Here is a 56,052-nt window from a genome sequence, read left to right on the forward strand (position 1 = left end):
TTCAACGGGACATTAAGCTTAACCGGTCATAGTGCGCCTTAATCGGACGAATAAATGAGGTCCGAAAGCACAGGTGGACGGGTAGATGTTCCAGATTATCGGCATTGTGGTCGTGTTCGTCATGGTCTTCGGCGGGTTTGCACTCGCAGGCGGCTATTTCGACGTGATCCTCAAGGCGCTTCCCTTTGAGATGATGATGATCGGCGGCGCCGCGGTTGGCGCCTTCCTGATCGGCAACAAGCCTAAAGTGGTGAGCAAGACCCTCGGCGACCTCGGCAAGATTTTTGCCGGGCCGAAGTGGAAGGCGCAGGACTATACAGACCTCTTGTCACTCTTGTTTTTGCTAACAAAAACAATGAAGACAAAGGGTGTCATCGCGCTGGAAAGCCATATCGAGAACCCGTCCGACAGTGCGATTTTCTCGCGCTATCCCCGTATCCTGAAAGACCATTTCGCGGTCGATTTCATCTGCGACACGCTGCGCATGATGACCATGAACCTGGAAGATCCGCACCAGGTCGAGGACGCGATGGAAAAGCAGCTGGAAAAACACCATCACGAGGCCGCGGCGCCGGCCCATGCCATGCAGACGCTGGCCGATGGCCTGCCGGCTCTGGGTATCGTCGCGGCGGTTCTGGGCGTGATCAAGACGATGAGCGCGATCGAGAGCCCGCCCGCGGTTCTGGGTGGTTATATCGGCGGCGCGCTGGTCGGTACCTTTCTCGGCGTCTTCCTCGCCTACGGTTTCGTGGGTCCGTTCGCGTCCTACCTGACTGCCGTCTATGACGAGGAGCACCACTTCTACAAGATCATCCAGGATGTGCTGGTCGCGCATCTGCATGGCAATGCCGCCCAGATCTCGGTCGAGATCGGCCGCGGCGGCGTTCCGACCAAGATGCAGCCGAGCTTTGCCGAGCTGGAGACCGCACTCGATCAGATCCCGAACGAGGTCGGCTAACCCTATCCCTCCGCCAGCCGGCCTGAAGCACCGGCTTGCGACGTAAGGCGCGGTACCTTCCAGGTGCCGCGCTTTTCATATGCGGGGCTGGTCAGGGCGCGCTGAGGCGTTAGAACGGCGCTTATGAAGATCAAAGACAGCGAAATCCTCATCATCCCCGGCCTGGGTAATTCCTCCGCCTTCCACTGGCAAAGCCGCTGGGCGGCCAAAATGTCCACCGCGCGCCGTGTCGAGCAGGACAATTGGGACAAGCCCGAGCGTGAGGCCTGGACGGCAAGGCTGATCGAGGCCGTCGAGGCGGCGGAAAAGCCGGCCATTCTTGTGGCTCACTCTGTCGGCGTGCTCACCGTGGTGCATGCTGCGCCCGAGCTGAACAAGGACAAGATCGCCGGCGCCTTCCTGGTCGGCGCCTCTGACTGGGAGCGAGACGAGCTGGAAGAAAAATTCCCCGGCCATGGCTTTGCGCCGGTGCCGCGCAAGCCGTTGGGCTTTCCGGGGCTGATGCTGGCCAGTTCGAATGACGAAACCTGCTCGCTGGAGAAAGCTGAGCATTGGGCGCGTGACTGGGCGATCCGTTTTGGCGATGCGGGCGAGGCCGGGCATTTCACTGAGGCCAGCGGTCATGGGCCCTGGCCGGAAGGCTTGATGGCCTTCGCAAAATTCACCCAGTCCCTGTGATGAGCGGCGGCCGGCTGATCTGCGATCCGCCGGAGCTGGATTGGTCGCAGCCCTCCGGGCCGCGGGCGAGCGATTATGGTGATGTCTATTTCTCTGCCGAGGACGGGCTGGAAGAAACGCGGGCGGTGTTTCTCGCCGGCTGCGATCTGCCAGCGGCCTGGGCCGGACGGTCGCTCTACACGGTTGGCGAGCTGGGCTTTGGTACCGGACTGAATGCGCTGGCCTTGTGGCAGATGTGGCGCGAGCACCGGCCGGCGGGGGGATGGCTCCATTTCGTCAGTGTCGAAAAACACCCGCTGAGCCGAGATGAGGCGGGGCGTGCCTTTGCCGCCTGGCCGGGTCTGAAGGCGCTGAGCGACCAGCTTCTGGCGCAATGGCCGCCCAGGCTGAAAGGTCCGCATCGCATGGTTTTTGCGCAGGACCGGTTCACCATCACCGTTTTCCATGACGAAGCCGAAGCCGCCCTGGCGCAAATGGATGCCATCATGGACGCCTGGTTCCTTGATGGCTTTGCGCCCGCTCGCAATGAGGCCATGTGGTCGCAAGACGTGCTGGATCATGTCGGCCGGCTGTCCGGGCCGGGCGCGCGCATCGGGACTTTCACCGTCGCCGGAGCGGTCCGCCGGGGCCTGCAGGCGGCCGGGTTCGCCGTCTCCAAACAGCCCGGTTTCGGACGCAAGCGTGAACGCCTGGAGGCGGTCTACCAAGGCACGAGCGAGCGTGAAGCCGCCGCTGATCTGCGTCCGATCGCAATCCTTGGTGCGGGTATAGCCGGAGCCAGTCTGGCCTACGCCGCGGGTCGGCGTGGCCGTGAGGTGATGATCATTGACCCTGCCGGGATTGCCGGCGGGGCCTCATCGGCGCCGGCAGGCATGCTGACCCCGCGTCTGGAAAAAGCGGATCGGCCTCATGTTCGCGCCACTCTCGGGGCGTTCGCCTATGCCCGGCGCCTGTATCAGGACCTGCCGGGTTTCTACCCCACCGGTGCCGTGCGCAAGCTGAACCATGAGAAAGACGAGGCCCGTTATGGTGCGATCGCCGACCTGATGGATACCGATATCCATATCGATGGCGACCGGCTTTGCATGGACGAGGCCGGCTGGTTCGTGCCCGCCACCCTGGTCCGCGCCCTGATCGCCGACGTGCCGGTTTTGCCGATACGTCCGCAGGGAGAGTTCTGCGTTATCGATGCCAGAGGCTATCAAGCGGCACACGCGGACATCTCGCCCAGTGCCGGACAGGTTGCGGTGTTTGACGCTGAGCCGCCGGTTCAGCCCATCACCTGGGGGCACTATGCCTGCCCGACACCGGATGGTCAGCTTCTGCTCGGCGCGACCCATATCAAGGGGGATCAGCCCGGTAGTGCTAAGGAGGCGGAGCAGGCCTTCCGGCAAGACGCACTTGACGTGCTACCCGAACTGGCTGCGGGGCTTGCAACAGACAGCGTTTCCGGATGGTCGGGTGTGCGGGCGTCAACCCCGGACCGGTTGCCGGTGGCTGGACGCTGGTCAAGCGAGGCGACCGACTGGGTCTTGTCCGGTCTGGGCTCGCGCGGTTTCGCCCATGCGCCATTGCTGGCCGAACATATCCTGTCGCAGATCTGCGGTGAGCCGTCGCCGCTGGAGAGGGCGGGGGCGGACGCTCTGGCTCCGGATCGCTTTGAGTTGCGGCGCCAGCGCAGGGGCGGTTAGAGGCGGATACGGAAGTCCTCGCCGATGGACAGGGCGAGAATGGGACATCCACGCATGGCGCAATCGGCAACCAGGTCGATATCGGCCGGCTCTCCGGGCTCGAATTCTGCCGCCAACGGCCCCATCGACAAGGTGACCGGTACGCCGAACAGCGCCGGTACGGTTGCCGGAACCGCGGCGATAACGCTCAAAATACCGGCAATGATCAATGGTTTGACCAGCATGTTCTGACCTCGCTTCTCCGCCCCTGTGCCTGTCAGATGCCGCAAAGCGCCCAATTGGATGCACTCCCGGTCAGAAAATCCGGCCCGCAGCTTGCACCGTCTCGCAAAGAAAACACGCTTCTGACGCGAAATGGGACGGGCTCTATGGCCGAAATGTTGAATTTTGACGCGAAGAGCGACCGCCGCAGCGGGTCGCGCCACGTCTGGTTCCTCAATTCTGCATTCGACAAGATCGGCTTTGACACCGCTGTGCGCCGTATCACGGAGCGCCCGGCTGGCGCCGGGTTTGCCTTCGTCGTGACCCCCAATGTCGATCATCTTGTCCGCCTTGAGCGCGATACTGTGCTGGCCCGGCTCTATGCCCAGGCCTGGCTTACTGTGTGCGACAGCCGGGTATTGGAGCTGCTGGGCAAAGTCTCCGGCGAGACGATCCAGATCTCACCGGGCTCCGATCTGACGGCCGAGCTCTTTGATCACCACATTGATCCGCATGAGACGGTCACGGTTATCGGCGGTGATGCCGATGTGATCGAAGCGGTGCGGGCGCGTTACGGCCTCACCGATCTGCGCTGGCATGAACCGCCGATGGGACTGCGCAACAAGCCCGAGGCGATCGCCGAAGCGGCGAAGTTCGTCGCCGACAATCCGTCCCGGTTCGTGTTTTTCTGTGTCGGTTCCCCGCAGCAGGAACTGGTAGCCGAAGCCTGTCTCGACCGTGGCGATTGCACCGGATTGGGACTTTGCGTCGGCGCGTCGCTGGACTTTCTCGGCGGCAAGGCCGAGCGCGCTCCGGTCTGGATGCAGAAATCGCGCCTGGAGTGGCTGCATCGCCTGATCCAGGAGCCGCGCCGGATGTGGAAGCGTTACCTGGTCGACGGGCCGCGCATTTTCGGCCTGTGGCGCCGTTGGCACAAAACCCGCCGCGAATTGCAGGCGCTCGAGGCTCAGCTGTCCTCACCGGAACAGATCAAGCAGCGCAAGCTGCACCAGCGCATTCGCGACCTGGAAACCCAGCTGGCCGACATCAGTAGTCGATAAAGCGCGCGACGCGGTCGCAGGATGCGTCATTGCCGCGGCGGCAGGAGATCCGGAATAGCTCCAGGGCCTCGCCCTGGCTCTGCTTGTCCGAATAATGATCCACCAGCAGCGTCGCCAGGGCGACGCAATTATCATCGTCATTATGGCGCTCGCAGCCGTGGCGGAACAGGCGCTGGGCCTCAGCCCGGTCCTGACGGATATAGCTATACGGTGAACCTCCGGTCAGTCCTTCCGTATTGATCTCACCGGCTCGCAGGCAGGCTGCGGGGCCCTGATCATTGTGGCTGAAATGGGCGCGGCAACCGCGCTCAAGGGCCTCCAGAGCGGTTTCGTAATTCACATTGGGCTCGGCATAGGAGTATGGCTGCTCCTCCATTTGGGCCAGCCCGGCGGTGGCGCAATAAGTATAATCGCGCTGACAGGCGAGGTTGAGCAGACGATTGCGCTCTTCGACCACCATCATGTCGCCGAACACGTCCGCCGCCAGGTAGCAGTCAAAGCCGCGGGTTCCGGTTTCACAGGCCTCGACCTGGCGGTCGCGCATTTCGGTCTGCGCGGCAGCGGTTGCGGGCAGTGCCGCGCCGACGGTCCAGCCCATGACCAGTGCGGCAATAACAGACTTGAACATTGAAATATGTCTCCCTGTCCCTCCAGCAAACGCTAGCACCTGGATATTCGGCTGCGCAATCGCTTGATTTGCCTAGGCATTGGCACTAGCGTCCGCCGCGTAATGGTTCCCGCAAGGGATTAATCGGGAAGCCGGTGCGGCGATCCCCGGATTTATGTCCGGGGCCAACCCAGTCCGGCGCTGTCCCCGCAGCCGTAATCGGTGAGCGGCGGTGCAAGAAGCCACTGGTCAGGACCTTGTCCAGGCTGGGAAGGCGCACCGCTTGCTGTGACCCGTAAGCCGGAAGACCTGCCATTACCGTCGTCCGTCCGTTCGTGCGGGAGTTCACGAAGCCGGCGCGGTTTACCGTCTGAGACGACTCCTTGCTTGTTTGCCGGTGCCCATACGGGTCCCGGCCGTTACTGCTATGGAGACGTAACGTGTCTGAATTCAAACGAAAACTCATCGCGAGTAGCGCCTGTCTGCTCGCCTTCCCGGTTCTGGCGCATGCCCAGGATGAAACCATATTGGTCACCGCGGCGCGTCTGCCGCTGGCGGCGCAGGATGCCACTGTGAGCGTGTCCGTGCTCGGCGAGGCCGAGCTGGAGGCACGCGGGCCGCTGTTCGCTGCCGACATCCTTCGCGCTGTGCCCGGACTGGCGGTCTCGCGCTCCGGACCGGCCGGGTCCTTGACCCAGATCCGCGCGCGCGGTGCCGAAGCCAATCATGTCCTGGTGCTGATCGATGGCGTGGAAGCCGCCAGCCCGTTCACCGGAGAAGCGGACTTCTCCAACTTCTTGTTTGACGATCTGGCCCGGATCGAAGTGGCCCGGGGCGAACAATCGGCGCTCTGGGGGGCGGACGCGATTGGCGGCGTCATTGCCATGCAGACCGCCCGGCCACAGGACGGGACCCTTGCCAGCCTGCGCATGGAAGCGGGCAGTTTCGAAACCCGTCGCATTGCCGGCCGTCTGGCGCGCGGGGATGAGGCCCGCGGCTTCGGTGTCAGCCTTGGCGATTTCCGTAGCGAAGGTATCGATATCTCCGGACAGGACGGTGAACGCGACGGCTATGACAACACCCAGCTTGCGTTCAATGCGCATAGCGCACTTGGCGGAAGCTGGCGGGTTGAAGGATCCGGGCGTTGGATCGATTACACCAGCGCCTCCGATGCCGATACCGATTTTAATGGCGTGCTTGACGATACCGACCGCGAGCGCCGCGGCGAGCAGTTCTTCTCCGCATTGACCGTGAGCGGCGAGACTGGACTCAGCGGATTGACCCTGTCGCATGAGCTTGCGGCCCGTCTCACCGATGACCGCAACCGCAGCTTCGCCGATGGGGCGCGCACTGGCCGAAATCTCGGTCAGAGACGGCAGGTGCGCTACCAGGTCTCGAGCCGCTGGCAAAGCGGAGCGGTATCGCACCGTCTGACCGGACTGGTGGAGAATGAGCGCGACAAGACCAAGAATGATGCAGGCCCCGGCAATGGCGCTAACCAGACCCGGACCATCGAGACCCGTGCGCTGGCTTTCGATTATGGCCTGGCCCGCGGTCCGCTCGATCTGACTGTTTCGGCCCGGCGGGAGAGTAATGACCGGTTTGACGACTCCACTACCTGGCGCGCCGGGGCGGCCTGGAGTTTTGAGCCGGTGGGCGGGCGCTTGCGTGCCAGCATGGGTGAGGGGGTGAAAAACCCCGGAGTGTTCGAACTCTTCGGCTTTTTCCCCGACTTCTTCGTCGGCAATCCGGACCTCGTGCCCGAGCGCTCGAAGGGTTGGGAAATCGGCTGGGAGCAGCGCTTGCTGGACGACCGGGGCAGTGCCGAGCTGACCTATTTCTCCAGCGAACTGGAGGACGAGATCTTCACCGATTTTTCCGTTTTCCCGTTGACGGCCGGGAATGCCGCCGGTCGCTCGACGCGGGAGGGTATTGAGCTGAGTGGTCGCTTCACCGTAACCCCGGCGGTTTACCTCTTTGGTTCGGCGAGCTGGCTGCAAAGCGAAGAGGGCGGCACGGCGGAGATCCGCCGGCCCGAGCAGCTGGCCTCGCTGACCGTAAGCTGGCAACCGGAGGGGCCGCTCTCCGCATCAATCAGCGCCGACTATACCGGTGAGCAGACCGATACCGATTTCGGCAGTTTCCAAACGGTGACGCTGGACGCCTACACGCTCGTGAGCGGGCAGTTGAACTGGCAGCCCCGCGACGGGGTAGAGTTCTATGCCCGTGGCGAGAACCTTCTCGATGAGGATTACAGGGATGTATTCGGCTTTCATACGCCGGGCCGGGCTGTGTATTTCGGCCTGCGCCTTCATCGCGGCTGAAGCCTGGGCTGACGATGCGGCACCGCCTGAGGGCGGTGTCGTATCGACCGGGTTGTGCGCCGATGCCTATGTGCTGGCACTGGTGCCGCGTGCGGATATTCAGGCTTTGTCCTGGCAGGTCGACCACCCGGTCTCGGCCGCGCCGGACTGGGCCCGTGCCCTGCCGGTGGCGTCTGCGTCGGCGGAAGCCCTGCTCCGCCTCGATCCGGACATGGCCGTCTTCTCACCCGGTGAGGGGCAGCGCGCCCGAACCATGCTGGAGCGGGCCGGTTACGGTGTTGCCGGACTGAGCTGGGGCGAGGATTTTGCCAGCGTACGGGCCAATCTGAGCCGTCTTGGCGAGCAGCTCGGGCGCGATGCTGAGGCCGACGCGGCAATCGCCGATCTGGATCGCCGCCTGCAGGCCTTGCAGGTCAGGAGCCGGGCCCGCTCCGGGCGTCCGCGCCTGGCGTATGTCAGCGCTTCGGGCGGTTCGGCCGGGCTGGGCACGTATGTCGACGCGGCGATAGTGGCAGCCGGCGGTGTCAATGTGACCGCTGAAGCCGGAGCCAGCGGCTGGACCCGGTCCGATCCGGAATTCGCCCTGGGCCTGGAGGCGGACATCCTGCTGACCAGTTTTTTCGCCGATGGTTATGCCGGGCGATTGTCCCGGGCGCGCTATCATTCCGCCTATCACCGCTTGCTCGACAGCCCGGTTCGCGTCGATATTCCAGCCGGGTACTGGCCCTGTGCCGGGCCAGGTCTGATCGATGCCGCCGAGGCGATTGCCGACGCCATTGATGCCTGGGAGGAGGGGCGATGAGCCTGCGCGGATATATCTTGCTCCTGGTCCTGCTGGTGAGCGCTTTTGGCCTGGCCCTTTTTGCTGGAACGGGCGGGCTGGGACCGGCGGAATTGGTCGCGGCTCTGTCGGGAAAGGGTGGGCTTGAGGCGCAAATTCTGCGCGAATTGCGTCTTCCCCGGGCGCTGCTCGGGTTGGCTATCGGTGCCGGTCTGGGGGCCAGCGGGGCCGTTTTGCAGGGGTTTTTCCGCAACCCGCTGGCTGACCCCGGGGTGGTGGGCGTGTCGGCCAGTGCCGGTCTCGGTGCGGTGCTGGCGCTTTATTTCGGGCTCGCCGGATTATCCCTCTTCGCCGTCCCGGTCGCGGCCATCACCATGGCCGCACTCGGTGTCGGTCTTCTGCTTGTTCTGGCCGGACCGCGGGCAGCGGCGACGACGCTGATCCTGGCGGGCGTCGCTGTTGCGGCGACGGCGACGGCTCTGACAGCCCTGATCATGAATCTGGCGCCGAACCCCTGGGCCCTGGCGGAGATCGCCTACTGGCTGATGGGGTCGCTCAATGATGCCAGCTGGAGTGAAGCCGGTTTCGCCCTGCCGCTCATCGGTGCGGGCTTCTCGCTGCTGCTCTTGACCCGCGGCGGGCTCGACGCGCTCAGCCTGGGCGAGGAAACCGCGCGCAGCCTCGGGGTTGATCTCGCCCGCCTGCGCCTCGGCGTGGTGGCGGGGACGGCGCTGGCGGTCGGTGGCGGCGTCGCCGTGGCTGGAGCGATTGGCTTTGTCGGGCTTGTCGTGCCGCACTTTTTGCGGCCCTTCGTGCAATACCGGGCCGGCGCCCTGGTCCTGCCCTCGGCTCTGGCGGGGGGCGCCTTGCTGAGCCTCGCCGATACCGCGACCCGGCTTCTGTCTGGCCCGGGCATGCCGCTTTATCTCGGCGTACTCACGGCGCTGATCGGAGCTCCCTTCTTCCTGTGGCTGGTGCGGGCCAATCAGACGGTGGCGCCATGACCCGTCTGAGCTTTGACACGGCCGGCCTCGAGCTGGGCGGCGCGCTGATATTGGGCTCGATTTCGCTACAGGCCGAGGCGGGTGAATTGATCGCCCTGACCGGACCGAACGGGGCCGGGAAAAGCTCGCTTTTGCGCCTGGCCGCGGGCCTGATCGAGCCGGGCGCGGGGCAGGTGACGCTGGACGGGGTCAGTCTTGCCGGCTTGCCGCCGCGTGAGCGGGCCCGGCAAATCGCCTATCTGCCAGCGGAAAGCCGAGAGGCCTGGCCGCTGGATGTGCAAAGCCTGGTGGCGCTGGGGCGTATTCCTTTCCGCAAACCGCTGCGCCGCTTGAGTGCTGAGGACGAGGCCGCCATCGCTTCGGCGATGGAGCGAGCGGGGGTCAGCGAATTTGCCACACGGCGCATCGATACCCTGTCATCGGGTGAGCGCGCGCGGGTGCATCTGGCGCGCATGCTGGCCACCCAGGCGCCGGTATTGTTGCTGGACGAACCGACCGCCGCACTCGATCTGAAGCATCAGCTTGCGGTGATGGAGATCGCCGAGGCGGAAGCGCAGGCCGGACGGCTGGTCATCATGGCGATGCATGCGCTTGATCTGGCGGCGCGCTATGCCAGCCGCGTCGTGCTGATGGCCAAAGGAGACATCCACGCCGACGCAGGCCCGGACGAGGCGCTGAGCGAAGCCAATATCCGCGCGGTCTTCGGCGTTGAGGCTCCCGGCGGCATCGCGGCCAGCGCGCTGATGCCGTTGTCCTAGTCGGTGCGCATCAGCCAGGCGAGAGCCTCGCGCTCATGGGTGAAATGGCCGACCGCCCAGCCCGCCGCCCGCAGGCCGCCCATAACGGAACGCGATTGGGCCGGGAGTTCTGCAGGCAGCAGCATGGCAATGCGCGTATCGGCCGGGAAGCGGTGCTTTACCGCATCGACGATGATCGTGCCTTGCTCGGGCCGCCAGGTGCGATGGAAATAGCGGGCATCGACCAAGAGCCGGTGCGGCGCGCCGGTCCCGAACAGGACGGCGGCATCCTCGATCCGTTGCAGAACGTCATCCACGCCGCTGACATGTTCATGCTCGACATAGACATATCCGTCGCGAAGGATGGCCTTGCCGATCATCGCACTGCTCCGGCCTAGTCGAAGACGATTTCAGGAAGCGGTTTGGAGGCTTCCTCCGCCGCGGCCAGGGCCGCCTGGGCGGTTTTCAGGAAGGCGCTCGCGATCGGACCATCATCGAGCGCCACCGGCTCGCCGGCATCGGAACGGGCCCGCAGGTCCGGATGCAGCGGAATCTCGCCGAGGAATTGTGCCCCGATGCGTTCCGCCTCCGCCTTGGCCCCGCCAGTGCCGAAGATATGGCTGCCTTCGCCGCAATGCGGGCAGATGAAGATCGACATGTTCTCGACAATGCCCAGCACCGGCACATGCGTCTGCTCGAACAGGCCCATCGCCTTGCGGGCGTCATCCAGCGCCAGGTCCTGCGGGGTGGAGACGATCACCGCGCCATCAACCGGTAGGTCCTGGGCAATCGCCAGCTGGGCATCGCCCGTGCCGGGAGGCATGTCGAGGATCAAGACGTCGAGCCCGCCCCAATCGGTTTCAGTCATGAACTGGCGAATGGCGCCCTGGACCATCGGGCCGCGCCAGACCACCGGCGCGCCGGGCTTCACGACAAAGCCCATGGAAATGATCTTGACGCCATGGGCCTCGATCGGCTGCACGCCGGCCTCGGTCTTGCGCAGGCCGGGCACGTCATTGAGGCCGAACAGGCGCGGGGCGGAGGGGCCGTAAATATCGGCGTCGAGCAGGCCGACCTTGAGCCCGTCCTTGGCCAGGGCCGCGGCGATATTGGCCGCCACAGTGGACTTGCCGACACCACCCTTGCCCGAGGCGACCGCGAGAATGCGCCGGGCCGGGCGATCGGCCGGCGCGCGCTGGGGCTGTTGCGGCTGTTTCGGGGCTGGGCGCTGGCGCTGAGCGGATTGCTCGCGATGCGCCGTCATCACCACGCGGACCTTGTTGATGCCGTCAATCTTGCTCAGCGCGGCCTCGATCTCCGGCTGCAAACGGTCAAGATCAGGATCGCCGGCGACCGGCGGGGACAGCACGATGGTGACCGCATCGCCCATCACCCCGGCCGATTCAACCCGCCCCGCATCCACAATATCCCGCCCCGACTGACGCTCGATCACGCTTTCCAAGGCAGACTTAAGACGCGCTTCCATGGCTCACTCCCTAGTTGAAAGGGGAGATAGGGTATTCGGCGTGAATGTGGAAGCGGGGGCGGGCGCAAAGGTGCAGCCGCACAGACTTTTCCCGGGGCGGAAAGCGCGTCGATCGTGATCTGTCAGGAAAAATGGATGGTGGGCGATACTGGGATTGAACCAGTGACCCCTTCGATGTCAACGAAGTGCTCTCCCGCTGAGCTAATCGCCCATCCGATGCGGAGACGGGTGTTTAGCGTTCTGCTGGCTGGAGTGCAAGGGCTTGCTGCGCCGGGCCACAGGGAGAATGCAGTTCGCAGCTGTCGACACGAAAACGCCCGCCGGAAAGGCGGGCGCTGTCGGTGCAAATCGTCCGGGCCTGGGGCCTAAGCCGCCATCACGCGGGCGACCTCGTCGACGAGTTCGCGCAGGTGGAAGGGCTTGGAGAGAACCTTGGCATTGGTCGGTGCGCCGGAGCCCGGATTGAGGGCAACGGCGGCAAAGCCGGTGATGAACATGATCTTCAGCGCCGGATCGACTTCGGTGGCGCGGCGCGCCAGCTCGATCCCGTCCACGCCCGGCATGACGATATCGGTCAGCAGCAGATCAAACTGGGCCGGATCCTCGCCGATCGCGTCGAGCCCTTCCTCGCCATCGGAACACACCTTCACATCATGCCCGGCGCGCTTGAGCGCCTTGGCGAGGAAGTCGCGCATGGAATCATCGTCTTCCGCCAGAAGGATTTTAGCCATTTCGGTTTCCCACCCTTACGAATCTAAAAAGATGACGGCACATATAGCGGCCTAAAGTAAAAACCCGCTGAACGCGCTGCAACGCTTGACCGCACGATAGCAGCTCCGCACAGTCACACCATGATCCTTGCTCCCATATCATCACCCAAAGACGACGCATCGGCAAACCCTGCAGAGGGTGACGGCGGTGCGTTTGGCGGGCTGGCCGGGGATCCGGCGGGGAGTATTGAGGGCATCGTTGCTGTTGCAGCGGCTGACCGGGAGCAGCAGATTCCGGTGATCATGGCGTCGCCGCATTCCGGCCGGGCCTATGAGGGCGAGCTGCGCCGATCCACGCTGTTGAGTGTCGACCAGTTGCGCCGGTCCGAGGATGCCTATGTCGACAAGCTGATTGAAGGCGCCCACAAGCACGGCATTACGACGGTCTGCGCGCTTTTCCCGCGCGTCTTTGTCGACGTCAATCGCAGTCCGCGCGAGCTTGACCCTGGCATGTATTCCGACCGTCTGCCGGCCTCCACCGATAGCGGGTCGCGGCGGACCGCCTCCGGGCTTGGCGTCATCCCGCGCATTGCCGCGGATGGACGGCCGCTTTACCGGCGCCGTTTCAAGGTCGCTGAGGCCGAGGCGCGCCTGGAGCGCTATTACCGGCCCTTCCATGCGGTCCTCAAGGCCCAGATTGAACAGGTTCGGCAGCGGTTCGGCTGCGCCTTCCTGATCGATGTTCACTCCATGCCCGACCAGTCGGCGCGCGGCGTGGACATGGTGATCGGTGACCGCTTCGGTTCGTCCTGTCACCCCGGTTTCGCCGATCTGGTCGAACAGCGCCTGCGCCGGCAGGGATTTGTTACAGTTCGGAACACTCCTTATGCAGGCGGTTTCACAACCGAACACTATGGGCGGCCCGAAACGGGCGTCCACGCGATCCAGATCGAGATATCCCGGCGGCTCTATCTGGACGAGCACCGGGTCGCCCTAGCGGAGAATTTTGCCTCACTTAAAAGTGAAATTGGCAATTTTGTCAGCTATCTAAGCGAATTCCGCTGGTCCGGCCAATTCACGTCATAATCATGCCCAGTTCAGGCGAAGACTGGTAGCTGTCTTCGCCCGGCACGCGCTTTGCTCCCCTCTCAGGCGTGCGTCCCAGTGCGGCGCAGGTTGTTACGCGAAGACGAGGCCGCGAGTAGTTATGACGAATGATATTGATCTGCATGTAGGAAAGCGTTTGCGCCGCCGGCGTCGTCTGTTGGGCCTGACCCAGCAGCAGTTGGCTGAATCCGTGGGTATCCGCTTCCAGCAAATCCAGAAGTATGAATGTGGCGCCAACCGCGTCAGCGCCAGCCGCCTGTTCGAGCTGGCCGAGGCACTCGATGTGCCGGTGCAGTATTTCTATGAAGGCCTGTCGCGACGCGACGAAGCCGCCAATGAAGACACCTATCTGGCCGCGGACGTGTTGTCTCAGAAGGAAACCGTGGACCTGATCCGGGCCTATTACCGGCTTGGTGAGCGTCCGCGCAAACGCCTTCTCGAGCTTGCCAAATCGCTTGAGCCGGATGAAGCGGCGAACGACGCCGCCTGAAAGGGCATAATGATCGGTCCCGTCAACGGGGACTGACATGGTTTTGGTCGGGGGACCTGGATGCGCCTAGCTTGGAGACAATCTCCATGCTAGGCGCTTCGCCATGACGCAGACTGATTTCTCCCGTGATCTTGAGATTGCCACCGCCCTTGCCGATGCCGCCGGCGCCGCGATCCGTCCCCATTTCCGTTCCGGCCTGTCGGTCGATAACAAGCTAGAGGCCGGGTTTGATCCGGTCACCGCGGCTGACAAGGCGTCGGAACAGGCGATGCGGGCCATTCTCGAGGCGCAAGCGGCCGATGACGGGATTTTCGGCGAGGAATTCGGCCGCACGCCAAGTCGAAATGGCCGCGAATGGGTGCTCGATCCGATCGATGGTACCCGGGCCTTCATTTCCGGATTGCCGTGCTGGACCGTGTTGATCGCCCTGGCCGTGGAGGGGGTGCCGCAGCTCGGGGTGATTGATCAGCCGCATACAGGTGAGCGCTTTATTGGCCTGCCCGGTGAAAGCTGGCTCGACCATGCCGGTGCGCGTTCGGCTTTGAAGACGCGCGATACAGCCAGCCTGGCCGAGGCGACCCTGGCGACGACGGATCCCTTCCTGTTCAAAGGGGAGGAATACCGGGCCTTTTCCGCCGTGTCGGATGCATGCCAGCTCGTCCGCTTCGGCTATGACGCCTACGCCTATGCCATGATCGCAGCCGGCGGGGTCGACCTGGTGGTGGAAAGCGGGCTGCAAGCCTATGACGTCAACGCCCTGATCCCGGTGGTGACCGGGGCCGGTGGCGTGGTGACCGATTGGCGCGGGGGTTCAGCGGCTGGCGGCGGCCAGGTTATCGCGGCTGCCAATGCAGACCTCCACGCCCAGGCGCTGGCCCTGCTTGAGAGCGCGGCGGTCTAGCTGTCGAGCAGGATGCGGACCGGTTCGCGGCCGAATTGCAGGCTTTCAATGCGCCGGTTGCGGCGTTCGCGCGGGCGGTAGGTGACGCGGTTCTCCTGCACGGTGAGCGCGCGGCGCTCTCCATCGGCTTCAATGCCCCAGGCGTCCGGCGCCGGGCCATCAAAGACAAAGACGACGGTCCGCATCTGTGGTGCGAACATGGCGGCGACACCGCCAATGGACCGCATGGCGTCATTGGCCTGGCCGGCGGCCAGGCGCAGCTCATCGGTGGAATAGCGTGTGGCCGGGTCCATCTGCACCATGAAGCGCATCGACAGGCCCATCCCGCCTTCGGGCTGGTTGATCCAGACCTCCGGGTCAGCCTCGAAGACGTCGGCGGCCGGGCGGCCCAGTACATAGCCCTCCGCGTCGAAGATAAACTCGCGGGTCTCACCCCCGAATTCGTAATGCATGCGGATATCTGCCGGCGCCACGCCGCGGTCTGACCGGATCTGGTAGCCGAGGGTGAAATGGCTACGCCGGTCGTCTTCCAGCGAGAGATAATCAGCCCAGCGCGGGAAGAACATCGACAGGGGGCCGGCAATGCGCTCCTCCTCCTGGACCGCGGCCGCAGCCGGGACCAGGAGCAGGGCGAAGCCGATCAAAACACCGGCAAGACGCATTATTCAGATGCACCTTCCGGCTTGCGGAAGAGCAGCGTCATACGATCGCTTTCGCCGATCGCGTCATAGAAGGCGCGGTCGAAGTCTTCGGCCGGTTCTTCACCGCGTCCGGCAGAGCGGCGCACCGGCGGCAGCGTCCACACACCAAACGGGTGGTCGGCGGTATCGGCCGGGTTGGCATTGACTTCCGAGCTGCCGACCAGTTCGAAGCCGGCTTCCTCGGCGAGGCGGATGACATAGGCCTGCTGCACATAACCGGAGCCGCCATTGGAGGACTGCTCGCGGGTCGAGGGCAGGCGGTGTTCGACAACACCCAGCGTACCGCCTTCGCGCAGCGCCGCGTAGAAGTCGGCGAAGGCCTTCTCGGCATAATTGCCCATCATCCAGTTATGCACGTTGCGGAAGGTCAGGATGGTGTCGATGCTACCGGGCTCGGCCAGCGCCTCGGTGGTGTCGTCAAAGCCCGCCATGACGATGTCACCGTAAAGGGCGGTGTCGGCATAGCGCTGCTCGAAACGCTCACGCGAGCCGCGACGGCCTTCGCTGGCCGCATCAGCCGGGAAGTGCGCCGCGACATAGGTGCCGCCATTACCGGCGATCCACGGTGCGAGAATATCGGCATACCAGCCGCCGCCGGGCCAGATTTCGAGCACGGTGGAAGACGGGTCGATTTCAAAGAAGGTGATTGTTTCAGCCGGGTTGCGGAAGCCATCGCGCTCCGAGCGGTCGCCCCGCCATTCGCCGGCAATGGCCGCATCAAGGCTGGCCACACCCGTCGTCGCCGGAGCTGCAGTCTCGGTTGCAGTCGCAGCCGGTGCAGCGGCGGTGTCCGTGGCAGCGGCTTCAGTGGCCGCCGTTTCGGTCTCGGCGCCATTGCTGCAGGCGCTGAGGGTCAGGGCCGCCAGGCCGATCAGGGGCAGCGAATTACGATACATGTGCGGATACTCCCTAGAGATGTTTGATCACTAACTAGAGCGCGCTTGATGGGCTGGCAATTGAGGAATTTGTGAGCACCCCCTTGCGCCGCTGAAACCGCTTTCCCATCTGCTAGTCATGGGTCGCCGCAACGGGGCCCTGACCAGCCGGGGCCAAAGGCACGGCAGGTCGACATCAAAACCTATCGCTCTAATGAGGATGAGGGACTTATGCGTACGACTGATTTGAATCCGCTTTATCGTTCGATTGTTGGCTTTGACCGCCTCGCGAACCTGATGGACTCGGCCACCAAGGCGGAATCCCAAGGCTACCCGCCCTACAATATTCAGCACATTGGCGAAGACGAATACCTGATCGAACTGGCTGTCGCCGGTTTCGGTGAGGCCGATCTCGATGTGCAGGTCCAGAACAATCAGCTCACCATTACCGGCCGCATCACGCGCGACGAAGACAGCGATACGCGCCGCTTCCTGCATCGCGGGATTGCCGAGCGCGCCTTCGAGCGCCGCTTCCACCTGGCTGACCATGTGAAGGTCTCCGGTGCCGAGCTGAAGAACGGCATGCTCTCGGTCCAGCTGCTCCGGGAAATCCCCGAAGAAGCCAAGCCGCGCTCCATCGCCATCAAGAATGGTGAAGGCCAGAGCTCGACCCTGATCGAAGGCAAGAAGACCGAGGCCGCTTAAGCGCCTTTTCTTCCTCCGACGAAGCAAACACGACACGGCAGGCCGCACCCGCGGTCTGCCGTTGTGTTTTTGGCAATGGGCTGGGTCAGGCCGCGTTGAGATCAACCGCGCCGTCGAGGTCTTCCACCTGTTCAGCAAAGTCCTCGCTCACCGTAGCACCGGTGAAGCAGGAGCCGGAGAAGCGGGCGCGGGAGACGTCCGCGCCGTCGAGGCGGGAATAGGAGAAATCGGCGCCGGTGGCCTTGGCCTGGCGTAGATCAGCGCCGCGCAGATCGACATAGCGCGCCTTGGTTCCCGCCAGCGAGGCCGGCAGAAGACGGTCATTTTCCAGCAGCAACGGGCCGAAGCGCGCATCGCGCAGATCGGCATTGTTGAGATTGGCCCCGGTCAGGTCGGCGCCGCGCAGATCGGCTCCGCGCAGGCAGACCATGCGCAGATCGGCCCGCTCCAGGCGAGCACCCTGCAATTGCGCGCCTTCCAGATCGAGCCCGTAAAGCGTTGCGCCGCGCGCGTGGAAGGCGGTCAGCGTCTTGCCGGCCAGCGAATGCAGGCCGCGCAGATCGGTCTTGTCGAACAGGGACGGCTTGCCCTCGCGCCCATCGGTCTCACACCAGCGCACATGTTCGGCGATCTGCTGGGCAATCGGCTCGTCGAGATCATTCGGGTCAATGCCGACCGGCGCGCTGGTCAGGGCGCCTTCGGTCTTCATGCCCTGGGTCTTGGCCATGGTGGTCTTGACCCCGATCATGACGCTGTCCTGGAAGTCGGCATCGGTAAGATCGGCGCCAGACATGTCGGCGCCTTCAAGATTGGCGCCCTGGAAGGTCGAGCCGCGCAGATTGGCGCGGATCATGCGCGCCCCGAGCAGCATGGCATCGGTGAAGTCGGCAGTCTGAGCGGTGATGCCGGCCATTTTCGAACGCGACAGGTTGGCGCCGGTGAAATTCGCCATGCCCGCATCGTTTTCCTGGGTGCGGTGCTTGAGGATGGCGAGGCCTTTTTCCTTGTCGATCTCGGCGATCGCACCTTCGCGCATATCGGCCTCGGTGAGATCGGCGCCCGTCAGATTGGCTCCGCGCATGATGGCGCCACGCAGATCGGCGCGCCGCAGCGAGCTGCCTTCCAGGTTCGCCTGGCGCAGATCAGCAGCAAAGAGCACGCTGGAATTCAGGGTCGTTCCGGTGAAATTCGCGCCCCGCAGCACCGCGCCGGAGAAGTCGGCATCGGACAAGTCACGGCCGGATAAATCGAGATTTTCCAGGATCGTATAGGCGAAGCTGGCGCGCGCGCCGCCGGCACGGCCCGACCAGAGCCGTTCGTGCCGTTCGCACATCGCGTCGACCGTCATCTGGTCGAGCTTCGTATATTCGATTTTGCGGCCGGTCATCGGCGACGTCCTGGATGCATCATGTCAATCGACCAGAGCCTAGCCATTGAGTGTTAACGATGCGTGTGAACCCGTCCGGCTGCCAGCGCTGTCTGGGCGAGGGGATCGGACGGATCGAGCCGGACCCGGCTGATGCCTTTTTCGCCGAGTGCGGTGAGTTCCTGATCGAGCGCTTTTAGGCTGCGGCTGGTCGCTGTCGCTTCATAGGTCAAGGTGCGCCGGTCGAGGAATAGCGAGGCCCGTCCGGTCTTCAGGCGGTGAAAGAAGGCGGAGTAGAGCGGTTCTCCGAGATCAGCGAGAAAACCGTCGACGGTTTCAATGCCGGCGCTCTGCAGGATCCCGACGCCTTTGCCCGAGACCCGCGGATCGTGATCATGGCAGGCAATGACGACACGGGCGACGCCCGCCTCGACCAGGGCTTCCGCGCAGGGCGGTGTCTGTCCGTGATGGGCGCAGGGCTCCAGGGTGACGTAGGCGGTCGCACCGCGCGCTTGTGCGCCGGCCTTGTCCAGCGCCACGCGTTCAGCATGCGGACGGCCCCGGTCTGCGGTGGCACCGGTGGCGATGATCCGGTCGCCCTGTGCCAGGACGCAGCCGACAGAGGGATTGGGCGTGGTCCGGCCGAGCTGGGCCCAGGCCTGGGCCAGGGCCAGCGACATCAGGCGGAGGTCTTGCGTCCGGCTCACGCGCCCGGCAGCGGCGGCAGGGTCTGGGCCCGCTCCGCATCAAGATAGCGCGCGGCAACCGGTGCCAGGCTGGTATCATCAAGATCGATCAGGAGCGGGTTTCCGGTCGGGATCTCAATGCCCATGATGTCGTCATCGCTGACGTTGAAGAGCAGTTTGACCAGGGCGCGCAGGCTGTTGCCGTGGGCGGCAACAGCGATGTCCTGGCCGGCTTCGAGCTGTGGCCGGATGGTCTCGTTCCAATAGGGCTCAACGCGGGCGAGCGTTGTTTTCAGCGACTCCGTCGCCGGCAGCAGGGACGGGTCGATGCCCGCATAGCGCGGGTCATTGAGCGGGTGGAATTCGTGGTCTTCGGCCAGCGGCGGCGGCGGGGTGTCGAAGGAGCGGCGCCAGATCAGGACCTGATCCTCACCGTGTTTGGCGCGGGTTTCGTCCTTGTTCAGGCCTGCCAGGGCGCCGTAATGGCGCTCATTGAGACGCCAGGATTTCTCCACCGGGATCCACAGGCGGTCGAGATCTTCCAGCGTCAGGTTGAGCGTCTTGATGGCGCGTTTCAGAACCGACACGAAGGCCAGCTGCGGCGCGAAACCTTCCGCCTTCAATAGCGCGCCGGCCTTCTTGGCCTGGGCAACGCCATTCTCGGTCAGGTCGACATCGACCCAGCCGGTGAATCTGTTCTGCAGATTCCACTCGCTCTGGCCGTGGCGGATAAAGGCGAGTTGCGGCATCGACGGTCTCCCTCAGTGTGTTGCCGGAGCGATAGCCCGACACCTGTTTCGGGGCAAGAGAGGGAGGTGAAGTTGCGTTACGCAATTTTCTGTAGCTAATCGCGCACTTTTTGTGCTAGTATTCGAATGCTTGAGTGGCCGCCTCACCCCAATATCCGGCCGCCTGAGCATTGCACGAGTGGTCCTAAACCCAGGCAGGATTGCACACGCTACCCAAGGGCGTGATGCCGCGGGCACTTCGTCCCCCTGATGCGCCGCGACGCAGACTGCCGCAGATGCCGCGTACGTCTCTTCCCCGGACGTGCGCGGTTCTGCTATGTGGGCGCCAAACGTTTTCAAATTCCGGGACTTTGAGATGAGCCATTACGATCCGCTCGACGCCGCGCGCCGCGTTATCGCTATCGAGCGTGACGGGCTGGACGCGCTTGAGCGCGCTATTGACGAGGATTTCGCAGCCGTTGTCCGCCTGGTCGACGGGCTGAAAGGGCGCCTGATCTGTGCCGGGGTTGGCAAATCCGGCCATGTCGCGCGCAAGATCGCGGCGACGCTGGCCTCGACCGGTACGCCCTCCTATTACGTCCACCCGACCGAAGCGAGCCATGGCGATCTCGGCATGATCACGCCGGATGATGCGGTGCTGGCGCTGTCCAAGTCCGGCGAGACCAAAGAGCTCGGTGACCTGATTGCCTATTGCCGGCGCTTCTCGGTTCCGCTCGTAGGCATGACGGCTAAGCCGGACAGCGCGCTGGGCCGGGCCGCCGGGTACAAAATGTTTGTGCCTGACGCCCAGGAGGCTTGCGGTGAGACCCGTGCGCCGACGACCTCAACGACCTTGATGATGGCGATGGGCGATGCGCTTGCCGTTGCCCTGCTTGAAGCGCGCGGCTTCACTGCGGGCGACTTCAAGACCTTCCACCCGGGCGGCGCGCTCGGGGCCGCGCTGGCAACGGCCGCGGACATCATGCATTCCGGGTCTGCCATGCCGTTGATCGGCCAGGAGGCCAAGATGAGCGATGTGCTGATCGAAATGACCACCAAGAGCTTCGGTTGTGCCGGCGTGATCGATAAAAGCGGGCGCCTGGCCGGGATCATTACCGATGGCGATCTGCGCCGCCATATGGGCGAGGGGCTGATTGATGAAACGGCCGGTAGTGTGATGACGCGCGGGCCGCGCGTCGGTCGCCCGGACATGCTGGCCGCCGATGTGTTGCGCGAGATGACGGCGGGTGAGGTCAAGATCATCCAGCTCTTCATTACCGACGGCGAGGGCAAGCCGCTGGGCATACTGCATCTGCACGATTTGCTGCGCATTGGTCTGAAATAACCCGCGCAGGCATGGGCGTGCATTTATGTGCGCATACGCCTATGCTCGCGGGCTAGATGTTGAGCCGCGTGTCCGGAACTGATGAGTAAACCGCTGACCCTGGAGATCCGTTCTCGCCTGCGGCCGCATTTGCGCTGGCTGGCCGGGTTCTCGCTTGCCGTGAACATCCTGCTGCTGGTGTCGCCGCTCTACATGCTGCAGGTCTATGACCGGGTTTTGAGCTCGGGCTCCTATGACACGTTGATCTGGCTGTCTGTGCTCGCCGTGTTCCTGCTGGCGATTTACGGCGCCGCGGAAATCGGCCGCCGCCGCGTCATGGCGCTGGCCGGCGCAGAGATCGAAACCCGTCTCGGGTCGCGCATCTTCACCCAGTTTGAAAACCAGCCATCCGGCCGGGCTGCCCTGGCCCAGAATCTGGCGCGCTTGTCGCGCATCCAGTCCTATTTGCAAAACGGTGCGGCCCTGCCGTTTGCCGATCTGCCCTTCGCGCCGCTCTTCCTGCTGGTTCTGTTTCTTATCCACCCGGTGATCGGCATGATCGGTCTGGCCGGTGCGGTTATTGTTTTCAGCGTTGCAGTGGCAGCCGAGCTGACGTCGCGGCAAACCAGTGCGGTATCGCAATCCATGCTGGGGCAGGCCAATCATCTGGCCGGCGATCTTGAGCGCCAGCGCTCGGCCCTGGTCGCCATGGGGCTGATCCCGGGCGCGTTTCGCCGTTGGCAAGAACAGCGCGATCAAGGCCAGGCACTCGGTCTCAACGCGGCCCGGCTCGATGGCCGTTTTACGGGCATCTCCCGCTCGACCCGTCAGGTGCTGCAGATCGTGGTGCTGGGCGGTGGCGCAGCGCTGGCGCTCAGCCAGCAGATTTCGCCCGGTTCCATTGTCGCTTCCTCGATCATCCTGGCACGCCTTTTGGGCCCGATCGACCAGATCGTCGGTGGCTGGCGTAACACGGTTCTGACCTGGACGGCCTGGAAAGAGTTGCGCGCCTCAATAGACGGCCAGCCGGACGAGGCGGTGTTCACGCCCTTGCCGCGCCCGCAGGCAGAGCTGGACATTGAACGCCTGAGCGTCGCCGTTCCGGGGCATGAGGCACCGCTGATCCAGCCGTTCAGCTTCCGCGCCGAAGGTGGGCAGATCATTGTCCTGGCCGGCGCCATCGGTGCGGGCAAATCCTCGCTCCTGCAGACCCTGTCGGGGGCCTGGCCGCCCGCTGACGGCAGTGTGAGCCTGGGCAAGCGCGCCATGCAGGACTGGGTCAGCGCCGATCGCGGCCGCTATGTCGGTTACGTGCCGCAGGATGTTGAGCTCTTGCCCGCGACCATTGCCGAGAACATCAATCGCCTGACCGGGGCCGACCCGGAGGAGACGATAACGGCGGCGAAACTGGCCGGCGCGCATGACATGATCCTGACCCTCGCGGAGGGCTATGACACGCTGATCGGTCCGGGCGGGGCGCAGCTGTCTGCCGGGCAGGCGCAACTGGTCGGACTGGCCCGGGCCCTGTTCGGGTCGCCACCGCTGGTCCTGCTTGATGAGCCCACCGCCAATCTCGACAGCGCCACCGCCGCCCATCTGATCAAGGCAATCGGCCGGGTCGCCGAAGCCGGGGCTGTCGTCGTGGTCTCAACCCATGACCGGCGCGTGATCGAACAGGCCCATACCGTCCTGCTTCTGCGCAAGGGCAGCGTGCTGGCGGCCCCAGCGGAACAGTATCTCAAGCTCGCCGTCGGACCCGGCGGCGGCGCCCCCGGCAGTCAGGGAGTCGCCTGATGCCGGACAAGCCGCTGATGCAGGATCCGACCATACGCGTCATGGCGCTGATCTGCCTCATCGGGCTGGGCGGGTTTCTCGCCTGGGCCGGTCTTGTGCCGCTCGCCGAGGGCGTGCCGGCCAATGGTCTCGTTGTTGCGGAGAATAATCGCCAGGTCGTGCAGCACCTGGAGGGCGGGATCATCGAGGACGTGATGGTCCGCGATGGTGATCGCGTCGAGGCCGGCGATCCGCTGCTGACCCTGCAGGAAACCGCATCCCTGGCCGTGCGGGACGAAATCCTGCAGGAGATCGCAACCCTGACCGCGTCTCTCGACCGTCTCGCGGCATTGCGCGACGGGCGCGGGGAACCGGACTTCACCAGTCTTGATGGGCTCGAGATCGCAGCGGCAGCGCGCGGTAATGTCATTGAGCGCCAGCGCGACCTGTTCGAGCAACAGCTGGAGGCGTTCAATGCCGATATCGCCGTGCTTGAAGCGCGGCGCGACGGCGAGGCGTCTTCGCGGCGATTGCTGCAGCAGCAGATCGAGATCAATGGCCGCGCCCTTGAAGCGGCTGAAGACCAGGCCGAGCTGGTGCGCGAACGCGTGGGTCGGCAAATGGCCCGGGTCGATGAGTTGCGGGCTCTGGAACGTGACGTCGCCACTCTGGAATCTCAGATCGGCGGGCTGCGTACCCAGGTGCAGCAGTCGGAGACTCTCGAACAGGACCTTGAAGGCCAGATCGCGCAGACGCGGGCGAATTTCCTGCGCGAGCTGTCGAGCGAGCAGTTACAGGTGCGTACCGCCCTGCAGCTGGCCCAGGAGCGCCTCGGCGCAGCCCAGGATGTGCTCAACCGTGTGGTGATTACGGCTCCGCAGAGCGGTGAAGTCCTCAACCTGGCCTATTCCACCCGCGGCGGTGTGGTGCGCCCGGGTGAAACCATTCTGGAGATCGTCCCGGCGGTCGAAGAAGTGACGGTGTCTGCCCGCATCAATCCGGCCGATCGCGACGCGGTCTACCAGGGCCAGGCGGTGCGGACGCGGATGACGGCCTATAAGAGCTGGCTGACGCCGAGCCTCAATGGCGAAGTGACCGGCGTGTCGGCTGATCTGAAAACCGACCCGGCCACCGGTGTGCCGTTCTACGAGGTGCGTATCGTTGTGCCCTCCGATCAGATCGACCGGCTTGAGGGCCTGGCCGTGACGCCGGGCATGCCGGCGGAAGTGTTTATTTTCTCCGGTTCGAGCCGGACCACGCTGGACTATCTGCTCGAACCGATCAGCGAGTCGCTCTTCCGCGGCTCGCGCCAGGGATAGGGCCGGCCGGTCCGCGCCAGGGGGATGAAATGCGCCGTATTGTGACCGTTTCGCTGACAGCGCTGTTGCTGGGTTCCGCTGCGTCGGCCCAGGTCTGCGACCCGCTTGTCGAGAGCATGCAGATCGCCGCGCAGACCGCGCCGGAGGTCAGCGTGGCCGAGGCCCGGGTGCAACGGGCCGAGGCGGATCTCGTCGAGGCGCGCTCCTTGCGCCGGCCGCAGCTCTCCACCTTCGGCCGCAGCGGTGTCGGTGATACCGGGCTGACCTCAAACCAGTTTGACAATCAGCTCGGCCTGCGGCTGTCGCAGCGTGTCTTTGATTTCGGCGATGCGCGGTTTGCCATCGACAGCGCGGAATATCAGCGCCAGCGACTGGTCTTCGATCAGGCCAGCGCGGAAGCCCAGGCGGCCTATGCGCTCGGCTCGGCCTATCTCGCCGCCCAGGAGGCGCGTGGCCGCATGACCGTGATCGCCGAGCGCCGCGAATACTATGCGCGCCAGCTGGCCGCCGTCGAAGCGCTGCTGGCGCGCGGTGGGGCGACCCGGGCTGAGCGGGCCCAGATCGCGGCCCAGCTGGCCGAGGCCGATGCCGTGATGCTCGAACTGCGGTCCCAGGAGCAGCGCGCCGGTGCGCGAGTGGAAGCCTATCTCGGCCGTCCGGCCGGGCTTTGCGGCGATGAGCAAACGGCGGCGGCCCTGGCCGACCGGCTCGATGATTTGCAGACCGCCGACCAGGCGCTCGACGCGGTGATGCAGGGCAATCCGCGCATGGATGCGACGCGCAGCAATATCCGCAGCCTGGAAGCCCAGCGTGAACGCGAGCGCCGCAGCCGGCTGCCCGTCGTCGATGTCGTGGGTATTTCCTCCTACACGTATGATGATGCGCGCGAGGACTGGGATTATCGCGACCGGATCGGCGTCGACGTCTCCGTGCCGATCCTGACCGGCAATGCGCTCGGCGCCCGGGCTGACCGGGCTGAGGCGGTGCTGGAGGAAGAAGAGTACACGCTGCGTCAGTTGCAGCGCGATCTGCGCGAACAGGGCTCTGTGGTTTTCCGCCGGCTTCTGTCGCTGCGCGCGCAGCAGGTTCAGCGCGAGGCCGTGGCGTCGAGCCAGCGGGAGTATTTCGAGGCTATTTCGGGTGAATTCGAGTTCGGTCTGGGGACGCTTCCGGACCTCGTCGAGGCGCGTCTGGACTATGAACGGGCCATGCTCGACCTGGTCGCGGTGGAGTTCGAGCTGAAACGTCAGCAACTCGACCTGATGTTGCTAACAAGCCGTTTGCCCTGAAGCAAAATTGTCTGGACGGGCTGCCCCGCTGGCGGCTAGCGTCCTGCAGCTGGTTTTGAATGGATACGGTCAGGCTGTGCGGGCTGTGACCGTGGACATTCGCGTAAGGGGTAAAGCTTATGGCTGTTTCGTCTGTCATCGCGAGGCAAAAGCGCGCTTCGCAAGTCTCTGCTACGGCACTCATTCTCGGCGCGGCGGCCTTGTTCGCTCCGCAGGCAGAGGCGCAGGAGGGGCAGGCAGGCTTCCGGCCGATCTCCGAATTCGACTTTATCGACAGCTATACGCTGGAAGCCGATGGTTCAGCGCGCTTGGTGCTGAGCAATGGCCGCGTGGTGACGCTGTCGCCGAATGATGTCAGCGCCATTGACGGCGATGTGCGCATCAACCCCGATGCCGTTGAAGCGCCTGTCAGCGGTGGTGAGGCCGCAGCCGGCGGCGGCGGTGCCATGGGCGGCGTTGCGCTTGGCGGCCTGTTGGCTCTCGGTGCAGCAGCCGGAGGCGGCGGCGGTGGGGGTGGCAGCGATGCCCCGTCGACGCCCAACCCGACGCCAACCCCGACCAATCGCGCCCCGGTCTTCACCTCCGAAACCACGGCGACGGTTGCGGAAAACACAACCAGCTCCTTCTACACCGCCACGGCAACCGACGCCGATAACGACACCCTGACCTATTCCATCTCTGGCGGTGCCGATCAGAGCTTCTTCACTATCAACAGCCAGACCGGCGCGCTCTCCTTCACCAGCTCGCCCGATTTCGACATCAACGCCGATGCCGATGGCGACAATGTCTATGAGGTCACGATCCGGGTCAGCGATGGCACCGTTACGGTGACCCAGACAGTCAATGTTACCCTGACCAATGTCGATGAAGGGCCGGTGTTCAGCTCCGGCACGGCCTTCAGCGTCGACGAGGATCAGACCTCGGCCTTCACCGCCTCCGCGACCGATCCGGAAGGCGCCAGCGTGACCTACTCGATCCGCGGCACGGATGCGGCGCTGTTTACGGTCAACGCCAATACCGGTGTCGTCAGCTTCATCAGCGCGCCGGACTTTGATGCGCCGGGCGACGCCAATGGTGATAATGTCTACGTGCTTGAAGTCGTGGCCAGCGATGGCGGTATCGAGACGGTGCAGACCGTTTCGGTGACGGTGGACGAAGTCGTGCCGCCGAATAATGTGCCTGTCTTTACCTCCGGAACGACCGCGAGTGTGGCGGAAAACTCGACCGCAGTGTTCTACACCGCAACCGCGACCGATGGTGACAGCGACCCGCTGACCTATTCGATTTCCGGCGGTGCCGATGCGGCCCTGTTCACGATCAACGGTTCCACGGGCGAGCTCTCCTTCATCAGCGGCGCCGACTTTGACGTCCCCGCAGACGCCAATGGCGACAATATCTACAACGTCACGATCCAGGTCAGTGATGGCCAGGATACGGCGAGCCAGTCGGTCGCTGTGACCCTGACCAATGTCGATGAAGCACCGGTCTTCAGCTCCGGCACATCCTTCAATGTTGATGAAGACCAGACCTCAGCCTTCACGGCGGCTGCGACCGATCCGGAAGGCGCCAGCGTCACCTATTCGATCCGCGGCACGGATGCGGCGTTGTTCACGGTCAATGCCAATACCGGTGTGGTCAGCTTTGTCAGCGCGCCGGACTTCGATGCGCCGGGCGATGATGACAACGATAATGTCTATGAGCTCGAAGTCGTGGCCAGCGACGGTGGTATCGAGACGGTCCAGGCGGTTACCGTGACCGTTGACGAAGTCACTGCCGGCGCGCCGACCATCACGTCTGCCGCCACATCCACCGTCTCGGAAAACCAGACATCGGCCTATGAAACCCGGGCCACTGATCCGAACGGCGACACGTTGACCTATTCGATCTCCGGAACCGATGCGGCCCTGTTCCAGATCAACAGCGCGACCGGCGAAGTCAGCTTCCGCAACGCTCCGGATTTCGAAGCGCCGGGTGATGCCGGTGGTGACAATGTCTATAACTTCACCGTTACCGCGTCGGATGGCTCCAGTTCCGACAGCCAGAATGTGGCTGTGACGGTCACCGATTCCAATGATGTCGGCGATGTGCCGGATAACTCCTCAACCACTGTGAGCATGGTGTCCGGCGGTTCCTATATCGGCAATCTGGAAACCGATGGCGACCAGGACTGGATCCGTGTCGAGCTGGTCGCCGGCCAGCGATACGAGTTCAACCTGTTCGGCAGCGGTGGGGATGAGCTGGATGATCCGTATATCCGGCTCTATGACTCCTCGGGCACTTTGATCGCCGAGAATGACGACATCTCGCTCGGTGTGATCGTCGATTCCCGTCTCGGCTTCACGGTGCAGACCAGCGGCACCTACTACATTTCTGCCGGTTCCTGGATCAATGACCAGGGGCAGGGCACAACGGGCGAATATACCCTGACCGTCGCGCAGACCGATCCGCTGCGGAACTATAGCTATGAGGAAATCGGCGATTACCTGAACCAGAACGGCTGGAATGGGGCGCAGTGGAATATTTCCACTGGCGGAACGCTGACCGTGGATATTACCGGCCTGACCGCTGCCGGCCAGAACCTGGCGCGTGCCGCCCTGCAAGTCTGGACCGATGCCACTGGCATCCTGTTCAACGAGGTCAGCTCGGGCGCCAATATCGTGTTCAGCGATGATGAAGAGGGCGCCTTCGCCGGGCCGAGCGGCATCAGCGGGGGCTTCTTCACCGGGGCGACCGTCAATGTCGGGACCGAATGGCTCGACACCTATGGCACCAATCTCGATGGCTATTCTTTCCAGACCTATATTCACGAGATCGGTCACGCCCTCGGCCTCGGTCATGCCGGCCCGTACGATGGCTCTGCGACCTACGGCATCGACAACATCTATCTGAACGATAGCTGGCAGGGCACGGTGATGTCCTATTTCTCGCAGACCGAGAATACCGAGGTGGACGCCTCCTTCGCCTATATCCTGACGCCGATGCTCGGCGATCTGGCGGCGGTCGCGGATATGTATGGCCTCAATCCGACAATCCGCACCGGTGATACGACCTACGGCTTCAACTCCAATGCGGGCAATCCCATTTTTGACGCGACTGCCTTTACCCAGCCGGTCTCCTATACGGTCATCGATGCCGGTGGCACGGACACCTTCGATTTCTCCGGAAGCGGCGCCAACCAGGTCCTCGACCTGCGCGCCTCGTCCTTCTCGAGCACCCAGGGTCTGGTCGGCAATATCGGGATCGCAGCGACGACGGTGATCGAGAATGCGATCGGCGGGTCCGGTTCCGATACCTTCATCGGCAATGCCGCGGACAATGTCATGACGGGCAATGGCGGCAATGACATCTTCTATGCCAGCGGCGGAAATGATAGCTTTGACGGCGGAGCGGGTGCCAATGACCAGCTGGTGCTGACCGGTACGAGTGGTGATTACAACATCACCACCAATGGATCGGGCAACACCGTCTACACCGATCTGCGCTCGGGGAGCCCGGACGGGGTGATCGAAATCATCTCCATCGAGAGTGTTGTCTTCGGCGGCACGATTCCGGAGACCTCCACCATGCCGCTCGGCGTGTCCGAAGTGCTTGATATCGGCATTGTGGTCGAGGACTTCGGCCATGGCGGCTGTGCGTGCTCGGTGTGCAAGCACACCAAGGGCGAGGGCCAGGACGCTCAGGCTCTGATCTTCGAAATGGATAATGGCAGCGATGCCTGGACCCAGCTGACCGATATTGGCGACACGATCGGCCAGAACAGCAAGTCGAGCATCCAGGTCTCCGAACCCATGACCGGCGCGGTCCTGACCGGTGAAGCGCTGGCCGGTTTCGACGATCTCACCGCACCGCAGGCCGAGACGCCGGACATCGCCGAGATGCGCGATGTGTTTGGCCTTTATGACACCGCACCCCCGGACGCCTCAGCGGCAGCCGACGGGTTCACGGTGCTGTCGCTCGCCGGTGCGCCGATCAAGACCGCCGTGTCCGACAGTGATGTGCCCGTGGCCATCGCTCCGCCGACCGAATTCACTGATCTGACCGAGGATGCCTCGGCTGACCAGCTGGTCGATCCGGAGGGCTGGGGCTAGACCCCGGCCGGCGGTTTTCCGTCGCGGTGCTGTTGAATGTCCGAGACAAATGATCTGCTCTGGCTAAATTCGGCCCGGGCAGATCGGAGGGATTGGCTTTGACCATCCTGGTGACAGGCGCGGCCGGCTTTATCGGATATCATTCCTGTGAGGCTTTGCTCGCTCGGGGAGAGCGGGTTGTTGGCATTGATAATCTCAATGACTACTACGATACGCGGCTGAAACAGGCCCGGCTGGAGCGCTTGCAGCGTCATCCCGATTTCACCTTCCAGCGCTGTGACCTGGCTGATAGCGCGGCGATTGCTGCGCTGGCGGACAGCGTTGCCCCTGATCGTATCCTGCATGTCGGTGCCCAGGCCGGAGTGCGCTATTCCATCGAGGCGCCGCTGGCTTATGCCCAGAGCAATCTGGTCGGCCATCTCAACATGCTTGAACTGGCCCGTTCGCTGGGCGATCGACTCAAGCATTTCGTCTACGCCTCCTCCAGCTCTGTCTATGGCGAGCAGGCCTCGGTACCGTTTGCCGAGAGCGATGCCAATGACACGCCGGAATCGCTCTACGCGGCGACCAAGCGGGCTGATGAGCTGATGTCGGCCAGTTATTGCCGGCTCTACGGTTTTGCCGCGACCGGGCTGCGCTTTTTCACCGTTTACGGACCCTGGGGCCGGCCGGACATGGCCTATTGGCTGTTTGCCGATGCCATGCTCGAGGGGCGGCCGATCAAGGTCTTCAATAATGGGGATATGGAGCGGGACTTCACCTATATCGACGATATCGTCGCCTCGCTCCTGCGTATTCTCGACGACAGCCCGGCCAATGCCCGTCATGACGTCTACAATATCGGCGGTTCCTCGCCGGTGCGCCTGATGGACATGATCGAAACGCTGGAAAAGGCGCTGGGCTGTACGGCGGAGAAAATCATGCTGCCCATGCAGGCCGGCGACGTCACGCGCACCTATGCCGACGTCACCAAGCTGCAGCGGGATTATGACTACAAGCCGTCAACGACGCTCGAGACCGGGCTGACCGCCTTCGCCGAATGGTTCCGGAGCTGGCGGGAAACCCGCTAGCCGAGCATGGATTTGACCAGCTCGCGCGCAGCCGTGCCGTGCTCGCCATTGGCAAGGGCGAAGCCGATCGAGGCTTCCAGATAGCCCAGCTTGCTGCCGCAGTCATAGGGCGTACCTTCAAACTCGACGGCGTCGAAGGCTTCCTTCTGCATCAGCCGCGCCATGGCATCGGTGAGCTGGATTTCGCCGCCGGCGCCTGCCGCCTGGTCTTCCAGATAATCGAATATCGTGCGGTTCAGGATGTAACGGCCGGTGATTGACAGGTTCGAAGGTGCGCTCTCGACCGGAGGTTTTTCGACCATGCCCTTCATGCGGATGCGATTGCCCTGGCGCTCGGCCGGATCGATGACGCCATACTTGTTGACCTCGGCCTCTGGTACCGGATTGACGGCGATCACATTGGCACCGGTTTCCTCGTGAACGGCGACCATTTGCGCCAGGCAGCTCGGCTTGGCATCGACCAGCACGTCCGGCAGCAGGATGGCAAACGGCTCGTCGCCGATAATATCGCGTGCGCACCAGATCGCGTGGCCCAGCCCCAACGGCGCCTGCTGGCGCACAAAACTCATTGTTCCCGGTTCCAGACGGGTCGGCTCAAGCTCTTCTAGGATGGTGGATTTGCCTTTGCCCTCGAGCGTCGCCTCGAGCTCATAGGCCCGGTCGAAATAGTCCTCGATGGCGCCCTTATTGCGACCGGTCACGAAGACGAAGTGTTCAATCCCGGCTTCGCGGGCCTCGTCGACCACATACTGGATGGCCGGGCGGTCGAAGACGGGGAGCATCTCCTTGGGAATGGCCTTGGTCGCCGGCAGAACCCGCGTACCCATTCCTGCAACCGGCAGCACAGCCTTACGAATGCGACCCATTGTTCTTTCTCCCCATTTTGCAGACTAATCGGTTAGCCAAGCCCGTGGCTGCAGTCTATCCCCGAAGGCGTATTTTCTAAGACTAACGCAGCAGCTATACCCTTTGCCGGGGTCAACGAGTGAGTTCGCGATGCCGCGTGCCCAAATCATCGAGGTCCAGTATCTGCGCGCCTTTGCCGTGCTCCTGGTCCTTGTCGGTCATATCAATCAGGCCGAAATGCGGGTTCTGGATGGTGATGTTCTGGGCTCGATCGGGTTTTTCGGATTCTCCGGTGTCGACGTCTTTTTCGTCATTTCCGGATTTATCATCCACACCCTCTATCGTGATCACTCCGGTCTCGACTGGCGGTTTTTTCTCAACCGGCTCAATCGTATCTATCCGATGTACTGGCTGGTCACCCTGGTCGGGATCGGCGGATACATGCTGCTCGGGCGCCAACTGAGCGAGATGGGCGGCAATACCAACTGGCTGACCACGATAACCCTGTTCCCGACCGATCAGTTGCCGCTGCTGGCCATCGGTTGGACGCTGACCCACGAACTGTATTTCTACCTCGTCTACGGCCTCTTCCTGGCCTTGCCATTGCACTGGCGGCCCTGGGCGCTCGGTGGTTGGCTGGCGCTGAGCCTGTTCGGCTTGTCGCGCCTGGGGGGCGATTTGCCAGCGGTTGTCGAGCTTATGATCAGCCCGTTCAATCTGCTCTTCCTCAGCGGCATAGCCCTGGCGCAGTTCCGGCCACGCTTTGAGCGCTGGCGCCTGCTATCCCTCGCATTGTTGGTCGGTGGCGTGGTTCTGGGTCTCTATTGGACATCCTCATACGGTCTCGCCGGTCTCGGCAATGAGTCGATCCGGGTGCTCGTTTTCATGCCCTTTGCCGTCGGGCTGTGTTGGGCGGCGCTGGCCTTCAAACCGGTGCTGCCACAGCTGTTCGCCCGCATCGGCGACTGGTCCTATGTGCTCTATCTCGGCCACCCGCTGGTCATCATCGCCTTCGAATTGCGCCTGGTTCAGGTTTTTGACGGTTGGCCGCTGGATAATCTCGTCTTTTACGCCGGTTGCATTATCGCCAGCCTGGCCGCGGCATGGCTGGCGCATATCCTGGCCGAGCGGCCAGCGCTCGCACTGGGTAAATCGCTCATCGCCCGCATCGGCCGGGGCGAGACCACGCCCAGCGCGGCTAACCGGTCCTGATCGCTACAGAATCATCGCTTGCGCTTGTGTCGCCTAGCGGCGATACCACGCTAGCTGCAGAATAGGAGTTTCGTCATGCGCGTTGCAATGATCGGTACCGGTTATGTCGGACTGGTTTCGGGAGCGTGTTTTGCCGATTTCGGTCATGACGTGACCTGTGTCGACAAGGATGCCAGCAAGGTCGAAACCCTGCAGAGCGGTGGTATTCCGATCTACGAGCCGGGCCTTGATCTGCTGGTTCAGCGCAATGTGCGCGAAGGCCGGCTGCACTTTACCCAAGAGCTCGAAGAGGCTGTGCGCAACGCCGATGCGGTGTTCATCGCCGTGGGCACGCCGTCGCGCCGTGGCGATGGGTTCGCCGATCTGTCCTATGTCTATGCCGCCGCCAAAGAGATCGCTGAGGTCATGGACGGCTATACCGTAGTTGTGACCAAGTCGACGGTTCCGGTGGGTACGGGCGATGAAGTTGAGCGGATTATCCGCGAAACCCGCCCGGACGCCGATTTCGCTGTCGTCTCAAATCCGGAATTCCTGCGCGAAGGCGCCGCAATCGATGATTTCAAACGTCCCGACCGCGTCGTGGTCGGCACGGATGAGGAGCGCGCCCGCACAGTTATGCACGAGCTCTATCGTCCGCTCTTCCTCAACGAGACGCCGATCGTTTTCACCTCGCGCCGTACCTCCGAGCTGATCAAATACGCGGCCAACGCTTTCCTGGCGATGAAGATCACCTTCATCAACGAAGTTGCCGATCTGTGCGAGAAAGTCGGGGCGAATGTGCAGGAAGTGGCGCGCGGCGTCGGCCTGGACAATCGTATCGGTGGCAAATTCCTGCATGCGGGCCCGGGCTATGGCGGCTCCTGCTTCCCCAAGGATACGCTGGCGCTGACCCGTACCGCTCAGGATGCCGGCGCCCCGCTGCGCCTGGTGGAGACCGTGGTCGAGGTCAATGACAGCCGCAAACGGGCCATGGCCGACAAGGTCATCGAGGCCTGCAAGGGCGATGTCAAAGACAAGACCGTTGCGGTCCTGGGTCTGACCTTCAAGCCCAATACCGACGATATGCGCGAAGCTCCGAGCCTGGAAATCATCCCGGCGCTGCAGGAAGCCGGCGCCAAGGTCCGCGCGTTCGATCCGGCGGGCACGCTGGAAGCCGAAAGCCTGTTCGAGAACGTCGAATTCGTCTCCGGCCCGTATATCTGCGCCGAGGATGCCGACGTGCTGGTGATCATCACCGAGTGGAACGAGTTCCGGGCGCTTGACCTGGATCGGCTGCAGAGCTCGATGAAGGCGCCGATCCTGGTTGATCTGCGCAATATCTACACGCCGGACGAAATGAGCGCTGCGGGCTTTGCCTACACCAGTATCGGCCGCCCGGAAGGCTAGAGAACCAACCGGAATCCGGTTGCCGCAGGCCTGCAAACTGGGATAGCCAGAGCTTGCAGGCCAGCCTCCGGGGAGTGGTATGAAGGTTCTCGTCGTTGGTGGCGCCGGATATATCGGCGCCCATATCTGCAAAGCCCTGGCTGCGCGCGGCGATACCCCTGTCGTTTTCGATAATCTCTCCCGTGGCCATACCCATGCCGTGCGCTGGGGGCCGTTGGAACAGGGTGATATTCGCCAGGAGATCGATCTGCGTCGGGCCTTCGAGGCCCACCAGCCAGATGCCGTCATGCATTTCGCCGCCTTCGCCGAAGTGGCTGAGGGCGAGGCCGATCCGCTGGGCTTCTGGGACAATAATGTGGCGGGCAGTCTCAACCTCCTGCGCGTCATGGCAGACGCCGGCTGGCCGCCCCTGGTGTTTTCCTCGACCTGCGCCGTCTATGGGGTGCCTGAGCGGCTGCCGCTGACCGAGGACACGCTGCAGCGGCCCATCAATGTCTACGGCCGGACCAAACAGGCCGTCGAGCGCGCCCTCGCGGATCAGGCGGGCGCCGGTGGTCTGCGCTATGCGGCGCTGCGATATTTCAATGCCGCGGGCGCCAGTCCGGACGGCGAAATCGGTGAAGAGCATGAGCCCGAGACCCACCTGATCCCGAACGCGCTCAAGGCGGCAGCGGGTGTCGGTCCGGCAATGAAATTGTTCGGCACGGATTACGACACGCCTGACGGAACCTGTATTCGCGATTTTATCCATGTCGCCGATCTCGCCCAGGCTCATCTGGCCGCCTTGGACCGGCTGCAGGCTGGAGCGCCGAGTTTCACCTGCAATCTGGGGAGCGGGCAGGGGTATTCCGTGCGCGAAGTGCTCGACGCTGTCGAACGGGTGACCGGCCGAGCGGTTCCGTTCTCCGTCGAGTCCCGGCGGCCGGGTGATCCGGCGCGCCTGTTTGCTGATATCAGCCGGGCGCAACAGCTGTTAGGCTTTGCACCGGAGCGTTCCGGCCTCGAGACCATGATCGCGGACGCCTGGGCCTTTCATCGCGCCCGCTGGAACCTGCCGGCGCAGTAACCTGCCGTCTTCAGCGTCTTCAACCGGACTGTTGATTGTGACTGCGGGCTTGTCTCTCTCGCTGCTTGCAATATGAGGGGAGGGAAGACATTCCGGAGCCGAACCATCATGACCGACACGCCCCATGCCGCGCTAAAGCCCAACTCCTGGGACTTCGAGAACCAGCCGCTGATCAAGCCAACGGGTTTTCGTGAATATGATGCGCGCTGGTGGTTCGGTCATCCCGGGTCCGACAAGACGCCGGAGCTTAACCTCTATGGTATCCAGGCCCTGGGTCTGGGGCTGGGTACGCTGATCCATGAGCTCGGCGTTGAGCCCAAGATCGTCACCGGCCACGATTTCCGCAGCTATTCCCTCTCCGCCAAACAAGCGCTGGAGGTTGGGCTGATGGCCGCTGGCGTTGAGGTCCACGATATCGGCCTGGCGCTGTCGCCCGTGGCCTATTTCGCCCAGTTCGATCTGGGTATTCCCTGTGTTGCCATGGTTACGGCTAGCCACAATTCCAATGGCTGGACCGGGGTGAAAATGGGGGCGGACCGTCCGCTCACCTTCGGGCCGGATGAGATGAGCCGGCTCAAGGAGATCGTACTCGGCGGCCACGGCAAGACCCGGACCGGGGGCGGTTATGTGCGCCAGCACGGTGTTGCCGAGCGCTATATCGCCGATGTCGCCAAGGATGTGAAAATCGAGCGCCCGCTCAAAGTGGTTGCCGCTTGTGGCAATGGTACGGCCGGTGCCTTCGTCCCGCAGGCGCTGAAGGCAATGGGGGTCGAGGTGATCGAGATGGATTGCGAGCTCGACCACACTTTCCCGCGCTACAATCCCAATCCTGAGGATCTGGAAATGCTGCACGCCATGCGCGATGCAGTGCTCGAGCATGGCGCCGATGTCGGGCTCGGCTTTGATGGCGATGGAGACCGTTGCGGCGTGATCGACAATGAGGGCGAAGAGATTTTCGCCGACAAGATCGGTCTGATGCTGGCTCGCGATCTGGCGCCGCTCTACCCCAACTCCACTTTCGTCGTGGATGTGAAGTCGACCGGTCTGTTCACCATCGACCCGGTTCTCGCCGAACACGGTGCCAAGACCGATTATTTCAAGACCGGCCATTCCTATATCAAGCGCCGCTCCAAGGAGCTCGGCGCGCTCGCGGGTTTTGAGAAGTCCGGACACTTCTTCCTGCAACCGCCGGTCGGCCGCGGGTATGATGACGGTCTCGTTGCTGCGCGGGCCGTGCTGCAAATGCTCGACCGCAATCGCGACAAGACGATGGCCGATCTGCGCCGCGATCTGCCGCTCTCCTTCCAGTCGCCGACCATGTCGCCGGCCTGTGCGGACGAGGTCAAATACGGTGTGGTCGAGCGTATTGTCGCCGATTTTCAGCGCCGGGCAGAGGCTGGCGAGAGCGTGGCGGGCTGCAAGATCACCGGCGTCAACACCGTCAATGGCGTGCGCTTCAGCCTGGAAGGCGGTGCCTGGGGGCTGGTTCGCGCCAGTTCCAACACGCCCAATCTGGTCGTGGTGGTCGAAAGCCCGCAATCCCGGGAGCATGTCGTGGAAATCTTCCGCGATATCGAGGCTGTGCTGGCCGCCTATGACGAGGTCGGCGCGTTCGATCAGAAGCTATAGCCGGGCAGGTGTCCGCCATGATCGGCGCGCTTGAGGCTGATTGCGGATCATTGCACCTTGGTGCCCTGAACCAGTGAGGTAGGCCATGGGGTCGGCCCTGCGGGCACTGATCGGGCGGCTGCAAGAGCTTGGCCCGGCCGGGCGCCTGGCGCTTAATCTGATCTATGCCGTGGCGCGCCTCAGTGGGCGGCGCTATTTCGCCGGTGTGTTTCTCGACTATGACGAATGGATCCGGCGTCAGCCCTGTGCGCCGGCGGGCCGCGGGCTGGCGGTCACGGTGGTCGTTCCGGTCTATCAACCCGATATGGCCCAGCTGGAGGAGGCCGTCGCCTCTGTGCTGGAGCAGGCTTATGAACCGCTCGAGCTTGTTCTGTGCGATGACGGTTCCGGCGACAACGTGCGTGAAAGCCTGCGCCAATTGGCCGGACGCGATGCCCGGATCAAGCTGGTTGAGCGGTCGACCAATGGCGGTATCGCCGCGGCGACCAATAGCGCCATTGCCGCGGCGAGTGGCGATTGGGTCGCTTTCCTCGACCAGGACGACCGTCTTGCGCAGGGTGTTTTATCCGCCTGCGCTGATGCGATGAGCGATGACGCGGTTCAGCTTGTTTATACCGATGAAGACAAGATCGACCGGCGGGGCCGGCGGCATGACCCTTATTTCAAGCCGGACTTCAGCCGCGCGCTGCTCTATGGCCGTAATTATCTCAATCACCTGACCCTGGTCCGCCGGTCTGCCCTGACGGCCGTAGACGGTCTGGCTGCCGGTTATGACGGGGCCCAGGATTTCGAGCTGGTTTTACGGGTGCTGGACGCGTTCGGGCCGGCAGCCATCCGCCATGTCCCGGTGATCGGCTATCATTGGCGCCAGGGGCATGCCTCGGGGAGTTTTTCCGACCGCCATCGGGAGGCTGCGGCCGCGGCTGGTGAGCAGGCGCTGAAGCAGCATTTGCGGCGCCTGGGCGGACCGTCCGACGTTACGCTGGAGACGCGCCCGGTTGGCCGCCGGGTTCATTTTGACGGCTCGCCGGATGCCTCGGATATCACGGCGATCATCCCGACACGTGATCGTATTGACCTGGTTGCGCGGGCGGTGGATCAGCTCGGCGATGAGATCTCCGTCATTATCGTCGACAATGGTTCAACCGAGCCGGCTTCGCGGGAATGGCTGCAGCACTTTGCCCGTTCCGGCGCAAGACGCCGTGTTGTCCGCGATGACACAGCGTTCAATTTCAGCCGCCTGGTCAATCTCGGTGCAGCCCGGGCCGAGACCTCGAAACTGCTCATTCTCAACAATGATGTGCACTCGGCAGCGCCCGGCTGGCTCGCCGAGCTGGCGGGGTGGGCCGGTTTCGACTGGGCCGGCTGTGTTGGCGCGCGGCTGGATTATCCCGACGGGCGTTTGCAGCATGGCGGCGTCCTGCTCGGCCTCGACGCGGGAGCCGGACATTTCATGCGCGGCGCTGCGGACGGGGCAGCCGGGCCGTTCGGCCATTTGCAGCTGGTTCGCGGTGTCAGCGCGGTGACGGCGGCGTGCCTGATGATCCGCAAACAGGTCTTCGACGAGGTCGGTGGCTTTGACGAGCACGATTTCCCGGTGACCTTCAGTGATGTCGACTTCTGTCTTCGGGTGCGGGCAGCGGGATATGAGAATATCTGGACGCCCTTCGCCCGCTTGACCCATGAGGAGGGCAGTAGCCGCGGTCGTACCGAGGCGAGTGCCGCTCATCCGGAACATCTGGGCGCCTTGAAAAACCTCAAGCAGCGCTGGCCTAGCGCCATGCAACGCGATCCATTCTCGAACCCGGCGCTGGACCCGCGTTTCGAGCAAATGCGATTGCGCCGGTCAGTGACTGATTAAGTCCGCCCCTGGTGCGGCGGATTTACATATAACTGTGCTGTTGAATCTGTAGAGCAGCACCGCTAAGCAGGCACCAAAGGACCCAGCATGAATATCGAAGACCTCTCCCTCCCGGGTGTGAAGCTCATCACCCCTCGCGTGTTCGGCGATGACCGTGGTTTCTTCATGGAAACCTTCAAGCAGAGCGCGCTGGCCGAAGCCGGGATTGATGTCGATTTCGTGCAGGACAACCATTCCCGCTCCAGCGAAACCGGCACGGTGCGCGGCCTGCACTATCAGGCGCCGCCCTTTGCCCAGTCCAAGCTGGTGCGCGTGGTGCGGGGTTCGATCCTCGACGTCGCTGTAGATGCCCGGCGCGGATCACCGCATTACGGCCAGTCGGTCGCGGTTGAGCTGAGTGCAGCGAATTTCCAGCAGCTCTTTGTCCCGCAGGGCTTCCTGCACGGCTTCATCACGCTCGAACCGGAGACTGAAGTCGTCTACAAGGTCGATAATTACTATTCCGCCGCGCATGACGGATCGGTCCGCTGGGATGATCCCGCCTTGGGTATCGATTGGGGCGAGGCAGCGGCATCGCCCGTGCTCTCGGCCAAGGACCAGGCGGCGCCGCTCTTCAGCGAGTTCGACAATCCGTTCGAATATGCGCCGGCATCGGAGATAGCCTAACCATGAAACTTCTCGTTACCGGCGGTGCCGGATTTATCGGATCCGCGGTCATCCGCCGCGCGATTGGCGAGCATTCCATGTCGGTGATCAATGTCGATTGCCTGACCTATGCGGCCAATCTGGACAATCTCAAGGATGTTGCCGGCGATCCTGGCTATACCTTTGAGCAGGCCGATATCGCGGATGAAGACGCGATGCGGGATGTGTTCGCCAAGCATAAGCCCGACGCCGTCATGCATCTGGCTGCGGAAAGCCATGTCGACCGCTCGATTGACGGCCCGGGGGACTTTATCCGGACCAATATCAACGGCACCTACGTCTTGCTGCAGGCGGCACGCGAATACCTCGATACAGCACCGGCAGAAGTGGCCGAGCGTTTCCGGTTCCACCATGTGTCGACCGATGAGGTTTATGGTTCGCTGGGCGATGAGGGGAAATTCCTCGAAACAACGCCCTATTCGCCGCGCTCGCCCTATTCAGCGAGCAAGGCGAGCTCTGACATGCTGGTAAGAGCCTGGGGCGAGACGTTCGGCCTGCCGATCGTGATCACCAATTGCTCGAATAATTACGGGCCCTACCAGTTTCCAGAAAAATTGATCCCGGTTGTGATCCTCAACGCGCTGCACGGCAAGACCATTCCGGTCTATGGCGATGGCAAGAATGTGCGTGACTGGCTCTATGTCGACGATCATGCCGAGGCTTTGCTGACGGTGCTGGCCAAGGGGCGGCTCGGCGAGACCTACAATATCGGCGGTGATAATGAGATGGCGAATATCGATCTGGTGCGCGAGATCTGCGCCGTGATGGATCGTCTCAAGCCCGACAGTGCCCCGCATGCCGATCTGATCAATTTCGTGACCGACCGTCCGGGCCATGATTTCCGCTATGCGATTGATGCATCGAAAATCAAGAACGAGCTCGGCTGGACCCCAAGCATCAAGGGTTTCGACGGATTGGAGATGACGATCCGTTGGTATCTGGACAATGAGTGGTGGTGGCGCGCCATCCTTGAGCGCGGCCATTCGACCGATCGCCAGGGACTGGAAAAACAAAAGGCCTGAGGCATGAACCGTCCTCACATCCTCATGTTCGGCGCGACGGGTCAGGTTGCGACGGAGATGGTGGCGCAGTCTGAGGCGGCCGGGTTCTCCCTGACCGCGCTGGGGCGTGACCAGGCCGACCTTACCGATCCCGGAGCCATTCGCAGCGCCATAGAGGCAGCGCCGGACGCGACCGTCGCCGTCGTCAACGCCGCCGCCTATACCGCGGTGGATGCGGCCGAGGATGATGCGGCCACGGCCGAGGCCGTCAACGCCGTGGCGCCGGGCGTCATGGCGGCGGCCTGCGCCCGGGCCGGCTATGGTTTTGTCCATATTTCCACGGACTATGTCTTCGACGGATCCAGTGACCATGACTATGCGGAGAGCGACCCGGTTGCGCCGCTGGGTGTTTATGGGCGCAGCAAGCGCGAAGGTGAGGTTGCGGTGCTTCAGGCCTTGCCCGATGCGGTTATTCTGCGCACGGCCTGGGTGTTTTCCGCGCACGGAAAGAATTTTCTCAAGACGATGCTGCGCCTGGCGGAAAGCCGGAATGAACTTGGCATTGTCGATGATCAGCGCGGCGGCCCGACTCCGGCCAGTGGCATTGCCGATGCGGTGCTGCGCGTGATCCAGGCAGGCCAGGGCAATTCTGGCTGGACTGGTGGAGTTTTTCACTATTGCGGTGCTCCAGCGGTCAGCTGGCGCCAGTTCGCCGAGGCGATTTTTGCCTCAGGCGCGAAGTACGGTCAAAATGTGCCGAAGGTGAATGCGATCACCACGGCTGATTATCCGACACCGGCGGCGCGGCCTGCCAATTCGGTGCTCGATTGTGCCCGGATCAAAGGCATCTACGATATCGACCAGCCGGACTGGCGTCGCGCTGTTGACGCCGACGTGGCCGCTCTGGTCGCACAGAATTAGGGGGACGGAATATGGAACGCAAAGGCATTATTCTGGCGGGCGGGAGCGGTACGCGCCTGCACCCGATGACCATGGCCGTCTCAAAGCAGCTGATGCCTGTCTACGACAAGCCGATGATCTATTACCCCCTCTGGTCGCTAATGGCCGGCGGGATTCGCGAGGTTCTGATCATCACCACGCCGGAGCATAATGAACTGTTCAAGGTTCAGCTCGGCGATGGCTCGCAATGGGGTATGCGGATCGAATACGCCGTACAGGCGCGTCCCGAAGGCCTGGCCCAGGCGCTGATTATTGCCGAGGACTTCCTCGCCGGCGCCCCGAGTGTTCTGATCCTTGGCGATAATATTTTCTACGGTCAGGGTTTTCGCGAACTTTGCGTATCGGCCGCGCAGCAGCAAAACGGCGCGACGATCTTCGCTTACGAGGTTGATGATCCGGAGCGTTATGGCGTGGTCGAGTTCGACGCTGAGGGCAATGCATTGTCCCTGGAAGAAAAGCCTGAAAACCCGAAATCCAACTCTGCCGTCACCGGATTGTACTTCTATGACGGCCGGGCCAGCGAATTTGCCAAGGCCATTACGCCGTCCGAGCGTGGTGAGCTGGAGATCACGGATCTCAACCGTGTCTATCTCGATCGCGGTGAGTTGCAGGTCAAGCGGATGGGGCGGGGCTATGCCTGGCTGGATACCGGAACGACGGAAAGCCTGCTGGAAGCGGCTGAATTCGTACGCGTAATTGAGCGGCGTCAGGGTTGGAAGATCAGCTGCCCTGAAGAAGAGGCTTTCAAACAAGGCTGGATTAATCGCGATCAGTTGGCGGCACTGGCCGAGAAGATCAGGAAATCCGCCTATGGCCAGTATCTGCTCAAGTTACTGGCTTGACACATTGACTTGGTAGACGGTGGTTCCGCTTAGTCAATTCATTCGATAAGTTTACGCAACCGAGTCCCGATTGTTCTCGGTGCGTAACGAATTTTCGCTGAACCGGGTGCGGGGCCGGAGCGGGCGAGGCAGGGTAGCAGGGGGCAATAATGGCGGACGGGAATCAAATGGCGGAAACGAAGACCGAGGCGAGCGGTACGACCGGCCGCCCACTGGTCATCGTGGCCGGCATGCACCGTTCTGGTACCTCGGCGATCACCCGCATGGTGAACCTGACCGGTTTCGCAATTGCCGACGATCTGATGGCTGCCGCCGAGGACAATGAGCGGGGTTTCTGGGAATCGGAGTCGCTCGCTGCCTATCACGATCGCTTCTTTGAGGCGGTCGATTATTCCTATGATTGTGCCCGCCAATTACCGGCTGATGCATTGACCGGGACAGCGGCCGAACGCCTTCATGACCGCATCGTCGATCACCTGCAATCCCTTCCGCAAGAGGGTGGGGTAATCGTCAAGGACCCTCGTATTTCGCTGGTGCTCCCGATCTGGCTGCGGGCCGCCGACATGCTGGGGATGGCCCCCAAGCTGATCATCGCCGTCCGCAACCCGCTCGAGGTCGCCGCTTCGCTTGATCGCCGTAATCGGTTTTCCTACCAAAAGTCTTTGCTGCTCTGGTTGCGCTATCTGGTCTCGGTTGAGCGCAATAGTCGTGAGGTGGACCGGGTCTCCGTCAATTACTCAGACCTGTTGAAAGACTGGCGCGTCCAAGCCAAGCGGATATTCGACAAGCTGGGCCTGGGTGAATATGCCGACACCGAGACCCATGGGGCGGAGATCGACGAGTTCCTGTCGCCGGAGCTGCGCCATCACGATTTTGATGATCACGCGGTGTTTGAAGACCCGCGGACCACGACCTGGGTGCGCGATGTGTTCCAGGAATTGCGCCGGACCGGGCGCGATGAACCGGATCGTCTGGTGCAGACCGTCGATGCCGTTGCCATGCATCTCGATGCCACGGGCGATATTCTCGAACAGCTCATCGCCCAGCAGGATAACCTGATCTATGAGCTGGCGCAGGAACGCGACGGGATTGAGCGCGAGCTGGATGACGCTCGCGAAGCGGTGGATCGCGAACAGGCGCTGCGTGTCAGCGGCGAAGCGGATGCGGCGACCAAGCAGGCCTTGGCCGAGGAACAGCGCGCCGAAATCGAGAAGCTGCAGCGCAAGCTGCTTGAGGAGCAGGAAAACTCCAAGGCTGCCAACGCTGAAGTGCGGGCTGAGGAATTGGACAAGATGCTCGAAAAGCGCATGTCCGTTTTCCAGAAGCGCGAAGAGCGTATGCAGCGCGAGCTCGAGGAGGCGCGTCTCCTCAATGAGCGCCGCGAGCAGGAGGTCAAGGACCTCGCCGTGCGTCTGGCTGTCGCCGACCAAGCCCTGAGCAATCGCGAGGTTGATATTGCTCGCCAGCGCGATGCGCTCGAGGCTGCCAAATCGGACATGGCGGAGCAGGCCGACCAGGCTGAAATTGTCGCCCTGGGGCATCGCGAACGCATCGTCGAGCTGGAAGAGCGCCTGGCCCGTATCGTGGCCGAGAATTCCGAGCTGGTCGGGGCAACCGAGCAGGAGCGCCGGCAAGTTGCCGATGTGCAGAAGGAATTGGAGCAGGCGCGCAACGAGATCGATCGTCTGCGAAGTGATGGCGAGGCGCTCGAAAAGCTCGTTGACGAACGCTTGGTTCCGCTCGTCGCCGTCGATGATGATTTTCGCGGCCGGGCGCATGAGCTTGAAGTCGAACTGTCGACCGCCGAAAGACGCCGCGAAGAAGTGGCGAAGCAGCTTGAGCTGGAGCGCTCTTCAACCTCCGATCTTAAACGTCAGGTGCAGCAGGCGCAGGCCCGCGTGCGTGAGGTTGAGGAATTGCGCGATGAGGCCGTCGACCGGCTTCAGGGAGACCTGGAGAGTGCCCGGGAGGAGTTGCGGCGTCAGGGCGATCAGCAACGACAGGCCGTGGGTATTGCGGAAGGTGAGATCGCGTCGCTTCGGACCGCGCTCAGCCATGCTGAGCGCCAGCTGGCCGTTGCCGAAGTCCGCGTGGAATATCTCGACAGCGAACGTCAGGACGTATCCGAACGGGTCCTGCAGCTCACCAGCGACCTTAGCGCGGCGCGAGACGAAGCCCGCAGAGCCGGCGATGAGCTCCATAACGCCCAGTTGAACCTGTCGGAACAGGTCAAGGAAACCGCGCATTTGCGCGAAGAGCGTGATCGCTTGCGCGAACAGCTCGACGGTCTCGGCGATCTGCGTGACACAGCTGCCGAGCTGCGCCTTGAGCTGGGACTGGCTGTCTCCGAACGGGATCGCCTGACAGCCGAAGCCACTGAACTGCAAAAGCAGATCAAGGCTCTTGCACCGCTCCAGGTCAAAGTTGAGACCAAGCAGGCCGAGCTGGTCAAGCTTCGTGCCGAGCGAACCACTCTGAAAAAGGCCGATCAAAAACAGCAGCGCCGTATTGGGGCGCTGGAATCCGATCTGGAAAAGCTCAAATCGCGTCTTGATGCTGCGGTCAGCGAGCGCGACGGAGCGCTAGCCCAGAACCGGGATATCGAGGCGCGCCGGTCCGAGGTCGAGGCGGCGTTGAATGCGGCGCATGAAGAGCGGTCTGCTCTTAATGCCCAAGCGGACGAAATGGCCGCCGCCCTTGAGCGTCTGGAAGCGGACCTCAATGTTGCCCAGGCCGCTGCCGATGATGCAGTGACGCGGGAACAAATGCGCATCTCTGCCCTGGAAGCTGACCTCGAGGCGGCACGCGGAGCGACGGCGACGGCGGTGTCGCAGGCTGTCGATGAAGCATTGAACGGAGCGCCGGCCGACGGCAGCGAAGCGAGCGGCGAGGCGCCGATTGTGGCGAGCCTCGACCCGGTCTCCGGTGCAGAGCTTGAAGCGCTGCAAGACCGCAATGACTGGCTCATGGACCGGCTCAAATCAGCGCGTCCTGTCGCAAGCGATTTGTCGCGCCGGATGATGGATGCGGGCGTGGTCGGGCGTACGGCCGCACTGATGCTTGGTCTTTATGCGCCGGTCCGTTCGCGCAATCCGTTGCGCGCGTCCAAGCTGGCCGTTGCGGCCGAACAGATCCGCGCCAGCGGTGCGTTCGATGAAGAATTTTACCTGGCGCGCAACTGGGATGTGGCGGTCGCCAATGAAGACCCGGTGATCCACTACCTGACGAGCGGAGCGCAGGAAGGCCGCGATCCAAGCGCTGATTTCTCCAGCGCAGGATATCTTGAAGCCAACCCGGACGTGGCCCGCTCAGGGGTTAATCCGCTGCTGCATTTCATCCGTATCGGCCGCGAGGAGGGCCGGATATCCCGGCCCACGATCGCCCAGAGCCAGGAGTATGACCCGCTGCACAGCGCGGACGGTGACCCCTACGCCTTGCGGCCGGATGATTGCGTTATTCCGGAAGTGAAGGCGGGTGAGGCGTTCATGGAGCGCTTTGATCTGCTCGGCGAGACGCCGGACTTTGCAGGTGCCGTGGCGTCCCTCAATGATGACAGCCGTGTCGCGGCCTGTATCAACGCGAATAGCGATCAGGACCCGGTGGTCTCCATCGTCGTGCCGGTCTATGGCCAATTGCCCTATACGCTGAACTGTCTAGATAGCCTGCGCCGCCATGAGAGCCGCTTCCGCTTCGAGGTGGTGGTCTATGACGATCGCTCACCGGACACGGTAACCGGTGAGTTCCTGCCTCAGGTGGACTGGATCAACTATGTGCTCGCGGATGAAAACCGGGGCTTTATCCACGCCTGCAACGCCGGTGCATCGGTCTCGCGCGGTCAGTATTTCGTCATGCTGAACAATGACACCCGGGTGGTGCCGGGTTGGCTGGACGAGATGATCGGGACATTCGAGCATTTCCCGCGAGCCGGTCTGGTCGGGTCAAAACTCTTCTATCCAGACGGCAGCCTGCAGGAAGCCGGTGGCATTGTCTGGCAAGACGGATCGGCCTGGAATTATGGCCGCAATGACGATCCGAACCGGCCTGAATACTGCCATGCCCGGCAGGCCGATTACATTTCGGGTGCTGCGATCGCCCTGACCAGCGACCTCTGGCATGCCTTGCGCGGTTTCGATGGCGAGACCTATGAGCGCGCCTATTACGAAGATACCGATATGGCGTTCCGGGTCCGTGAATCGGGCTGGCAGACCTGGATGCAACCGCAATCGCGCGTCATCCACTATGAGGGCAAGACGTCCGGCACGGATGAAGGTGCCGGTGAGAAGGCTTACCAGGCCTCCAACCGGGTGCGTTTCTACGAGCGTTGGAAACATGTCCTCGCCGGGCATCGCCCGAACGCCGAGCGGCCGTGGCGCGAAGCCCAGCGTGGATCTCAAAAGCTTGCGCTGATTATCGATGCGACGACGCCGACACCGGACAAGGACTCCGGTTCCCTGGACGTCGTCAACCTGTTCCACATGTTGCAGGAAATGGGCTATGCCTCGGTCTTCGTGCCGGAGGATAATCACCTCTTCTTCGGCGATTATACCCGCGAGCTGCAACGAACCGGCGTGCAATGCCTCTACCATCCGTTCTCGTTGCCGTTTGAACCTTTCCTGGAGAAGTTCGGAGCCGAGTTCGACACGGTGATACTGCACCGTATGGACACGACCTCGAAATGGTTCGACAAGATCCGCGACTATTGTCCGGATGCGAAAATCATCTTCAACACGGTGGACCTGCATCACATTCGTGAGCGCCGCGAAGGTGATTTGAAGAATGATCCCGAGCTGATCTCACGGTCTGAGCGATCCGAGAAGATCGAACTCGATCTGATCCGCCGGGCTGACCATTCCATCGTCGTCAGCAGCTATGAGCGCGATGCCCTGCTCAAGCGCGAGCCGGACCTGAGAGTTTCACACCTGCCGTTGATCCGGGCCGTGCCGGGATCGGAAGCAAGCTTCGCGGCGCGTCGCGGTCTCGTCTTCGTCGGCGGTTTTGCCCACGCCCCCAATCTCGATGCGGTCAAATACTTCGTCGAGAACGTTTGGCCGGGCGTGCGCGAACGTTTGCCCGATGCCGTCTTCCGCATCGTGGGCAGTAAAATGCCCGATGAGGTTTTCAACCTGGGTGGCTCGAACGGTATTGAAGCGGTCGGCTTTGTGCAGGAGCTGTCTGATGTGCTCGATGCCAGCCGTCTCATGGTCGCACCGCTGCGCTTTGGAGCGGGGGCCAAGGGCAAGGTGATCTCCAGCCTGTCACACGGCTTGCCATGTATCGCGACACCTGTGGCGGCGGAGGGTATGACCGCGGATGAGCGCGACGGTATTGTCGTCCGCGACGGTGCTGCGGAGTTGTGCGAGGCGATCGTGCGTCTTTATGATGATGCGGAAGCTTGGGGTCGTGCTTCGGAAGGCGCTATTGCGTTTTCCAAGCGCAACAACTCTTTCGACCGCGGTATTGATGTGCTTCGCAACGAAGTCGGCCTGTAGCTCGCTTCGACCTTCTGGATTTCCGCTTGGAGCGTTGTAGTCGATGGACTCAGCCATCAAAGAAATTCTATCCGGCTTCGCGGACTGGCGCCGTTGGGCTTGGCTGGGATTGTATGACGTCAAGCTGCAGAACCGCCGTTCCTTCGTCGGCACCTGGTGGTCAGTGCTGTCGAATGCGATCTTCGTTTTCGGTGTCGGCTACTTGTTCTCTTATCTCATGGACCGCCCGATTGAGGTCTTCCTGCCGCATATTGGTGCCGGCTATATCGTCTGGCAGTTCATTCTCGGCAATGTCAGCCAGGCGGGGACGGTCTTTGTCAGCTATCAGAAGATCATCCTCGAAGCGCTTCTGCCCATTAACACGCTAATCCTGCGCGGCCTCGTCACCAGTGCGATCCAGCTCGCCATGTCCGCCTGGCTCATCGCTGCGGTGCTGGTCTATACTCAGGTTTTGCCTGGGCCGTTTGTCTATCTGGCGCTGGCAGGCGTGGTGCTGAACCTCGCCGTGCTGCACGGGGCGATGCTGTTCATAGCCATCGTTTCGGCTCGGTTTCGGGATTTTCGCCATCTCGTTGACGCCGGAATGCGGCTGGTGTTTTTCCTGACACCGATCATCTGGATGCCCAACCCGGCCGATGAGACCCGGTCCATGCTGATGGCCTTCAACCCCTTTTACTACATGGTCGAGGTCATCCGCGCGCCTATCGTCCAGCCGACGGTTCAGATGGACCTTTACGCCATTGTGCTGGGCATGGCGGTGTTCACAAATCTGGCGGGGCTGGTCGCCTTCCTCTTCGCCCGCCGGCGGCTGGTCTATTGGTTGTGAGTGCTATGGATCATGCTGTGAAAATTGCCGCCCGCGACCTGACCGTCGATTTCCGCGTTCCCGCCGGAGCGATAGAGTCGCACAGCGAGGATGGCGCGAACGCCCGTTTCCAGCAGGTCGGGAACCGGACCGTGCTACGCGCCCTGGATCGCCTGTCTTTCGAGATCATGCCGGGCGAACGCGTCGGCATCTGGGGACCGAATGGCTCCGGGAAAACCACATTGCTTCGTGCTCTGCGCGGCGTCTATTCACCCAGCGATGGTGAGCTGGTCGTTGAAGGCAAAACCCAGTCCTTTCTCAATTTGACTTTTGGTCTGAATGAAGACGCAACCGGCTGGGAGAACATCCTTCTTCGTGGCGTGTTGATGGGCGAGCGGCCCGGCTCGATCCGGGCCAAAATGCCCAAGATCGCCGAGTTCAGCGAACTCGGGGAATTCCTCAACATGCCCCTGCGCAGCTACTCGGCCGGGATGCGTATGCGCCTGGCCTTGTCCGTGGCGATGGAATTGCCGTCCGATATCTTGCTTATGGACGAGTGGCTGTCCGTCGGTGATGCCAGCTTCCGGCAGAAGGCGGCCGCGCGCATGCGGGAGGCGGTGGAGGCATCGAAAATCCTCATCATCGCCTCGCATAATCGCAAGCTGATCGAGGGCTTGTGCACCCGCATCCTGACCCTTGACCAAGGGCGTATCGTGTCCGATCAGGCGGTGTCCGGCGAGACCAAGCCAGCCAACACCAAGCACCGGGTCAAAGCCGGGGCCCGCCGCGTCAAGAACAAGTCCAGCTAACCGAGCAAACCCCGAGGCCGAAATGGGTTATCAAGATCCGATTTTCATCATTGGTTCCTATCGTTCAGGTACCAGCATCACAACCTGGTGCCTTGGCCAGCATCCGAATATCTGGCTGCTCCCGGAAACCTACTGGATCGCCCAATTCGCCCGCGCCGTGCCGGATTACTACGCGCACGGCACGTCGCAGCCGGCCGCGCATTTTGAGCGTTGTGGCCTCACCGAAGAAGACTTTCAGGAAGCGGCGCAGGACTTTGTCCATGACGTCATCCGGCGCGGGCAGGAACGCCGGGTGCGCAAAGTGCTCACCAATCTGCAAAATGGCGGTGAGGTGAACCGGACCATGTGGATTCAGCGGGCTCCGAAGGAGCCGAAACGGCGCTGGGTCGACGGCACGCCGGAAAATGCCCATTCGGTGAAGGAGCTGCACGCGCTCTTCCCGGGCGCGCGCTTTATCCACCTTGTCCGCAGTCCTCATGAAGTTGTGCGGTCAATGGCCAAATTCGATACTGCTGGTGGTGATCCGCAGGGTGCCCGTGATGCCTATGACACCTGGCGCCGCCTTGCCGGTGCCGCCTGGGAGGCTGAGCAAGAGCTGGGTAGCGATGTTGTGCGGCGCTTTTTCCAGGCGGATCTGACGGAGCGCCCGGAAGACATGTTCCGCGATATTTGCCGTTTCATCGGTGAACCCTACCGGCCAGCCTGCCTGGAGCCGCTGCAGGAGCGCATTAATTCCTCGAAGGTTGAGGATGAGGACGTGCCCTCGAAGGACAATCTGCCGCGCGCGCTGCACTCTGTCTTCGATGATAATGAGGACTTCTTCCAGGCCATGAAGACTCAGTGAGGCAAGTCTGGACACTGCGGGGCGGGGTTTGTGTAACCTTCTGTTACCTCGCTTGTGAGGCGTCAGCGCCTTTCCCGACTTGAAAGCGGGTCGCGTTCGGCCCTAGGTAGCGGCTAGAAGAAATGCTGCAGGTGCGAGCCGCACCGAGCGGATAAGGGAATACGGTCATGTGCGGAATTGTAGGCGTATCTAACGGTCAGGCAGCTGAGCGCGTCCTTATCGAGGGGCTGCGGCGGCTGGAGTATCGTGGTTATGATTCAGCCGGTATCGCCGTGCAGACCGCGACCGGAACCCGGCGCGTGCGTGCGCCCGGCAAGCTGGCGGCGCTGGAAGCCAAGCTCAATGGCGAGCTGACCGGTGCCAGCGGTATTGCCCATACGCGATGGGCAACCCACGGGGTTCCCAATGAGGTCAATGCGCACCCGCACCAGGCCGGCCGTGTCAGCCTCGTCCATAATGGCATTATCGAGAATTTCAGCGAATTGCGATCCGAGCTCGCTGAAACCGGACGAAGCTTCGCCAGTGAAACGGATACCGAAGTGGTTGCTCACCTGATCGATCAGGCACTGGAGCGCGGCTTGTCGCCGCGTGCGGCTTTGCTTGAAACCGTGCAGCGTCTCGACGGGGCTTTCGCCCTTGCCGCCATGATTGATGGTGATGATGGAATCCTGCTCGGCGCGCGCCAAGGGGCGCCTCTGGTCGCTGCCAATGGTGGCGGTGCGGGTTTCCTCGCCTCCGACATCATGGCGATTTCCGATGCTGCCGAAAAAGTCATGTATCTGCAGGATGGTGACTGCGTGGTCGTCAGCGGTGACACGATTGATGTCTTTGACCGGTCCGGTGCGGAGATCGAGCGCGCCCTGGTCGCTGCGCCGGCCTCGATCGTGATCGCCGAGAAGGGCAATCACCGCCACTTCATGCAGAAGGAAATCTACGAGCAGCCGGAAGTCATCGGGCGAACGCTGTCGGCTTATATCGATTACAGCGCCGCCACCGTGCGCCCCGTCGAAGGGATTGATTTCGCCTCCATGTCGAGGCTGCTCATCATTGCCTGCGGGACGGCGTCCTACGCGGGCAGCGTTGCCGAATACTGGTTCGAGCGCCTCGCCGGGCTTCCGGTCGAAATTGATATTGCATCGGAGTTCCGGTACCGCGACCCGGCCTTCATGAAGCAGGATGCCGCGCTGTTCATTTCCCAGTCCGGCGAGACCGCGGATACCCTTGAGGCCATGCGCTTGTGCCGTGAGGCCGGGCTCAAGACCATCGCCCTGGTCAATACCCCGCATTCGACCATGGCCCGCGAAGCCGACGTTGTCGTGCCAACCCTGGCCGGCCCGGAGATTGGTGTCGCTTCGACCAAGGCCTTTACCTGCCAGCTCTCTGCCCTGGCGGCATTGTCGCTATTGGCAGCCCAGCAGCGCGGGCATTCCACCGAAATGGATATCCAGCGTCATATCGCGGCGCTCAACTCCCTGCCCAGCCATGTCAGCGCTGCCCTTCATATCGAACCGCAAATCGAGAAGCTGGCGCATACGCTGAGCCATGCCGAGATTGTCCTCTATCTGGGCCGAAACGAGTTTTTCCCGCTCGCTCTTGAAGGCGCGCTCAAGCTGAAAGAGATCAGCTATATCCACGCAGAAGGCTATGCTGCCGGTGAACTCAAACACGGTCCGATCGCGCTGATCGAAGATGATGTCGATGTCATCGTGATCGCCCCGTTCGATGCCCTGTTCGGCAAGACGCGGTCGTCCATTCTGGAGGTCAAGTCGCGCGGTGCCCGGGTCACGGCGATCACCGACAAGCGCGGTGCCGAAGCCCTGGCCGACAGCGCCTATTCGATTATCGAGATGCCTGAGGCCGAGGGCCAGTCAGCGGCAATCATCGCCTCCATCGCGGTGCAGCTGCTGGCCTATCACGTCGCCGTCCACAAAGGCACCGATGTCGATCAGCCGCGCAATCTGGCCAAGTCGGTCACCGTAGAGTAGCGAAACCTTTCGTGACTTTATGCCCTTACGGCGGGCCGCTATACGGCTCGCCATGGCCTCTGCGGCCGTTCTGATTATCTCATACCGAGTGGTAGTTCCATGGCCGACATGATCCCCTTCATCGATCTCAAAGCTCAGCGCGCCCGTCTGAAAGACCAGATGGATGCAGCCATTGCCAAAGTACTTGATGAAGGGCGCTATATTCTCGGGCCGGAAGTGACCGAGCTGGAAGAAAAGCTCGCCGCGTTCAATGGTATGGGCCGCGCGCTGAGCTGCGCCAACGGGACCGACGCCATCCTCATTCCGCTGATGTCCTGGGGGATTGGCCCGGGTGACGCGGTTTTCGTGCCGAGCTTCACTTTCGCTTCCACCGCCGAGGTCGTGGTGCTCGCCGGTGCCTCTCCGGTCTTTGTCGATATTGACCGTGATACCTACAATCTATGCCCCAAGAGCCTGGCTGAGGCGATCGACAAGGTGAAGGCCGATGGCGAGCTGACACCGCGTGCTGTGATCGCGGTGGATCTGTTCGGCCAGCCGGCGGACTACCCCAAGCTTGCCGAGATCGCCCGAGCGCATGATCTCAAGCTGGTGTCCGACTGCGCCCAGGGCTTCGGTTGCACGCTCAACGGCAAGTCCTCGCTGGAATGGGCTGATGTGCTCACGGTCAGCTTCTACCCGGCGAAACCGCTGGGCGGTTATGGTGATGGCGGCGCGGTCCTGTGCAAGGATGACGATCTCTTCGACGTCATGAAGTCGGTGCGCGTCCATGGCGAAGGCAAGGCGCGCTATGAATACGCCCGGATCGGCCTGAACTCCCGTCTCGACACGCTGCAGGCGGCCATCCTTCTGTCCAAACTGTCAGTCTTTGCCGAAGAGATCCGGCTGCGCCAGAAGGTGGCTGATCGCTATAATGCCGGCCTCGGTCAGTATGTGAAAACGCCCTTCGTGATCGATGGCGCGCAGTCGACCTGGGCGCAATACACGATTGAGGTCAATGACCGTGATGGTTTCCGGGCCGCGGTCGGGGAGCAGGGCGTGCCGACGGCAGTCTATTATCCGATCCCGCTGCACCTGCATGAGCCCTACGCCTCCTACCCGGTAGCCCCGGCCGGTTTGCCGGTGACCGAGGACGTTGCCCACCGCGTGGTCTCACTGCCGATGCACCCGGATCTGAGCGAAGCGGATTCCGATCGCGTCATCGCGGCTGTCAAAGACTGCGATGCGAGCCATTTTCAGGCCTGAAACCGGTTTTGACAGGCTAGTATTCTCCCCCCGGATATCCTAAGTCCCTGCAGGGTCGCACGCGCGACTTGTCCAGCTATTTTTTGGGCTTATCCGAGGCGAGAATGCACAGCATTGATGAACAGGTCCGGGCCTATGCCCAACGGTTTTACGGCGACCAAGCCCCCACGCGCGAGCGCCCGCTCTCTGCGCATCTGAAGGCGCTTGAGTCGGAGAGCATGCATATCATCCGCGAGGTGGCGGCCGAGTTCGAGCGTCCGGTGATGCTTTACTCGATCGGCAAGGACAGTGCGGTCATGCTGCACTTGGCGCTGAAGGCCTTCTATCCCTCGCGCCCGCCTTTCCCGCTGCAGCATGTCGATACGACGTTCAAGTTTCGCGACATGATCACCTTCCGCGAGGCCATCGCCCGTGAGCTCGGCCTGGAAATGCGGGTCGAGATCAATCAGGAAGGGGTCGAACGCGGCATCAATCCGTGGGATTCCGGCTCCAACCTGCACACCCAGGTGATGAAGACCGAGGCTCTGCGCGCGGCGATGAACCGGCATCAATATGATGCGGCCTTCGGCGGTGCCCGCCGAGACGAGGAGAAGTCGCGAGCGAAAGAGCGGATTTTCTCCTTCCGCGACCAGAACCATGGCTGGGATCCGAAAAACCAGCGCCCGGAACTCTGGGGTAATTACAACACCAAGATCAAGCAGGGTGAATCGATCCGGGTCTTCCCGCTGTCCAACTGGACCGAGCTGGATATCTGGCAATACATCCTGGAAGAACACATTCCGATCGTGCCGCTTTATTTCGCCGCGCATCGCCCCGTTGTGGAGCGCGACGGCCAGGTCATCATGGTCGATGATGAGCGTTTGCCGATCAGCGAGGGTGAGAAGCCCGACCTGCGCATGGTCCGTTTCCGTACGCTCGGCTGCTACCCGCTGACCGGTGCGATCGAGAGCTCGGCCCAGTCGCTGGAAGAAATCGTTGTGGAGATGCTGACGGCGCGGACCTCGGAGCGGTCCGGCCGCCTGATCGACCATGATGAAGCCGGTTCGATGGAGAAGAAAAAGCGCGAGGGGTATTTCTAATGGACGCGATGGAAACCCGCGATGCCGTGATCGATCGCCTGACTCATTCGGGAGGTCAGGGCGGCGTATTGCGCTTTTTGACCTGTGGTTCGGTGGATGATGGCAAGTCGACCCTGATTGGCCGTCTGCTCTACGACAGCAAGCTGTTGTTCGAGGACCAGCTCAGCGTGCTTGAGCGCGACAGCCGCCGTCACGGGACAACCGGCGAGGATATCGACTTTGCGCTTTTGCTCGACGGTCTCGAGGCCGAGCGAGAGCAGGGCATCACGATCGATGTGGCTTATCGTTTCTTCGCCACCGAGAAACGCAAATTCGTCGTCGCCGATACCCCCGGCCACGAACAGTATACGCGCAATATGGCGACCGGCGCCTCGACGGCAGATGTCGCTATCCTGATGATTGATGCCCGCAAAGGCATCCTCACCCAAACGCGCCGCCATGCCTTTATCACGACGCTGCTTGGCATCCGGCGCCTCGTCCTGGCAGTAAACAAGATGGACCTCGTCGACTATGACGAGACGATCTTCAACGACATTGTCGATGACTTCTACGCCTTTGCGGATGAGCTTGCGACAGATCTCGAAATCCAGCCGATCCCGATGTCGGCGCTTGCCGGGATCAACATCACCAGCCGGTCGGATGAAACCGACTGGTACGATGGGCCGGCCCTGATGGAGTACCTTGAGAATGTCCCCGTGGGCGACAAGCGCCGCAACGCATCATTCCGCATGCCGGTCCAGTGGGTCAACCGTCCGAACCTCGATTTCCGCGGCTTCTCCGGACAGATTGCCTCCGGCACGGTGAAGCCTGGTGACCGGGTGAAATCCATGCCATCCGGCAAGCAATCGACCATCGCGCGGATCGTGACGGCCGACGGCGACTTGCCCGAAGCCGTGGCCGGCCAGTCGGTGACGCTGACGCTGGCGGACGAGATCGACGCCTCACGCGGTGATGCCATCGTCACGGCGGATGATCCGACAGAGGTGTCAGACCAGTTCCAGGTCCGCGTCCTTTGGATGAACGAATCCCCGCTCCTTCCGGGCCGGCGCTACCTTCTGAAAGTCGGCGCCAAAACGGTCACCGCGACCGTGAATGCCCCGAAATATGGTATTGATGTCAACACCTTGTCGGATGTTCCCGCAAAGACGCTGGAACTCAACCAGATCGGCGTCACGACGATCTCGCTCGATCAGGCAATCACGTTCGACCCCTACGACGCCAACCGCAATCTCGGCGGCTTCATCCTGATCGACCGGATGAGCAATGATACGGTTGGCCTGGGTCTCATCGACTTTGCCCTTCGCCGTGCATCGAACATCCACTGGCAGGCCATGGATGTGGACCGCGATGCGCTGGCCGAACAGAAAGGGCAGCGGCCCGCCGTCCTCTGGTTCACGGGCCTGTCCGGCTCCGGCAAGTCGACGATTGCCAACGCACTCCAGAAGCGACTGTTCGCCCTTGGCAAGCACTCCTTCTCTCTCGACGGCGACAATGTCCGTCACGGGCTGAACCGCGACCTCGGCTTTACCGATGCGGACCGAGTGGAAAACATCCGCCGCGTTGCAAATGTGGCCAAGCTGATGTCCGATGCCGGCCTGATCACGCTTGTCTCATTCATCTCCCCCTTCCGG

General features: G+C 62.6%; 46 protein-coding genes, 1 tRNA gene and 1 riboswitch. Of the genes, 35 read left to right on the forward strand and 12 right to left on the reverse strand.

Annotated features, from left to right (window positions below):
* The first annotated feature begins 85 nt into the window (after positions 1-85).
* The 3 genes from motA (at position 86) to mnmD (ending at position 3,327) form a co-directional block, all read left to right on the forward strand.
* Positions 86-958 carry a flagellar motor stator protein MotA gene (motA, locus tag Q1V57_RS04660; RefSeq protein WP_300528052.1) on the forward strand — a complete coding sequence of 291 codons (873 nt, stop codon included), beginning with the start codon at positions 86-88 and terminating at the stop codon, positions 956-958.
* Between the two features lie 123 nt (positions 959-1,081).
* Positions 1,082-1,636: an alpha/beta hydrolase gene (locus tag Q1V57_RS04665; RefSeq protein WP_300528054.1), complete on the forward strand. Its 555-nt coding sequence runs from the start codon at positions 1,082-1,084 to the stop codon at positions 1,634-1,636.
* Positions 1,636-3,327 (forward strand): tRNA (5-methylaminomethyl-2-thiouridine)(34)-methyltransferase MnmD, encoded by a 1,692-nt coding sequence (mnmD, locus tag Q1V57_RS04670; RefSeq protein WP_300528056.1) that lies wholly within the window; start codon positions 1,636-1,638, stop codon positions 3,325-3,327. The genes Q1V57_RS04665 and mnmD overlap by 1 nt, the downstream gene beginning before the upstream one ends.
* Here mnmD and Q1V57_RS04675 read toward each other — a convergent pair.
* Entirely contained in the window at positions 3,324-3,551 is a 228-nt protein-coding gene (locus tag Q1V57_RS04675; RefSeq protein WP_300528058.1) for a hypothetical protein, read from the reverse strand. The genes mnmD and Q1V57_RS04675 overlap by 4 nt on opposite strands.
* Positions 3,552-3,695: 144 nt before the next feature.
* Here Q1V57_RS04675 and Q1V57_RS04680 point away from each other — a divergent pair, with 144 nt between their 5' ends.
* Positions 3,696-4,589 (forward strand): WecB/TagA/CpsF family glycosyltransferase, encoded by an 894-nt coding sequence (locus tag Q1V57_RS04680; RefSeq protein WP_300528060.1) that lies wholly within the window; start codon positions 3,696-3,698, stop codon positions 4,587-4,589.
* Here the strand turns inward: Q1V57_RS04680 and Q1V57_RS04685 are convergent.
* Positions 4,576-5,217: a hypothetical protein gene (locus tag Q1V57_RS04685; RefSeq protein WP_300528062.1), complete on the reverse strand. Its 642-nt coding sequence runs from the start codon at positions 5,215-5,217 to the stop codon at positions 4,576-4,578. The genes Q1V57_RS04680 and Q1V57_RS04685 overlap by 14 nt on opposite strands.
* Positions 5,218-5,303: 86 nt before the next feature.
* A riboswitch (cobalamin riboswitch) is annotated at positions 5,304-5,528 on the forward strand.
* A 108-nt stretch (positions 5,529-5,636) separates the two neighbouring features.
* On the opposite strand from Q1V57_RS04685, the gene Q1V57_RS04690 reads away from it, so the two are divergent.
* The 4 genes from Q1V57_RS04690 to Q1V57_RS04705 are packed head-to-tail and all read left to right on the forward strand — an operon-like array spanning position 5,637 to position 10,063.
* Positions 5,637-7,520: a TonB-dependent receptor gene (locus Q1V57_RS04690; RefSeq protein ID WP_300528064.1), complete on the forward strand. Its 1,884-nt coding sequence runs from the start codon at positions 5,637-5,639 to the stop codon at positions 7,518-7,520.
* Positions 7,456-8,322 (forward strand): ABC transporter substrate-binding protein, encoded by an 867-nt coding sequence (locus Q1V57_RS04695; protein WP_300528065.1) that lies wholly within the window; start codon positions 7,456-7,458, stop codon positions 8,320-8,322. The genes Q1V57_RS04690 and Q1V57_RS04695 overlap by 65 nt, the downstream gene beginning before the upstream one ends.
* Positions 8,319-9,305, forward strand: a complete 987-nt coding sequence (locus tag Q1V57_RS04700; RefSeq protein WP_300528067.1) for an iron ABC transporter permease — start codon at positions 8,319-8,321, stop codon at positions 9,303-9,305. Before Q1V57_RS04695 ends, Q1V57_RS04700 begins: the two co-directional genes overlap by 4 nt.
* On the forward strand, positions 9,302-10,063 hold the full coding sequence (locus Q1V57_RS04705; protein WP_300528070.1) for an ABC transporter ATP-binding protein: 762 nt from the start codon (positions 9,302-9,304) through the stop codon (positions 10,061-10,063). The genes Q1V57_RS04700 and Q1V57_RS04705 overlap by 4 nt, the downstream gene beginning before the upstream one ends.
* Here Q1V57_RS04705 and Q1V57_RS04710 read toward each other — a convergent pair.
* The 4 genes from Q1V57_RS04710 to cpdR form a co-directional block, all read right to left on the reverse strand.
* Positions 10,060-10,422: a hypothetical protein gene (locus Q1V57_RS04710; protein ID WP_300528072.1), complete on the reverse strand. Its 363-nt coding sequence runs from the start codon at positions 10,420-10,422 to the stop codon at positions 10,060-10,062. The genes Q1V57_RS04705 and Q1V57_RS04710 overlap by 4 nt on opposite strands.
* A 14-nt stretch (positions 10,423-10,436) precedes the next feature.
* Positions 10,437-11,528 carry an Mrp/NBP35 family ATP-binding protein gene (locus Q1V57_RS04715; RefSeq protein ID WP_300528074.1) on the reverse strand — a complete coding sequence of 364 codons (1,092 nt, stop codon included), beginning with the start codon at positions 11,526-11,528 and terminating at the stop codon, positions 10,437-10,439.
* A gap of 136 nt (positions 11,529-11,664) precedes the next feature.
* Positions 11,665-11,739: transfer RNA gene (locus tag Q1V57_RS04720), tRNA-Val, on the reverse strand.
* Positions 11,740-11,893: 154 nt separating this feature from the next.
* Positions 11,894-12,259: a cell cycle two-component system response regulator CpdR gene (cpdR, locus tag Q1V57_RS04725; protein WP_300528075.1), complete on the reverse strand. Its 366-nt coding sequence runs from the start codon at positions 12,257-12,259 to the stop codon at positions 11,894-11,896.
* 120 nt (positions 12,260-12,379) lie between these two features.
* Here cpdR and Q1V57_RS04730 point away from each other — a divergent pair, with 120 nt between their 5' ends.
* The 3 genes from Q1V57_RS04730 to hisN all read left to right on the forward strand — a co-directional run bounded on the left by Q1V57_RS04730 (position 12,380) and on the right by hisN (position 14,736).
* Positions 12,380-13,324 (forward strand): N-formylglutamate amidohydrolase, encoded by a 945-nt coding sequence (locus Q1V57_RS04730; protein ID WP_300528076.1) that lies wholly within the window; start codon positions 12,380-12,382, stop codon positions 13,322-13,324.
* A 121-nt stretch (positions 13,325-13,445) separates the two neighbouring features.
* Positions 13,446-13,835 carry a helix-turn-helix transcriptional regulator gene (locus tag Q1V57_RS04735; protein ID WP_300528078.1) on the forward strand — a complete coding sequence of 130 codons (390 nt, stop codon included), beginning with the start codon at positions 13,446-13,448 and terminating at the stop codon, positions 13,833-13,835.
* A 103-nt stretch (positions 13,836-13,938) separates the two neighbouring features.
* A complete protein-coding gene (hisN, locus tag Q1V57_RS04740; RefSeq protein ID WP_300528081.1) occupies positions 13,939-14,736 on the forward strand; it encodes a histidinol-phosphatase in 798 nt (265 codons plus the stop codon).
* On the opposite strand, the gene Q1V57_RS04745 is transcribed toward hisN, so the two are convergent.
* Together Q1V57_RS04745 and Q1V57_RS04750 are read right to left on the reverse strand one after the other, a co-directional pair.
* A complete protein-coding gene (locus tag Q1V57_RS04745; RefSeq protein WP_300528084.1) occupies positions 14,733-15,398 on the reverse strand; it encodes a hypothetical protein in 666 nt (221 codons plus the stop codon). The genes hisN and Q1V57_RS04745 overlap by 4 nt on opposite strands.
* Complete coding sequence (locus Q1V57_RS04750) at positions 15,398-16,333, reverse strand: methyltransferase (protein ID WP_300528086.1); 936 nt, start codon at positions 16,331-16,333, stop codon at positions 15,398-15,400. Before Q1V57_RS04750 ends, Q1V57_RS04745 begins: the two co-directional genes overlap by 1 nt.
* A 210-nt stretch (positions 16,334-16,543) precedes the next feature.
* Here Q1V57_RS04750 and Q1V57_RS04755 point away from each other — a divergent pair, with 210 nt between their 5' ends.
* A complete protein-coding gene (locus tag Q1V57_RS04755; RefSeq protein ID WP_300528088.1) occupies positions 16,544-17,017 on the forward strand; it encodes an Hsp20 family protein in 474 nt (157 codons plus the stop codon).
* 85 nt (positions 17,018-17,102) lie between these two features.
* Here Q1V57_RS04755 and Q1V57_RS04760 read toward each other — a convergent pair whose 3' ends face one another.
* Genes Q1V57_RS04760 through gpmA form a run of 3 tightly spaced genes read right to left on the reverse strand, consistent with a single transcriptional unit; the run spans position 17,103 to position 19,818 of the window.
* Positions 17,103-18,404 (reverse strand): pentapeptide repeat-containing protein, encoded by a 1,302-nt coding sequence (locus tag Q1V57_RS04760; RefSeq protein ID WP_300528091.1) that lies wholly within the window; start codon positions 18,402-18,404, stop codon positions 17,103-17,105.
* 53 nt (positions 18,405-18,457) lie between these two features.
* Positions 18,458-19,090 (reverse strand): bifunctional diaminohydroxyphosphoribosylaminopyrimidine deaminase/5-amino-6-(5-phosphoribosylamino)uracil reductase RibD, encoded by a 633-nt coding sequence (gene ribD, locus Q1V57_RS04765; protein ID WP_300528092.1) that lies wholly within the window; start codon positions 19,088-19,090, stop codon positions 18,458-18,460.
* Positions 19,087-19,818: a 2,3-diphosphoglycerate-dependent phosphoglycerate mutase gene (gpmA, locus tag Q1V57_RS04770; protein ID WP_300528093.1), complete on the reverse strand. Its 732-nt coding sequence runs from the start codon at positions 19,816-19,818 to the stop codon at positions 19,087-19,089. Before gpmA ends, ribD begins: the two co-directional genes overlap by 4 nt.
* 355 nt (positions 19,819-20,173) lie before the next feature.
* Between gpmA and Q1V57_RS04775 the strand changes: the two genes are divergently transcribed.
* From Q1V57_RS04775 to Q1V57_RS04800, 6 genes are all read left to right on the forward strand, one after another.
* Entirely contained in the window at positions 20,174-21,142 is a 969-nt protein-coding gene (locus Q1V57_RS04775; protein WP_300528095.1) for a KpsF/GutQ family sugar-phosphate isomerase, read from the forward strand.
* Between the two features lie 81 nt (positions 21,143-21,223).
* The gene (locus Q1V57_RS04780) at positions 21,224-22,915 is read left to right on the forward strand and encodes an ATP-binding cassette domain-containing protein (protein WP_300528097.1); all 1,692 of its coding nucleotides are present in this window, start codon (positions 21,224-21,226) and stop codon (positions 22,913-22,915) included.
* The gene (locus Q1V57_RS04785) at positions 22,915-24,213 is read left to right on the forward strand and encodes an HlyD family type I secretion periplasmic adaptor subunit (RefSeq protein ID WP_300528100.1); all 1,299 of its coding nucleotides are present in this window, start codon (positions 22,915-22,917) and stop codon (positions 24,211-24,213) included. Before Q1V57_RS04780 ends, Q1V57_RS04785 begins: the two co-directional genes overlap by 1 nt.
* Before the next feature lie 29 nt (positions 24,214-24,242).
* Positions 24,243-25,502, forward strand: coding sequence for a TolC family protein (locus tag Q1V57_RS04790; RefSeq protein WP_300528103.1), 1,260 nt, complete (start codon positions 24,243-24,245; stop codon positions 25,500-25,502).
* A gap of 119 nt (positions 25,503-25,621) precedes the next feature.
* The gene (locus Q1V57_RS04795; RefSeq protein WP_300528106.1) at positions 25,622-29,590 is read left to right on the forward strand and encodes a cadherin domain-containing protein; all 3,969 of its coding nucleotides are present in this window, start codon (positions 25,622-25,624) and stop codon (positions 29,588-29,590) included.
* Between the two features lie 92 nt (positions 29,591-29,682).
* Complete coding sequence (locus Q1V57_RS04800; protein ID WP_300528109.1) at positions 29,683-30,660, forward strand: NAD-dependent epimerase/dehydratase family protein; 978 nt, start codon at positions 29,683-29,685, stop codon at positions 30,658-30,660.
* On the opposite strand, the gene galU is transcribed toward Q1V57_RS04800, so the two are convergent.
* On the reverse strand, positions 30,657-31,526 hold the full coding sequence (galU, locus tag Q1V57_RS04805) for a UTP--glucose-1-phosphate uridylyltransferase GalU (protein WP_300528112.1): 870 nt from the start codon (positions 31,524-31,526) through the stop codon (positions 30,657-30,659). The genes Q1V57_RS04800 and galU overlap by 4 nt on opposite strands.
* A 130-nt stretch (positions 31,527-31,656) precedes the next feature.
* Between galU and Q1V57_RS04810 the strand changes: the two genes are divergently transcribed.
* From Q1V57_RS04810 to cysN, 17 genes are all read left to right on the forward strand, one after another.
* A complete protein-coding gene (locus Q1V57_RS04810; protein ID WP_300528114.1) occupies positions 31,657-32,718 on the forward strand; it encodes an acyltransferase in 1,062 nt (353 codons plus the stop codon).
* 75 nt (positions 32,719-32,793) lie between these two features.
* Positions 32,794-34,104 (forward strand): UDP-glucose/GDP-mannose dehydrogenase family protein, encoded by a 1,311-nt coding sequence (locus Q1V57_RS04815; RefSeq protein ID WP_300528116.1) that lies wholly within the window; start codon positions 32,794-32,796, stop codon positions 34,102-34,104.
* 79 nt (positions 34,105-34,183) lie between these two features.
* Positions 34,184-35,170, forward strand: coding sequence for a UDP-glucose 4-epimerase GalE (gene galE / locus Q1V57_RS04820; RefSeq protein WP_300528118.1), 987 nt, complete (start codon positions 34,184-34,186; stop codon positions 35,168-35,170).
* A gap of 108 nt (positions 35,171-35,278) precedes the next feature.
* Positions 35,279-36,799, forward strand: coding sequence for a phosphomannomutase/phosphoglucomutase (locus Q1V57_RS04825; protein ID WP_300528120.1), 1,521 nt, complete (start codon positions 35,279-35,281; stop codon positions 36,797-36,799).
* Between the two features lie 85 nt (positions 36,800-36,884).
* Positions 36,885-38,660, forward strand: coding sequence for a glycosyltransferase (locus Q1V57_RS04830; RefSeq protein ID WP_300528123.1), 1,776 nt, complete (start codon positions 36,885-36,887; stop codon positions 38,658-38,660).
* Positions 38,661-38,747: 87 nt separating this feature from the next.
* Positions 38,748-39,326, forward strand: coding sequence for a dTDP-4-dehydrorhamnose 3,5-epimerase (gene rfbC, locus Q1V57_RS04835; protein WP_300528125.1), 579 nt, complete (start codon positions 38,748-38,750; stop codon positions 39,324-39,326).
* A gap of 2 nt (positions 39,327-39,328) precedes the next feature.
* Positions 39,329-40,387 (forward strand): dTDP-glucose 4,6-dehydratase, encoded by a 1,059-nt coding sequence (gene rfbB / locus Q1V57_RS04840; protein WP_300528127.1) that lies wholly within the window; start codon positions 39,329-39,331, stop codon positions 40,385-40,387.
* A gap of 3 nt (positions 40,388-40,390) precedes the next feature.
* Positions 40,391-41,287, forward strand: a complete 897-nt coding sequence (gene rfbD / locus Q1V57_RS04845) for a dTDP-4-dehydrorhamnose reductase (protein ID WP_300528129.1) — start codon at positions 40,391-40,393, stop codon at positions 41,285-41,287.
* Between the two features lie 11 nt (positions 41,288-41,298).
* Positions 41,299-42,168, forward strand: a complete 870-nt coding sequence (gene rfbA / locus Q1V57_RS04850; RefSeq protein ID WP_300528131.1) for a glucose-1-phosphate thymidylyltransferase RfbA — start codon at positions 41,299-41,301, stop codon at positions 42,166-42,168.
* 167 nt (positions 42,169-42,335) lie between these two features.
* Positions 42,336-47,657 (forward strand): glycosyltransferase, encoded by a 5,322-nt coding sequence (locus Q1V57_RS04855; RefSeq protein ID WP_300528133.1) that lies wholly within the window; start codon positions 42,336-42,338, stop codon positions 47,655-47,657.
* 43 nt (positions 47,658-47,700) lie between these two features.
* Positions 47,701-48,483: an ABC transporter permease gene (locus tag Q1V57_RS04860; protein WP_300528135.1), complete on the forward strand. Its 783-nt coding sequence runs from the start codon at positions 47,701-47,703 to the stop codon at positions 48,481-48,483.
* A 17-nt stretch (positions 48,484-48,500) separates the two neighbouring features.
* Entirely contained in the window at positions 48,501-49,271 is a 771-nt protein-coding gene (locus Q1V57_RS04865) for an ABC transporter ATP-binding protein (protein ID WP_300528137.1), read from the forward strand.
* 22 nt (positions 49,272-49,293) lie between these two features.
* Positions 49,294-50,115 (forward strand): sulfotransferase, encoded by an 822-nt coding sequence (locus Q1V57_RS04870; protein ID WP_300528140.1) that lies wholly within the window; start codon positions 49,294-49,296, stop codon positions 50,113-50,115.
* 167 nt (positions 50,116-50,282) lie between these two features.
* A complete protein-coding gene (gene glmS / locus Q1V57_RS04875) occupies positions 50,283-52,100 on the forward strand; it encodes a glutamine--fructose-6-phosphate transaminase (isomerizing) (protein WP_300528142.1) in 1,818 nt (605 codons plus the stop codon).
* A gap of 99 nt (positions 52,101-52,199) precedes the next feature.
* Positions 52,200-53,342, forward strand: a complete 1,143-nt coding sequence (locus tag Q1V57_RS04880; RefSeq protein WP_300528144.1) for a DegT/DnrJ/EryC1/StrS aminotransferase family protein — start codon at positions 52,200-52,202, stop codon at positions 53,340-53,342.
* A gap of 218 nt (positions 53,343-53,560) precedes the next feature.
* On the forward strand, positions 53,561-54,421 hold the full coding sequence (cysD, locus tag Q1V57_RS04885; RefSeq protein ID WP_366145079.1) for a sulfate adenylyltransferase subunit CysD: 861 nt from the start codon (positions 53,561-53,563) through the stop codon (positions 54,419-54,421).
* Between the two features lie 8 nt (positions 54,422-54,429).
* Positions 54,430-56,052: sulfate adenylyltransferase subunit CysN (cysN, locus tag Q1V57_RS04890; RefSeq protein WP_366145080.1), on the forward strand; the 1,623-nt coding region annotated here is incomplete at its 3' end.

Origin of the sequence: Maricaulis sp. (assembly GCF_030149425.1) — a bacterium.
Lineage (GTDB): Bacteria > Pseudomonadota > Alphaproteobacteria > Caulobacterales > Maricaulaceae > Maricaulis.

Excerpts from the sequence above, each read along its gene's own strand:
- Q1V57_RS04675 (WP_300528058.1), bottom strand. The coding sequence starts at position 3,551 with ATGCTGGTCAAACCATTGATCATTGCCGGTATTTTGAGCGTTATCGCC.
- mnmD (WP_300528056.1), top strand. The coding sequence starts at position 1,636 with ATGAGCGGCGGCCGGCTGATCTGCGATCCGCCGGAGCTGGATTGGTCG.
- Q1V57_RS04815 (WP_300528116.1), top strand. The coding sequence starts at position 32,794 with ATGCGCGTTGCAATGATCGGTACCGGTTATGTCGGACTGGTTTCGGGA.
- Q1V57_RS04830 (WP_300528123.1), top strand. The coding sequence starts at position 36,885 with ATGGGGTCGGCCCTGCGGGCACTGATCGGGCGGCTGCAAGAGCTTGGC.
- cpdR (WP_300528075.1), bottom strand. The coding sequence starts at position 12,259 with ATGGCTAAAATCCTTCTGGCGGAAGACGATGATTCCATGCGCGACTTC.
- rfbC (WP_300528125.1), top strand. The coding sequence starts at position 38,748 with ATGAATATCGAAGACCTCTCCCTCCCGGGTGTGAAGCTCATCACCCCT.
- Q1V57_RS04775 (WP_300528095.1), top strand. The coding sequence starts at position 20,174 with ATGAGCCATTACGATCCGCTCGACGCCGCGCGCCGCGTTATCGCTATC.
- Q1V57_RS04685 (WP_300528062.1), bottom strand. The coding sequence starts at position 5,217 with ATGTTCAAGTCTGTTATTGCCGCACTGGTCATGGGCTGGACCGTCGGC.
- glmS (WP_300528142.1), top strand. The coding sequence starts at position 50,283 with ATGTGCGGAATTGTAGGCGTATCTAACGGTCAGGCAGCTGAGCGCGTC.
- Q1V57_RS04750 (WP_300528086.1), bottom strand. The coding sequence starts at position 16,333 with ATGTATCGTAATTCGCTGCCCCTGATCGGCCTGGCGGCCCTGACCCTC.
- Q1V57_RS04700 (WP_300528067.1), top strand. The coding sequence starts at position 8,319 with ATGAGCCTGCGCGGATATATCTTGCTCCTGGTCCTGCTGGTGAGCGCT.
- Q1V57_RS04825 (WP_300528120.1), top strand. The coding sequence starts at position 35,279 with ATGACCGACACGCCCCATGCCGCGCTAAAGCCCAACTCCTGGGACTTC.
- rfbD (WP_300528129.1), top strand. The coding sequence starts at position 40,391 with ATGAACCGTCCTCACATCCTCATGTTCGGCGCGACGGGTCAGGTTGCG.
- Q1V57_RS04860 (WP_300528135.1), top strand. The coding sequence starts at position 47,701 with ATGGACTCAGCCATCAAAGAAATTCTATCCGGCTTCGCGGACTGGCGC.
- Q1V57_RS04810 (WP_300528114.1), top strand. The coding sequence starts at position 31,657 with ATGCCGCGTGCCCAAATCATCGAGGTCCAGTATCTGCGCGCCTTTGCC.
- Q1V57_RS04785 (WP_300528100.1), top strand. The coding sequence starts at position 22,915 with ATGCCGGACAAGCCGCTGATGCAGGATCCGACCATACGCGTCATGGCG.
- Q1V57_RS04665 (WP_300528054.1), top strand. The coding sequence starts at position 1,082 with ATGAAGATCAAAGACAGCGAAATCCTCATCATCCCCGGCCTGGGTAAT.
- cysD (WP_366145079.1), top strand. The coding sequence starts at position 53,561 with ATGCATATCATCCGCGAGGTGGCGGCCGAGTTCGAGCGTCCGGTGATG.
- gpmA (WP_300528093.1), bottom strand. The coding sequence starts at position 19,818 with ATGCCGCAACTCGCCTTTATCCGCCACGGCCAGAGCGAGTGGAATCTG.
- Q1V57_RS04680 (WP_300528060.1), top strand. The coding sequence starts at position 3,696 with ATGGCCGAAATGTTGAATTTTGACGCGAAGAGCGACCGCCGCAGCGGG.
- Q1V57_RS04695 (WP_300528065.1), top strand. The coding sequence starts at position 7,456 with ATGTATTCGGCTTTCATACGCCGGGCCGGGCTGTGTATTTCGGCCTGC.
- rfbA (WP_300528131.1), top strand. The coding sequence starts at position 41,299 with ATGGAACGCAAAGGCATTATTCTGGCGGGCGGGAGCGGTACGCGCCTG.
- Q1V57_RS04710 (WP_300528072.1), bottom strand. The coding sequence starts at position 10,422 with ATGATCGGCAAGGCCATCCTTCGCGACGGATATGTCTATGTCGAGCAT.
- Q1V57_RS04870 (WP_300528140.1), top strand. The coding sequence starts at position 49,294 with ATGGGTTATCAAGATCCGATTTTCATCATTGGTTCCTATCGTTCAGGT.
- Q1V57_RS04735 (WP_300528078.1), top strand. The coding sequence starts at position 13,446 with ATGACGAATGATATTGATCTGCATGTAGGAAAGCGTTTGCGCCGCCGG.
- Q1V57_RS04760 (WP_300528091.1), bottom strand. The coding sequence starts at position 18,404 with ATGACCGGCCGCAAAATCGAATATACGAAGCTCGACCAGATGACGGTC.
- Q1V57_RS04780 (WP_300528097.1), top strand. The coding sequence starts at position 21,224 with ATGAGTAAACCGCTGACCCTGGAGATCCGTTCTCGCCTGCGGCCGCAT.
- Q1V57_RS04705 (WP_300528070.1), top strand. The coding sequence starts at position 9,302 with ATGACCCGTCTGAGCTTTGACACGGCCGGCCTCGAGCTGGGCGGCGCG.
- Q1V57_RS04745 (WP_300528084.1), bottom strand. The coding sequence starts at position 15,398 with ATGCGTCTTGCCGGTGTTTTGATCGGCTTCGCCCTGCTCCTGGTCCCG.
- galU (WP_300528112.1), bottom strand. The coding sequence starts at position 31,526 with ATGGGTCGCATTCGTAAGGCTGTGCTGCCGGTTGCAGGAATGGGTACG.
- Q1V57_RS04755 (WP_300528088.1), top strand. The coding sequence starts at position 16,544 with ATGCGTACGACTGATTTGAATCCGCTTTATCGTTCGATTGTTGGCTTT.
- galE (WP_300528118.1), top strand. The coding sequence starts at position 34,184 with ATGAAGGTTCTCGTCGTTGGTGGCGCCGGATATATCGGCGCCCATATC.
- Q1V57_RS04855 (WP_300528133.1), top strand. The coding sequence starts at position 42,336 with ATGGCGGAAACGAAGACCGAGGCGAGCGGTACGACCGGCCGCCCACTG.
- rfbB (WP_300528127.1), top strand. The coding sequence starts at position 39,329 with ATGAAACTTCTCGTTACCGGCGGTGCCGGATTTATCGGATCCGCGGTC.
- Q1V57_RS04795 (WP_300528106.1), top strand. The coding sequence starts at position 25,622 with ATGGCTGTTTCGTCTGTCATCGCGAGGCAAAAGCGCGCTTCGCAAGTC.
- Q1V57_RS04715 (WP_300528074.1), bottom strand. The coding sequence starts at position 11,528 with ATGGAAGCGCGTCTTAAGTCTGCCTTGGAAAGCGTGATCGAGCGTCAG.
- Q1V57_RS04880 (WP_300528144.1), top strand. The coding sequence starts at position 52,200 with ATGGCCGACATGATCCCCTTCATCGATCTCAAAGCTCAGCGCGCCCGT.
- hisN (WP_300528081.1), top strand. The coding sequence starts at position 13,939 with ATGACGCAGACTGATTTCTCCCGTGATCTTGAGATTGCCACCGCCCTT.
- motA (WP_300528052.1), top strand. The coding sequence starts at position 86 with ATGTTCCAGATTATCGGCATTGTGGTCGTGTTCGTCATGGTCTTCGGC.
- Q1V57_RS04730 (WP_300528076.1), top strand. The coding sequence starts at position 12,380 with ATGATCCTTGCTCCCATATCATCACCCAAAGACGACGCATCGGCAAAC.
- Q1V57_RS04790 (WP_300528103.1), top strand. The coding sequence starts at position 24,243 with ATGCGCCGTATTGTGACCGTTTCGCTGACAGCGCTGTTGCTGGGTTCC.